52 protein-coding genes, 1 tRNA gene and 1 riboswitch (1 of these 54 running past the window's edge) are annotated in these 56,762 nt (G+C 62.3%); of the genes, 40 read left to right on the top strand and 13 right to left on the bottom strand.

What is annotated here, in order from left to right; translation table 11 throughout:
- The 3 genes from GMST_RS17020 to GMST_RS17010 all read right to left on the bottom strand — a co-directional run.
- Window positions 1–161 carry the 5' portion of an Hsp20/alpha crystallin family protein gene (locus GMST_RS17020; protein ID WP_183355899.1) on the bottom strand. Its footprint begins 232 nt before the window's first position, so the window shows 161 of its 393 coding nt (coding positions 1–161); it begins with the start codon at window positions 159–161; the stop codon falls past the left edge of the window.
- A gap of 40 nt (window positions 162–201) precedes the next feature.
- Window positions 202–648 carry an Hsp20/alpha crystallin family protein gene (locus GMST_RS17015; RefSeq protein WP_183355898.1) on the bottom strand — a complete coding sequence of 149 codons (447 nt, stop codon included), beginning with the start codon at window positions 646–648 and terminating at the stop codon, window positions 202–204.
- A 315-nt stretch (window positions 649–963) separates the two neighbouring features.
- Complete coding sequence (locus GMST_RS17010; RefSeq protein ID WP_183355897.1) at window positions 964–1,458, bottom strand: hypothetical protein; 495 nt, start codon at window positions 1,456–1,458, stop codon at window positions 964–966.
- A 250-nt stretch (window positions 1,459–1,708) separates the two neighbouring features.
- A riboswitch (cyclic di-GMP riboswitch) is annotated at window positions 1,709–1,790 on the top strand.
- A 308-nt stretch (window positions 1,791–2,098) separates the two neighbouring features.
- Here GMST_RS17010 and GMST_RS17005 point away from each other — a divergent pair.
- From GMST_RS17005 to GMST_RS16995, 3 genes are all read left to right on the top strand, one after another.
- On the top strand, window positions 2,099–2,578 hold the full coding sequence (locus GMST_RS17005) for a 4Fe-4S dicluster domain-containing protein (RefSeq protein ID WP_183355896.1): 480 nt from the start codon (window positions 2,099–2,101) through the stop codon (window positions 2,576–2,578).
- 1 nt (window position 2,579) lies between these two features.
- Window positions 2,580–4,388 (top strand): aldehyde ferredoxin oxidoreductase family protein, encoded by a 1,809-nt coding sequence (locus GMST_RS17000; RefSeq protein ID WP_183355895.1) that lies wholly within the window; start codon window positions 2,580–2,582, stop codon window positions 4,386–4,388.
- A 121-nt stretch (window positions 4,389–4,509) separates the two neighbouring features.
- Window positions 4,510–5,730 carry an NAD(P)/FAD-dependent oxidoreductase gene (locus tag GMST_RS16995; protein ID WP_183355894.1) on the top strand — a complete coding sequence of 407 codons (1,221 nt, stop codon included), beginning with the start codon at window positions 4,510–4,512 and terminating at the stop codon, window positions 5,728–5,730.
- A gap of 182 nt (window positions 5,731–5,912) precedes the next feature.
- Here the strand turns inward: GMST_RS16995 and GMST_RS16990 are convergent, their stop codons facing one another.
- Window positions 5,913–8,411, bottom strand: coding sequence for a PAS domain S-box protein (locus tag GMST_RS16990; protein ID WP_183355893.1), 2,499 nt, complete (start codon window positions 8,409–8,411; stop codon window positions 5,913–5,915).
- Window positions 8,401–9,237, bottom strand: a complete 837-nt coding sequence (locus GMST_RS16985; RefSeq protein ID WP_183355892.1) for a substrate-binding domain-containing protein — start codon at window positions 9,235–9,237, stop codon at window positions 8,401–8,403. Before GMST_RS16985 ends, GMST_RS16990 begins: the two co-directional genes overlap by 11 nt.
- Before the next feature lie 439 nt (window positions 9,238–9,676).
- Here GMST_RS16985 and GMST_RS16980 point away from each other — a divergent pair, with 439 nt between their 5' ends.
- Window positions 9,677–10,429: a hypothetical protein gene (locus tag GMST_RS16980; protein WP_246399775.1), complete on the top strand. Its 753-nt coding sequence runs from the start codon at window positions 9,677–9,679 to the stop codon at window positions 10,427–10,429.
- Between the two features lie 74 nt (window positions 10,430–10,503).
- Here GMST_RS16980 and GMST_RS16975 read toward each other — a convergent pair whose 3' ends face one another.
- Together GMST_RS16975 and GMST_RS16970 are read right to left on the bottom strand one after the other, a co-directional pair.
- A complete protein-coding gene (locus GMST_RS16975; protein ID WP_183355890.1) occupies window positions 10,504–11,376 on the bottom strand; it encodes a bifunctional 5,10-methylenetetrahydrofolate dehydrogenase/5,10-methenyltetrahydrofolate cyclohydrolase in 873 nt (290 codons plus the stop codon).
- A 319-nt stretch (window positions 11,377–11,695) separates the two neighbouring features.
- Window positions 11,696–11,899, bottom strand: coding sequence for a type II toxin-antitoxin system HicB family antitoxin (locus GMST_RS16970; RefSeq protein WP_198424572.1), 204 nt, complete (start codon window positions 11,897–11,899; stop codon window positions 11,696–11,698).
- Window positions 11,900–12,187: 288 nt separating this feature from the next.
- Here GMST_RS16970 and GMST_RS16965 point away from each other — a divergent pair, with 288 nt between their 5' ends.
- The 5 genes from GMST_RS16965 (at window position 12,188) to GMST_RS16945 (ending at window position 17,531) form a co-directional block, all read left to right on the top strand.
- Complete coding sequence (locus GMST_RS16965; RefSeq protein ID WP_183355888.1) at window positions 12,188–12,733, top strand: helix-turn-helix domain-containing protein; 546 nt, start codon at window positions 12,188–12,190, stop codon at window positions 12,731–12,733.
- 20 nt (window positions 12,734–12,753) lie between these two features.
- A complete protein-coding gene (locus GMST_RS16960; protein WP_183355887.1) occupies window positions 12,754–13,956 on the top strand; it encodes a saccharopine dehydrogenase family protein in 1,203 nt (400 codons plus the stop codon).
- A gap of 20 nt (window positions 13,957–13,976) precedes the next feature.
- On the top strand, window positions 13,977–15,107 hold the full coding sequence (gene nspC / locus GMST_RS16955) for a carboxynorspermidine decarboxylase (RefSeq protein WP_371873136.1): 1,131 nt from the start codon (window positions 13,977–13,979) through the stop codon (window positions 15,105–15,107).
- 49 nt (window positions 15,108–15,156) lie between these two features.
- Window positions 15,157–17,064, top strand: a complete 1,908-nt coding sequence (gene speA, locus GMST_RS16950; protein WP_183355885.1) for an arginine decarboxylase — start codon at window positions 15,157–15,159, stop codon at window positions 17,062–17,064.
- A gap of 269 nt (window positions 17,065–17,333) precedes the next feature.
- The gene (locus GMST_RS16945; protein WP_183355884.1) at window positions 17,334–17,531 is read left to right on the top strand and encodes a GSU3473 family protein; all 198 of its coding nucleotides are present in this window, start codon (window positions 17,334–17,336) and stop codon (window positions 17,529–17,531) included.
- A 64-nt stretch (window positions 17,532–17,595) separates the two neighbouring features.
- Here the strand turns inward: GMST_RS16945 and GMST_RS16940 are convergent, their stop codons facing one another.
- Window positions 17,596–18,081: a ferritin-like domain-containing protein gene (locus tag GMST_RS16940; RefSeq protein ID WP_183355883.1), complete on the bottom strand. Its 486-nt coding sequence runs from the start codon at window positions 18,079–18,081 to the stop codon at window positions 17,596–17,598.
- 330 nt (window positions 18,082–18,411) lie between these two features.
- Between GMST_RS16940 and GMST_RS16935 the strand changes: the two genes are divergently transcribed.
- The 7 genes from GMST_RS16935 to GMST_RS16905 all read left to right on the top strand — a co-directional run bounded on the left by GMST_RS16935 (window position 18,412) and on the right by GMST_RS16905 (window position 23,058).
- Entirely contained in the window at window positions 18,412–18,918 is a 507-nt protein-coding gene (locus GMST_RS16935; protein WP_183355882.1) for a hypothetical protein, read from the top strand.
- 70 nt (window positions 18,919–18,988) lie between these two features.
- Window positions 18,989–20,194: a glutathione-independent formaldehyde dehydrogenase gene (locus GMST_RS16930; protein ID WP_183355881.1), complete on the top strand. Its 1,206-nt coding sequence runs from the start codon at window positions 18,989–18,991 to the stop codon at window positions 20,192–20,194.
- Window positions 20,195–20,513: 319 nt separating this feature from the next.
- Window positions 20,514–21,104, top strand: coding sequence for a YceI family protein (locus tag GMST_RS16925; protein ID WP_183355880.1), 591 nt, complete (start codon window positions 20,514–20,516; stop codon window positions 21,102–21,104).
- 162 nt (window positions 21,105–21,266) lie between these two features.
- Window positions 21,267–21,893: a LysE family translocator gene (locus GMST_RS16920; protein ID WP_183355879.1), complete on the top strand. Its 627-nt coding sequence runs from the start codon at window positions 21,267–21,269 to the stop codon at window positions 21,891–21,893.
- 330 nt (window positions 21,894–22,223) lie between these two features.
- Window positions 22,224–22,436: a hypothetical protein gene (locus tag GMST_RS16915; protein WP_183355878.1), complete on the top strand. Its 213-nt coding sequence runs from the start codon at window positions 22,224–22,226 to the stop codon at window positions 22,434–22,436.
- A gap of 98 nt (window positions 22,437–22,534) precedes the next feature.
- Entirely contained in the window at window positions 22,535–22,747 is a 213-nt protein-coding gene (locus tag GMST_RS16910) for a hypothetical protein (RefSeq protein WP_183355877.1), read from the top strand.
- A gap of 98 nt (window positions 22,748–22,845) precedes the next feature.
- Window positions 22,846–23,058, top strand: a complete 213-nt coding sequence (locus tag GMST_RS16905) for a hypothetical protein (protein WP_183355876.1) — start codon at window positions 22,846–22,848, stop codon at window positions 23,056–23,058.
- Window positions 23,059–23,267: 209 nt separating this feature from the next.
- Here GMST_RS16905 and ldhH read toward each other — a convergent pair whose 3' ends face one another.
- Together ldhH and GMST_RS16895 are read right to left on the bottom strand one after the other, a co-directional pair.
- Window positions 23,268–25,403, bottom strand: coding sequence for an L-lactate dehydrogenase (quinone) large subunit LdhH (gene ldhH / locus GMST_RS16900; RefSeq protein WP_183355875.1), 2,136 nt, complete (start codon window positions 25,401–25,403; stop codon window positions 23,268–23,270).
- Window positions 25,396–25,950 (bottom strand): LutC/YkgG family protein, encoded by a 555-nt coding sequence (locus tag GMST_RS16895; protein WP_183355874.1) that lies wholly within the window; start codon window positions 25,948–25,950, stop codon window positions 25,396–25,398. The genes ldhH and GMST_RS16895 overlap by 8 nt, the downstream gene beginning before the upstream one ends.
- A gap of 409 nt (window positions 25,951–26,359) precedes the next feature.
- On the opposite strand from GMST_RS16895, the gene GMST_RS16890 reads away from it, so the two are divergent.
- The 15 genes from GMST_RS16890 (at window position 26,360) to GMST_RS16820 (ending at window position 44,149) form a co-directional block, all read left to right on the top strand.
- Window positions 26,360–28,309 (top strand): L-lactate permease, encoded by a 1,950-nt coding sequence (locus GMST_RS16890; RefSeq protein WP_183355873.1) that lies wholly within the window; start codon window positions 26,360–26,362, stop codon window positions 28,307–28,309.
- A 92-nt stretch (window positions 28,310–28,401) separates the two neighbouring features.
- Window positions 28,402–28,767: a CidA/LrgA family protein gene (locus GMST_RS16885; protein ID WP_183355872.1), complete on the top strand. Its 366-nt coding sequence runs from the start codon at window positions 28,402–28,404 to the stop codon at window positions 28,765–28,767.
- Entirely contained in the window at window positions 28,764–29,453 is a 690-nt protein-coding gene (locus tag GMST_RS16880) for an LrgB family protein (protein WP_183355871.1), read from the top strand. Before GMST_RS16885 ends, GMST_RS16880 begins: the two co-directional genes overlap by 4 nt.
- Before the next feature lie 119 nt (window positions 29,454–29,572).
- Window positions 29,573–30,946, top strand: coding sequence for an FAD-binding oxidoreductase (locus GMST_RS16875; protein ID WP_183355870.1), 1,374 nt, complete (start codon window positions 29,573–29,575; stop codon window positions 30,944–30,946).
- Window positions 30,947–31,088: 142 nt separating this feature from the next.
- Window positions 31,089–32,330, top strand: a complete 1,242-nt coding sequence (locus GMST_RS16870; RefSeq protein WP_183355869.1) for a (Fe-S)-binding protein — start codon at window positions 31,089–31,091, stop codon at window positions 32,328–32,330.
- A 103-nt stretch (window positions 32,331–32,433) separates the two neighbouring features.
- On the top strand, window positions 32,434–33,159 hold the full coding sequence (locus tag GMST_RS16865) for a FadR/GntR family transcriptional regulator (protein WP_183355868.1): 726 nt from the start codon (window positions 32,434–32,436) through the stop codon (window positions 33,157–33,159).
- 264 nt (window positions 33,160–33,423) lie between these two features.
- Window positions 33,424–35,205 carry an aspartate--tRNA ligase gene (aspS, locus tag GMST_RS16860; RefSeq protein WP_183355867.1) on the top strand — a complete coding sequence of 594 codons (1,782 nt, stop codon included), beginning with the start codon at window positions 33,424–33,426 and terminating at the stop codon, window positions 35,203–35,205.
- Window positions 35,206–35,208: 3 nt separating this feature from the next.
- Window positions 35,209–35,925, top strand: a complete 717-nt coding sequence (locus GMST_RS16855) for a LysM peptidoglycan-binding domain-containing protein (RefSeq protein ID WP_183355866.1) — start codon at window positions 35,209–35,211, stop codon at window positions 35,923–35,925.
- Between the two features lie 586 nt (window positions 35,926–36,511).
- Complete coding sequence (locus GMST_RS16850; RefSeq protein WP_183355865.1) at window positions 36,512–38,737, top strand: NADP-dependent isocitrate dehydrogenase; 2,226 nt, start codon at window positions 36,512–36,514, stop codon at window positions 38,735–38,737.
- 124 nt (window positions 38,738–38,861) lie between these two features.
- Complete coding sequence (gene mdh / locus GMST_RS16845; protein WP_183355864.1) at window positions 38,862–39,815, top strand: malate dehydrogenase; 954 nt, start codon at window positions 38,862–38,864, stop codon at window positions 39,813–39,815.
- 177 nt (window positions 39,816–39,992) lie between these two features.
- Complete coding sequence (locus GMST_RS16840; protein ID WP_015836638.1) at window positions 39,993–40,187, top strand: 4Fe-4S binding protein; 195 nt, start codon at window positions 39,993–39,995, stop codon at window positions 40,185–40,187.
- A 21-nt stretch (window positions 40,188–40,208) separates the two neighbouring features.
- Window positions 40,209–41,342: a 2-oxoacid:acceptor oxidoreductase subunit alpha gene (locus GMST_RS16835; RefSeq protein WP_183355863.1), complete on the top strand. Its 1,134-nt coding sequence runs from the start codon at window positions 40,209–40,211 to the stop codon at window positions 41,340–41,342.
- 1 nt (window position 41,343) lies between these two features.
- Window positions 41,344–42,156 (top strand): 2-oxoacid:ferredoxin oxidoreductase subunit beta, encoded by an 813-nt coding sequence (locus GMST_RS16830; protein WP_183355862.1) that lies wholly within the window; start codon window positions 41,344–41,346, stop codon window positions 42,154–42,156.
- Between the two features lie 20 nt (window positions 42,157–42,176).
- Complete coding sequence (locus GMST_RS16825; protein WP_183355861.1) at window positions 42,177–42,725, top strand: 2-oxoacid:acceptor oxidoreductase family protein; 549 nt, start codon at window positions 42,177–42,179, stop codon at window positions 42,723–42,725.
- Between the two features lie 170 nt (window positions 42,726–42,895).
- Window positions 42,896–44,149: an HD-GYP domain-containing protein gene (locus tag GMST_RS16820; RefSeq protein ID WP_183355860.1), complete on the top strand. Its 1,254-nt coding sequence runs from the start codon at window positions 42,896–42,898 to the stop codon at window positions 44,147–44,149.
- Between the two features lie 120 nt (window positions 44,150–44,269).
- Here the strand turns inward: GMST_RS16820 and GMST_RS16815 are convergent, their stop codons facing one another.
- A complete protein-coding gene (locus tag GMST_RS16815; protein WP_183355859.1) occupies window positions 44,270–45,457 on the bottom strand; it encodes an HD domain-containing protein in 1,188 nt (395 codons plus the stop codon).
- Between the two features lie 19 nt (window positions 45,458–45,476).
- Complete coding sequence (rlmD, locus tag GMST_RS16810) at window positions 45,477–47,372, bottom strand: 23S rRNA (uracil(1939)-C(5))-methyltransferase RlmD (RefSeq protein ID WP_183355858.1); 1,896 nt, start codon at window positions 47,370–47,372, stop codon at window positions 45,477–45,479.
- A 128-nt stretch (window positions 47,373–47,500) separates the two neighbouring features.
- On the opposite strand from rlmD, the gene ispG reads away from it, so the two are divergent.
- The 7 genes from ispG to GMST_RS16775 all read left to right on the top strand — a co-directional run bounded on the left by ispG (window position 47,501) and on the right by GMST_RS16775 (window position 53,259).
- Window positions 47,501–48,562, top strand: a complete 1,062-nt coding sequence (gene ispG, locus GMST_RS16805) for a flavodoxin-dependent (E)-4-hydroxy-3-methylbut-2-enyl-diphosphate synthase (protein WP_183355857.1) — start codon at window positions 47,501–47,503, stop codon at window positions 48,560–48,562.
- Window positions 48,563–48,861: 299 nt separating this feature from the next.
- Window positions 48,862–50,583, top strand: coding sequence for a proline--tRNA ligase (locus tag GMST_RS16800; protein WP_183355856.1), 1,722 nt, complete (start codon window positions 48,862–48,864; stop codon window positions 50,581–50,583).
- A gap of 133 nt (window positions 50,584–50,716) precedes the next feature.
- Window positions 50,717–51,442, top strand: coding sequence for an orotidine-5'-phosphate decarboxylase (gene pyrF, locus GMST_RS16795; protein WP_183355855.1), 726 nt, complete (start codon window positions 50,717–50,719; stop codon window positions 51,440–51,442).
- A gap of 133 nt (window positions 51,443–51,575) precedes the next feature.
- A complete protein-coding gene (rlmB, locus tag GMST_RS16790; protein ID WP_183355854.1) occupies window positions 51,576–52,328 on the top strand; it encodes a 23S rRNA (guanosine(2251)-2'-O)-methyltransferase RlmB in 753 nt (250 codons plus the stop codon).
- 64 nt (window positions 52,329–52,392) lie between these two features.
- Window positions 52,393–52,469: transfer RNA gene (locus GMST_RS16785), tRNA-Met, on the top strand.
- Window positions 52,470–52,542: 73 nt separating this feature from the next.
- A complete protein-coding gene (locus GMST_RS16780; RefSeq protein WP_183355853.1) occupies window positions 52,543–52,878 on the top strand; it encodes a zinc ribbon domain-containing protein YjdM in 336 nt (111 codons plus the stop codon).
- Between the two features lie 42 nt (window positions 52,879–52,920).
- A complete protein-coding gene (locus tag GMST_RS16775) occupies window positions 52,921–53,259 on the top strand; it encodes a hypothetical protein (RefSeq protein WP_183355852.1) in 339 nt (112 codons plus the stop codon).
- Between the two features lie 71 nt (window positions 53,260–53,330).
- On the opposite strand, the gene GMST_RS16770 is transcribed toward GMST_RS16775, so the two are convergent.
- Entirely contained in the window at window positions 53,331–53,480 is a 150-nt protein-coding gene (locus GMST_RS16770; protein WP_183355851.1) for a hypothetical protein, read from the bottom strand.
- A gap of 329 nt (window positions 53,481–53,809) precedes the next feature.
- On the opposite strand from GMST_RS16770, the gene GMST_RS16765 reads away from it, so the two are divergent.
- Both GMST_RS16765 and GMST_RS16760 read left to right on the top strand, forming a co-directional pair.
- Window positions 53,810–54,010: a cold-shock protein gene (locus tag GMST_RS16765; protein ID WP_183355850.1), complete on the top strand. Its 201-nt coding sequence runs from the start codon at window positions 53,810–53,812 to the stop codon at window positions 54,008–54,010.
- Between the two features lie 647 nt (window positions 54,011–54,657).
- On the top strand, window positions 54,658–56,762 hold a 2,105-nt coding region (locus tag GMST_RS16760; protein WP_443093445.1), incomplete at its 3' end, for a multiheme c-type cytochrome.

Below are 56,762 nucleotides of genomic sequence, written 5' to 3'. Positions count from 1 at the left end.
ATGTCGAGTCCGTCCTTGTTGGCGCCGGGGAGGTCGGCGGTGAGTAAAAGCCCGCTTTCGTCCTCGACGATGCTTACCGCCGGACGCAGGAAGCGCTCCGGTGCCCGGGTTTCCTCCTTGTTGCTCTGGGTGATATCGTGAGTCAGGCTGTTGGCTGCCATGATGGTTTCCTCCTGTCTTCTGAGTAGTCGGTCCAGTGTCTTAGGCCACTTTTACGTCGATTCTGCGCGGCATCACGTGCTCTGCCTTGTGCATGGTGATCCTCAGCACGCCGTCGCGGTACTCTGCCGTGGTGCGGTCCGGGTCGATCTCGGTGGGGAGGTCGATGGTACGGCTGAACCGGCCGGAACCAAGCTCGCTGCGATGTACCACCCCTTTCGCGTCAACCGGAGACTTGCGCGCCCCCGCGATGCTGATGGTCTCGCGCAGCAAGGAGAGCTGCAGCTCCTTGGGATCTACCCCCGGGACCAGGGCATCGAGGCAGATCTCCCCCTCGTCTTCGCTTATGTTGACCAGCGGGAAGCGCCGCCCCGAACTCGGCGACAGGAAGGTGGTGGCCAATGGCCTCACCATGCCGACGCCCCGAAAAGCCTCGTCCATCTCCCTTCTCAGATTGTCCAATTCGTTGAAAAATCCCCAGCTTGCCATGTGGATTACCTCCTTTCGAGAGCTGACTTCTGAGCGAAATGTAATCATCAATTTTCTGCTGTCAAGGGGTTCACGTTGCGATGAGATCCCTGCTGTCGCGCAGAAGGGCATTCAGCCGCAGCACCCCTGAGACGGCTCGACGGGGTGCTGCAAAGGGACTGTCGGAATGAACGGTTGCAGCGCAGGCAGGAAATCCTCAGGTGTTGAGGTGTGCCTGCTGCTGCGGGAAAAGCGGTGGTTGGAACATAATGAGGGTTTCCTGCGTGGTCCCGGTGCCGGCCGAAAAGGTGCCGGCACCGGGGATGGCGGGGGCGATCAGGGATGGCGGGGTACGGGAAGGCACCCCTCTTCGTCGAGGGCCTTGAGGTAGTCGCTCCTGAGCTCGAGGAAGGCCTGGGAGAGCCGCTCGATAAGGGTCTTGTGGCTAGAGCCGACCAGTTCCAGGAGCCCATTTTCCTTGCTGGCGATCGCCCGCTCCAGTTGTGCCGGGCGGTGGTTGACCTCCACGTGGGTATGCCCCTGGGCCCAGCTCACCAGGCTCACCATGGCATCGACCACGAAGAAATCGATGCCGTAGACGGCAGCCACCAGGGGATGCTCCTTGAGTTTGAAGACCACCCGGATCTCGGGGTAGGGGAATTCTATACCCGGCAGATGATCCGGTCCGCCGTTGTGCAGCGCGGCGACCGGCAACACCTCGATGAAACAGTCGAGCAGCAGCGAGTCCACGTTGATCGGGATCTGGGTCGGAAGCTTGGACGCTGCCCGGGCAAATTTCTCACCATGTTCTAAATAAAGCGCAAGCTGCATAAGAATCACCTGCTTTCAGTGAACGTGCCAGACGAGGCTGGCAGCTAAAGGGGCCGCAATCCGCCTTCCGCGGCTGTCGGGGGCGGGCTACCTAAAATATACTTTGTTCTGAAAGAGTTTCAAAGGCCGGCCGCATGGCTGAGAGCTGCGGTGTCCGGAAGTACCGGCCTGAGGGCCCTGCCGCACGCCCCGTGTCGTCCCGACATTTTTTGACATCTTTTCTGGAAAGGCATATATTGTATTTAGCCTGTTTCCGAAACGGTAAACTTGGAAGAAATTCCAGGGGCACAAAGCTGACGGACCCGAAATGTTCAGGTAGCCGAGCTCCCGAAGAAACAGGCAACATCTCCTGAATGGCCGCCCATGATTCCATGGGCGGCCTTTTCTCGTCTATGCCAGCGATGCGGCAGCGGGGGCTGGAAGAGGGCGTTTTCAGGACGCACCCTCGGCGCGTTGTGTCAGGCCCTGCCACTTCTCTTCCAGCGGCACGCTCTCTCTTGTCTTTCTCTCACACTCCCCTCAGACTTTTTCCCCCTGGTGGAAACTTGCCATGTAGTTGGCGGGAATTATACTTTGCCAATGTTTTGCGGCAGTGTCCGCTTTACCGCTGTGTCATGTCCACGTTGCCAAGGAGGTCTACATGCAAAAGCTCATCCGCATCGAGCCGTCCAAGTGTGTCGGCTGCAAGTCCTGCGAGCTCTCCTGTTCGTTCAAGAACACCGGCGAGTTCGCGCCCAGCAGGTCCCGGATCGTTAACGAAGTCTTCCTGGAGGAGGCACAGTTCATCACGGTGACCTGCATGCAGTGCGACGATCCCTGGTGCCTGAAGGCGTGCCCCAAGGGGGCCATCTCCAAGCATACCCGGACCGGTACGGTCTCCGTGGACGAGCTTAAGTGCGTCGGTTGCCGCACCTGCGTGTCGGCCTGTCCCTTCGGGATGATCAAGTACGCCCCCTTGAAGGGTAAAGCCGACAAGTGCAACCTGTGCGGGGACGACTTCCCGGAGTGCGTCGCCTTCTGCCCGACCGGCTGCCTCAAGTTCTCCGAGGAGGACACGCCGCAACGGGAAAAGGTGCTCAAGTTCGTGCAAACCATGAAGGCCGGCCAGGGGGAGGTGTGATATGGGCTACGGATGGAACGGAAAGATCCTGCGCGTGAACCTGAGCGAACAGACCTGCGTGGTCGAGGAGCTCAACTACGACTGGGCCCGCGACTACGTGGGGGGGCGCGGCCTGGCAACCAAGTACCTCAGCGAAGAGACCGACCCGCAGGTCGACCCCTTGAGTCCGCAGAACAAGCTGATCTTCGCCACCGGCCCGCTCACCGGCACCTACGGCGCGGCCAACGGGCGCTACATGGTGGTCACCAAGTCGCCGCTCACCGGCACGATCGCCTGCTCGAACTCCGGCGGCTACTTCCCGAGCGAGCTCAAGTACGCCGGGTTCGACCTCATCATCGTCGAGGGGAAGGCCCCGAAGCCTATGTACCTGAGGATCTACAACGAGAAGGTGGAACTCGCCGGTGCCGCGCACCTGTGGGGCAAGTCGACGAGCGAGGCGGAGGACCTGATCCGCAAGGAGTTCCACGGCGACGCCAAGGTGGCGCTCATCGGGCCGGCCGGCGAAAACCAGGTGCACTACGCCTGCATCGTGAACGACAAGCACCGCGCCGCCGGGCGTAGCGGCGTCGGCATGGTGATGGGGAGCAAGAACCTGAAGGCGATCGCGGTGCGCGGCACCGGAGGGGTCGGCGTGGCCGACCCGGCCGGGTTCCGCGAGGCGGCCCGCGAGTGCTACCGCTTGCTGCGCAGCCACCCGGTGACCAGCCAGGGGCTCCCCGCCCTGGGGACCGCGGTCCTCGTCAACGTGATCAACCAAAGCGGTGCGCTCCCCACCCGCAACTCCCAGTCCGGGACCTTCGCACAGGCCGAGGAGATCTCCGGTGAGCGGCTGGCCCAGACCTACCTGAAGCGCAACAAGAGCTGCATGGGGTGCATCATCGGCTGCGGCCGGGTCACCCAGCTCTCGGACCCGCGCTGGTCGGGGAGCGGCGAGGGGCCGGAATACGAGTCGCTCTGGGCGCTGGGGGCAGCCTGCGGGGTGTCGGATCTGGCGGCCATCACCGAGGCCAACTACCTGTGCAACGAGTACGGCATGGACACCATCACGGCCGGCTCCACGGTCGCCTGCGCCATGGAACTCTTCCAGCGCGGGTTGATCAGCGAGGCCGAGGCCGGAATGCCGCTCAGGTTCGGCGACGGCGAGGCGATGGTGCGCCTCATCGAGCTGGCGGGGAAGGGGGAGGGATTCGGCAAGAAGATAGCGCGGGGCTCCTACCGGCTCGCCGAAAGCTATGGAGCGCCCGAGTACTCCATGAGCGTCAAGAAACTGGAGTTCCCGGCCTACGACGGGCGCGGCATCCAGGGGATGGGGCTCGAGTATGCCACCTCGAACCGCGGCGCCTGCCACGTGCGCGGTTACCTGGTCTCCCCGGAGATCCTGGGGGTCCCGGAGAAGCTCGACCCGCAGGCCCTCGAGGGGAAGGCCGCCTGGGCCAAGGTGTTCCAGGACGCCACCGCCCTGGTCGATTCCGCCGGGGTCTGCCTCTTCACCACCTTCGGCATCGGCGTCCCGCAGGTCGGCAAGCTCTTCAGCGCGGCGACCGGAAAGGCCGCCAGCGAAGCGGAGCTCCTGGAGGTCGGCGAGCGGGTCTGGAACCTGGAGCGGGTCTACAACCTGAAAGCGGGGATCGATCCGGCTCAGGACACCCTCCCCAAACGGCTTCTGGAGGAGCCGCTGCCGGACGGCCCCATGAAGGGGTCGGTCGCCCACCTCGGGGAACTCTTGCCGCAGTACTACAGCGAGCGCGGCTGGGATGAGAAGGGGATCCCGACCGAGCAGAAACTGAGGTCGCTGGGGGTAGCCACCTAGGGCCCGGCAGGCCCACAGGAGAGGGGCTTTGGAGCGCGCCGCGCCGCGCAGTTCGCGCCGCCGATTCCAAAGCCCCGCCTCTCGTTTCCAAGGCGCGAGCCGTTTTGTTTCAGGAGCCAGCATGCAGCACTTCGACATCGTCATCATCGGCAACTCGGCCGCCGGCCTGCAGGCGATCCGCACCCTGAGGCGCCTGGACCGCCTGGTTTCCCTGGCCCTCATCGACCGGGAACCGCGCCCCGCCTACTCGCGGGTGCTGACCCCCTACTACGTGGGTGGGAAGACCTCCAGGGAGAACCTGTACCTCGTCGAGGAGGGGTTCTACCCAGAGTTCGGGGTGACCCCGCTCCTGGGCGCCACGGCGGTCTCCCTCGACCCGGAGCGGCACCAGGTCCGCCTGGACGACGGCCGGGTGATCGGCTTCGGAAAACTGTTGATCGCAACCGGCGGCGAAGCGCGCCCCTTGGCCGGTGCGAGCGCACGCGTCTGCACCTTGCGCCACCTCTCGGACGCCGAACGCCTGCGCGCCCTCATCGCCTCGGCGCGCTGCGTCACCGCACTGGGAGCGGGGCTGGTGAGCGTGCCGGTCCTCTCGCACCTCCCCCCCGGGGTGGAGCGCCACCTGGTGGTGGGGAGCGACCGGGTCTTCAGCCGCCTCCTGGATGCGGAATCCGCTCTGCTCCTCGAGGAGCATTTCGCAGGGGCGGGTGTCCAGCTGCACAAGCGCGACGACGTTGTCTCGCTTGACGAGGGGGAGCGCCTGGAACTGCGGCTTGCCTCGGGGACCACGATCCCAAGCGACCTCTTGGTGGTGGGGAAGGGGGTGCGCCCGAACACGGATCTGGCCCGGGGGGCGGGGCTTCCCTGCGCGGACGGCGTACTCATCGACGACTACTGCCGCACCGCGCACCCGGACGTCTATGCCGCGGGGGACGTGGCCCAGGGGAAGGACCTGGTGACCGGGGAGCCGACCGTGCAGGGGAACTGGATCACGGCGGTAGAGCAGGGGGAGCACGCGGCGCTCAACATGCTGGGAAGCTCCTGCGCCTACCGCGGGAGCCTCAAAAACAACACCACCGAGGTCTTCGGGCTGGAGCTGGCGGTCCTCGGCTACTGCCAGGACGACGCGCCACAGACGGTTTCCTGGGGAAGCCGGTTCTCCGGGCGTTTCCGGAAGGCCTTCCTGGACGAGCAGGGGAGGGTCATCGGGGCGAGCCTGATCGGCGAGACCAACGACGCGGGGGTCTACTACCAGATGATCCTCGGCCGGATGCGGCTCCCCAGCCGGCGCCTGCTCCAAGGCGCGAACCGCCACGCCGCCGTCCAGCTGTACCTCGGCTGATTTCCCCGGCCGCTTCGCGCCGGTGCACCCAGCCGCCCGGCTGTCGCCACCGGGAAATGGCTCTGCGTCGCCCGGCCCGGTGCGGCGATCCTTCGTGCGTTAACCCCGCCTTCTGGGCCGCTTCCGGCGGTCGATCTCGCCTTGGTTACCCGCGCGCTTCCCGGCGTCCTAACCCGCCCGCGTCACCCTGCATCGAGCACCTCGCGCACCTTGCTCGCAAGCTCACTCAACGAGAACGGTTTCTGCAGGAAGCGGATCCCCGGCTCCAGGACGCCGTGCGCCTCGACGACGCTCGTCGCGTACCCCGACATGAACAGGTGCCTGAGCCCCGGAGAGAGGGCGCAGAGCTGCTGCGCGAGCTCCTTGCCGTTCATCTCGGGCATCACCACGTCGGTGAGGAGCAAATGGAACTCCCCTTTGCGCTCCCGCGCCAATGCGAGCGCCTGGCGCGGCGACTCCGCCGGCAGCACCTGGTAGTCGAGGCTTACCAACATCTGGCGGGTCATCTCCAGGATGGTCGGCTCGTCCTCCACAACCAGGATGGTCTCGGTCCCGCAGCGGGGAGGGGAGGCTGATTCGGAGTGGCCGGCCACGGCTAGGCCGCCGGTGTAGCGCGGGATGAAGATCTCGAAGGTGGTGCCGCAGTTGGGGCTGCTCTCGACGTTTATGAAGCCGTTGTTCTGCTTGACGATGCCGTACACCGTGGCAAGCCCCAGGCCGGTCCCTTTTCCCACCCCTTTGGTGGTGAAAAACGGCTCGAAGATGTGGGGGAGCAGCGCGGGGTCCATACCGTGGCCGTCGTCGCTGACTGCGAGGCGGACGTAGTCCCCCGGGGTGCACCAGGAAAGCCCGGAAAAGTAGTCGGTGGTAAGCGAACGGTTGCCGGTCGTGACCGTGATGGTGCCGGTCGACTCCATGGCGTCGCGGGCGTTGACGCACAGGTTGGCCAGGATCTGGTCCACCTGGGAGGGGTCTACCTTCACCGGCCAGAGTCCCGCCTCCGGATGCCAGTCGAGCTGGATTCCCTCCCCGATCAGGCGCTTGAGCATGTTGATCATCCCGGCCACGGTGGTGTTGAGGTCGAGGATCCTCGGCTCGATGGCCTGCTTGCGGGCGAAGGCGAGCAGCTGCCGGGTCAAGTCGGCCGAGCGCCTGGCTGCGTTGAAGATCTCCTGGAAGTTGGTATGGAAGGGGTCGCCGGGCTCCAGCTGCACCAGGGCCATGTTGGCGAAGCCCTGGATCACGGTGAGCATGTTGTTGAAGTCGTGCGCAACCCCTCCCGCCAGCCGCCCGATGAACTCCATCTTCTGCCCCTGCCTGAGGCGCGCCTCGAGCCTCGCCTTCTCTTCCTCGTTTTTCCTGCGCTCGCTCAGGTCGATGTCGATGAAGAAGATCTCCAGGGGCCTGCCGGGGAGCCGGACACTCACCTGGCTGGAGAATACCGAGACCGGGCTGCCGTCATTGCGCACCAAGGTAAGTTCTCCGGTGGGCAGCGGCTCGCCCAGCTCCCGGATCCGGTGCAGTGCCGCCTCGGTCTCCCTGATGCGCTCCTCCGGGACCAGGTCGAAGATGCTCCTGCCGAGGGCCTCCGCTGCCGGGTAGCCGTAGAGCTCCTCGGCGGCCCGGTTCCAGTACTGGGTGGTACCGTCGGCGGCGTAGCCGCGCACCGCCACGGAGGCCACCTCCTGCAAAAGGTTCCGAAAGCGCGCCTCGCTCTGGCGCAGGGCCTCCTCCATCGCCTTGCGCTCGATGATCTGCTGGGTGAGGTCCTCGGCGAACAGGCGCAGCTCCTCCTGGGCGTTCACCTGGCTCGTCACGTCTTCGATGGAAACCAGCAGGTTGAGGACCTGCCCCTCCGCGACAAACGGGGTGATGGAGCAGTTCACGTAGAGGGAGCTGCCGCCGCGCGTGGTGAGCTTCGCCTCGAAGTTCGCGACCGCCAGCGCCGCCCCGGTCAGCTCCTTGAGCTGCCGACGTACCCGCCGGGCATCGCGCCCCTGGAAAAACCAGATGAACGGGCGCCCGATGAGTTCCTCGCGGGACCAGCCGCTTAAGGAGGAACTGTGGGCGTTGCCTGCGGCGATACTGCCGTCGGGTTCCAGTACCAGCACCGCGTGCGGGCCGTTCTCCAGCACCTTTTCGAGAAACTCCCGACGCTGGCGCTCGGCCAGCACCACCCGCCGGAAGGCGAGCTCCCAGAGCAGGAAGAAGAGGAGCGCGCCGACCGAAAGCCCCGCCAGGGCCACCAGTGCAGTAGCCACCAGTGCCGGAAACAGGGAACGGCTGATCTCGACCCGCCCGATCGGCGTCCTCCCCTCGTAGAGTTCGCAGGAGCGGGTCAGGACCGGAGGGGGGAGCTGGTTCATGCTCTCCGCGACCACCCGGCGCCGCCCATCGAGAATCCTGCGGGTCTCGGCATGGCCGAAGTGGGGGCGCCGCGACAGGAGCTCGTGCAGGCGGGTCTGCTCGAAGCGCCACAGTTCCGGGTTCGCGTTCACCACGCCGGTGATGATGGTGGCGTTGATCTCGGCCTCGGTCTCCAGCTCCGCGCGCATGTGGGTGTAGGAGATGGCGAAGTAGCCGCCGGGGAGGATCACGGCCACCAGGATGGATACCGTGAGGCCTATCCAGAGGTAGGTGAGCTGCGCCTTTTCCAGGTTGTGGTTGATCTTATTTATCATGGGGGGCGCGCGGGAGCAGGTTTCCGTTGCCGGAGAGGATGCGGCGCCCTGCTGCCGAGAAGATGAATTCCTGGAACAGCCGTACCGAGGCGCGCGGTGTGGGGGGCGTGGCCAGGTACAGGGCGGTGAACAGCGGATAGCGGCCGGCGCTTAGGCTGTCGAGGGTGGGGGAAGATCCGGCGAACTTGAGCAGCTTCACCGGCTGTTTCTCGGTGAGGACCTGGGTGAGGGTCGCCGTGCCGAGTGCACCGGGAATGGTGGCGACTGCGTCCGCGCTGTCCTGGTCGGTCACCGCGATCACCGGTGCCCGGTTCAGCCGTGCGCTGCGCAGGGCGCGCTCGAGGGCGGGGGAAAGGGAGGCTATCTGCCGGGAGACGATGTCGGTCTCCGGCCTGAGCACCAGGCGAATCGGCTTGCCGTCCGGCCACCGCTCCTGCTTGCCGAGGTAGATATCCTCAAGCTCCGCAGCCGTGATGCCGTCGCGGCTGACACCGCGGTGGGCGATGAATGCGAAGGGGGTGCGGGCATACTCTTGGGCGACGATGCCGCCTTGGCGCTCCTCGGGACTTGGAGGACGGGCCGCCAGCGCGATGTCGAGCGCCCCCTGGGAGAGGGCCGAAAGCGCACCGCTGCTGCCGAGACTCGGAAAAACCTGGATGCGGATCTCGGGGTGCCTTTTCTCGAAGCTGGCAGCCATCACTTTCATGGCGCCCAGGCTCGCGCCGGTTCCGCCGACCTTGACCACTTCCTGCGCCGAGGCGAGGGAGGCGGGGAACAGGGAAAACAGCCATAGTACTGTGCCATACTTGGACATCCTGGTACGCATCGGCAACGCCACCTCACCCTCCAGTAGCCATCCATTACAGTAAATTACCAGTACCGAGACGAAAAAAACCGGGGATAAGGCTTGGGTCAGCTTCCTGGCCGCCTTACCTTTTGGTTAAGCCCCGATAACCTAGCAAATGCAATATTGCAAAGCAATACCTTTTGAATTAAGTTCCGCATATTTAAACAGGCTAACATCTCCCGGCGATAATCGTGCCGGCTCAGGGCCGATCGGGGACAGGCCGCGGTCGCCCCGCAGGGCAATCCTGAGCTACCAGTCCCCGTTGCCTGAGGGAACTAAAAACCCTACTTAATTTGTCAGGAGTTGCACCGAAGAGGGTTTGATGTCGTGGAAAGATGTGGGGGAAGGTGTCTAGATGCTGGACTTTGGAAAGAGAATCCGTCTCTTGAGGACCCTGCGGGGCGTTTCGCAGAGCGAATTGGCAGTGCTGTCAGGGCAGCGCCTGGACCAGGCGGTGATCGCTCGCCACGAATCGTGCGCGGCAGCGCTGCCGAGAAGGCACACCGTCGAGGCCTATGCCGGTGCGCTCCGCATTCCCCACCCCCTGCTGACCGGGAGGCATTCCGCGGAGCTCGTGCTGCAGGAGATCTTCCGGCCCTGGTCCCCCTGGAAGCGGCCGGCCCCGGAAACCGGCAACCGCATCGTCGCAGATCTCCAGGCCCTGCTTCCCGAGTTCGTCGAGGAACTTGCGCTGCTGCCGACCTCGCTGCTCTCCTGTGCGTTGGGCGAGGTGGCCGTGCTCTCCGGAGGGGGGCACAGGCTTATACTGGTGCTCCCTTTAGGCGCCGCGCGCCTGCTTGGGCTGGTGCCGGAGCAGGGTGGGGCGGAAGGCGGGATCAGCGAGCAGCACTACCTGCTGCTCTTGCTCGACCCTGCCGGGAGCCTGGACGCTCCGGAACTCCCCGGCGAGCTCAGGCTGGATCCCAAGCCCCAGGTCGGCGAGCTGTACCGCCTGCCGCGGCAGAGCACCGGGGTTTCCCTGGAACTCCTGGGGGACCTGGCCGACATCGACGAGCGCCTGCATGACTGCCTCAAGGGGGAGCAGCTGGTGCACCTCGAGGTGCGGCGCCCCGACGACCTGAAGGCACAACTGCCGGACCAGGTGCGCGACTATCTGAACCGGAACCGGCTGGACCTGGACCACGACGGGCACCTGGTGCTCGCGAAATAAAAAGAGGAGGCGCCGGTCGAGCCGGCGCCTCCTCTTTATCTCTGCGTTGCCTCACCCTTTGCCCAGGGGCGGGATCAGGCCAGGTTGAAGTTGTTCTGGTAGGCGTGCAGGGTGTTGATCATCAGCGCCGCCACGGTCATGCGCCCGACGCCGCCGGGGACCGGGGTGATCCACTCGCACTTGGGGGCCACCGCGTCGAACTCGACGTCGCCCACGAGCTTGCCGCTCTCCAACCGGTTGATGCCGACGTCGATGAGGGTTACCCCGTCCTTCACCATGTCCGGGGTGACGAAGCCGGGGATCCCCACGGCGACGATGACGATGTCGGCGCGCCGGGTCTCGTCGAGCAGAAGCTCGCGCGGGGTCTCGATGTGGGTCAAGGTGACGGTCGCGTTGCCGATGTCGAAGTCGTTGGAGAGCATGATGGAGATCGGTTTGCCCACGATGTTGGAGCGGCCGATCACCACGCAGTGCCTGCCGGCCACCTGCACCTGGTAGTACTGCAAAAGCTTGCAGATTCCGTAGGCGGTGGCGGGGCGGAAGGCCTTCTGCCCGAGCGCCATCCGGCCGAAGTTGGTCGGGTGGAAACCGTCGATGTCCTTCTCCGGGTCGATCGCGTTGATCACCAGCTGGGGATTTATGTGTTTGGGGAGCGGCAGCTGGACGATGAGGCCGTCGGTGGAGCGGTCCAGGTTGATCTCCTCGATCAGCGCCAGGAGTTCCTTCTCGCTGATGCTGGCAGGAAGCCGGATCAGGTTGCTTTCAAAGCCGGAGAGCGCGCAGGAGGTGACCTTCGACTTAACGTACGACTCGCTGGGGGCGTGCTCGCCCACCAGGATGATGGTCATGTGCGGCTTTCTGTGCCCCGCGTCGATGTAGCGCTTCACCTGTTGGGCGATGTCCGCCACCAGGTACTCCGCGCATTTCTTTCCGTCCAGAAGTTTCATGTCCCAGTTCCTTCCTTATAGTTGCGATCTCCATCTTGTATCACAAAAGAGCAGCAGGCTCAACGCCGCAAACACTAATCTGCCCGAAGCGCGGCGTTGTCAAGCAGGCCAGCCCTTCAGCAGGTGGATAGAGTCGACGGGTATAAAGGTGGGAGTGGGGAGTGGATCCAGCATGAGGCGGCAACCGTCTGCTTGATATCTCCAGTCAGTTTCCCTCCTCGAGATATCAGCAGACTCACGGGTCGTGCGACCGTTGTGGTGCCTGATAAAACACCACGCGTACTGAGTCGGGTGTCGGTGTATCTAGGTACACCTTCTTTTACAGCGCCAGAAATGTATCGTCTACGAAGTGGAACCGGATGCTCTCCGGGCCCTTGCCCGGCTTGAAATGGCTGCGCAGGGCATCGCGGATGTTCGCTTCGAGTTCGTCGAGTGTTTCGCCCTGGGTGACGATGGATTCCTGCAGGCTGATGGCCTGGAACCCCCCGGGTGCGTGTTTTACTAAAAAGAGTACCTCTCGCATCACAGGTTCCTCTTGCAACAGCACCTCACGCGTGCTGTCGGATCCACTCGAAACACGGTTTCGAGCCCCGCAGGTCGGATGCTGTTTACAGCATCGCTTCCTGCATTCTCTCGTATGGTACCTGCTCAACATCTTGAAATGCAATACAAAGTCATAGGCGGAAAGATGAATCCGAATTAAGAATAAACAGAAAGTATACCATTACTAAACTTTTCGTTGACAAAATTGGGGGAAATGCTAGATTGCGAAAATACAACTTGTTTACTGTTACTAAACTCGGGGGTCTGTTTGAAAATCGGTGAGAGGCTGAAACGGCTCAGGATGGCCAACTCGCTCACTCAGGAGGAGTTGGCAAGTCGCGCCGACCTTACCAAGGGCTTCATCTCCCAGCTGGAAAACGACGCCACGTCCCCCTCCATTGCGACGCTCAAGGACATCATCGACGTCTTCGGCATCAGCATGCAGGAGTTCTTCAGCGAGGAGCCGGACCAGGAGTTCGTGTTCGGAAAAGAGGCCCGGGTACAGGCGACCGACGACGGCGATTCGGTCAAGGTGGAGCTCCTGGTTCCCGGTGCCCAGAACCGCGACATGGATCCGGTACTGGTGACCCTGGAGTCCGGCGGCGAGATGGACGAGCAGCCCATCCACGAGGGCGAGGAGTTCGGCTACGTGATCTCGGGTAAGGTGCAGTTGCGGCTGGACGACAAGCTGTACGCGGTTGAGAAGGGGGAGTGCTTCTACTTCACCTCGGACCGCCCGCATACCGTGAAGAACATCGGCAAGGGTGCGGCGCAGATCCTCTGGGTCGTGACGCCGCCCACGTTTTACTACTAGTCAACAGGAGAGTTAAGGGAATGAGCAAAGTATTGATCATCGGGGCCGGCGGCGTCGGCGGAGTAGTGACCCACAAGTGTGCCATGGCCAAGGGTGTGATCACCGAGATTACGCTTGCCTCGCGCACCGAAGCCAAGTGCCGCGCCATCGCGGAACAGATCCCCGATTTCCCGGTCAAGACCGCCAAGGTCGATGCCGATAACGTCCCCGAGCTGATCGCGCTGATCAAGGCCGAAAAGCCCCAGCTGGTCATCAACGTGGCGCTCCCCTACCAGGACCTCACCATCATGGACGCCTGCCTGGCGACCGGCGTGGACTATCTGGACACCGCAAACTACGAGCCGCTCGATACCGCCAAGTTCGAGTACAGCTGGCAGTGGGCCTATGAGGAGCGCTTCAAGGAGGCGGGCCTCATGGCGCTTCTGGGGAGCGGCTTCGATCCCGGCGTCACCAACGTCTTCACTGCCCTCGCCGCCAAGAAGTACCTGGACGAGGTGCAGGAGATCGACATCATCGACGCCAACGCCGGCAACCACGGCCAGCCCTTCGCCACCAACTTCAACCCGGAGATCAACATCCGCGAGGTGACCGCCCCCTGCCGTCACTGGGAGAACGGTCAGTGGGTGGAGACCGCGCCCTTGGGCACCAAGCGGAGCTTCGACTTCCCGGAAGGGATCGGCCCGATGAACATCTACCGGATGTACCACGAGGAGATGGAGAGCCTCGTGAAGCACATCCCGACCATCAAGAAGGCCCAGTTCTGGATGACCTTCTCGGACAACTACTTGAAACACCTCGAGGTCCTGCAGAACGTCGGCATGACCCGCATCGACGAGGTGGAGTACAACGGCCAGAAGATCGTGCCGCTGCAGTTCCTTAAAGCCGTGCTGCCGGATCCGGGGAGCCTCGGGCCGCTCACCAAGGGGCGCACCTGCATCGGCGTGGTCGCCAAGGGGCTTAAGGACGGCAAGAAGAAGCAGGTCTACATCTACAACATCTGCGACCACGAGGCCTGCTATAAAGAAGTGAAGTCCCAGGCGATCAGCTACACCACCGGCGTGCCCGCCGTGGTCGGTGCCGTCATGATGCTCTCCGGCAAGTGGCACAAGCCGGGTGTCTGGAACATGGAGCAGTTCGATCCGGAGCCGTTTTTGGAGACCCTCTCCACCATGGGGCTCCCGTTTGAGGTCGTCGACGGCGGCGACTGGCTGGAGCTTACGTGACCCGCTGGCATGTCGAAGAGATGACGCAGCTCGCTCCCTCGCCGGCCTTCGTGGTCGACCTGGGGCGGCTGCGCCACAACCTGGCCATCCTGGACCAGGTGCAGCAAAGAAGCGGCGCCAAGATCCTTTTGGCGCTGAAGGCGTTTTCCATGTGGAGCGTCTTCCCGCTCATCGCTAAGACCCTGAAGGGGATCTGCGCCAGCTCGCCCTGGGAGGCGCGCCTGGGGCGCGAGGAGTTCGGCGGCGAGGTGCACAGCTTCTCGGCGGCCTTCAAAGAGAGCGACATCGCCGAACTCCTTACGACCTCGAACCACCTGGTCTTCAACTCCTTTAACCAGCTGGAACGCTTCCGTCCCCTGTGGGAGAAGGAAGCCGGCCGCGTCTCCATCGGCTTGAGAGTAAACCCGGAGCACTCCGAAGGTCACACCGAGATCTACGATCCGGCGGCCCCCAAGTCGCGCCTGGGAATCAGGCGCGACGAGTTCGAGGGGAAGAGCCTTGAAGGGGTGGAGGGGCTCCACTTCCACACCCTCTGCGAGCAGCTCTTCGATCCCCTGGAGCGCACCTCGCGCGTCTTCGAGGAGAAGTTCGGGGAGTTTCTGCCCCGGATGAAGTGGCTGAACCTGGGAGGCGGGCACCACATCACCCGCGAGGGGTACGACATCGACGCCCTGGTGGAGCTCGTGAAGTACTACCGCGAGAAGTACAACCTGGAGGTCTACCTGGAGCCCGGCGAGGCGATCGCCATCGGCACCGGCGTGCTGGTCTCCGAGGTGCTCGATCTCACCCACAACCAGATGGATCTCGCCATCCTGGACGTCTCGGCGACCTGCCACATGCCGGACATCCTGGAGATGCCCTACCGTCCGGAAATCGTGGGGGGCTTCGACGCGGGCGAGAAGCCGCACAGCTACCGCCTGGGCGGGCCTTCCTGCCTGGCCGGCGACGTGATCGGCGACTGGTCCTTTGAAAAGCCGCTTCAGGTGGGCGACAGACTCTGCTTTCTGGACATGTCGCACTACACCATGGTGAAGACCACCACCTTCAACGGCATCCAGTTGCCGCATATCTGTACCTATGAACCCGAGACCGGCGAATTGAAGGTCGTGCGCAGCTTCGGCTACGAGGACTTCAAGAACCGACTCTCCTAGCCGTAACAACGAGCGGTTATCTCACATCTGAACACTGGTGAACTGAACTATGCCCAAATGGTCCATTAACGATTCCGCCAAGGTCTACAACATCGGCAACTGGGGCGCCGACCTCTTCTCCATCAACAAGAAGGGGAACGTCTGCGTGCACCCCACCCCGAACTCCAAGTACTCCATCGACCTCAAGGTCCTGGTGGACGACCTGATCAAGAGAAAGATCAAGCCGCCCATCCTCTTAAGGTTCATGAACATCCTCGAGGGGCGCATCGCGTCGATCAGCCGCGTCTTCAAAAACGCCATCCACGAGAACAACTATCCGGCTAAGTACCAGACCTTCTACCCGATCAAGGTGAACCAGCAGCGCCAGGTGGTCGAGGCGATCGCCAACTTCGGCAAGAAGCACGGCCTGGGACTCGAGGTCGGCTCCAAGCCCGAGCTGGTGGCGGCGATCTCCATGTCCGCGGGGAACAAGCTCCCCATCATCTGCAACGGCTACAAGGACACCGAGTTCATCGAGACCGTGCTCTACGCGACCCGGGTGGGCTACGACATCACCATCGTCGTGGAGAAACTCTTCGAACTGGAGCGGATCATCGAGGTCTCCAAGCGCACCGGGATCATCCCGAAGCTGGGGATCCGGGTAAAGCTCTCCTCCAAGGGGATCGGCAAGTGGTCCACCTCCGGGGGAGAGGACGCCAAGTTCGGCCTGCGCATCTCAGAGATCATGGCCGCCATCGAGTCGCTCAAGCAAAACGGCCTGATCGACTGCGTGAAGCTGCTGCACTTCCACGTGGGGAGCCAGATCACCAAGATCGACAAGATCAAAAACGCCCTCATCGAGGGGGCGCGCATCTACGTCGAGATGCGCCGGTTGGGCGTAAACCTCGAGTACCTGGACATCGGCGGCGGCCTGGGGGTCGACTACGACGGTTCCAAGTCGAGCTACTTCTCCAGCGTCAACTACTCCCTCGAGGAGTACGCCAACGACGTCATCTACCAGGTGAAGAACATCTGCGACGAGGCCGGGGTCCCCTGCCCGAACATCATCTCCGAGTCCGGCCGCGCCACCGTCGCCCACTACTCGGTGCTGGTGACCAACGTCCTGAACAACAACACCCAGACGCTCATGCCGGACTTCGAGCACATCCTGGCCGAGAACGCGAAGCTCTCGCCGACGGTTAGGAAACTGGTGGACATCTACAAGTCTATCGACCGGCACAGCCTGAGGGAGGACTACCACGACACCATCCAGCTGATCCAGGAGTCGGTGAGCCTCTTCAACCTGGGCTACCTGAACATGAACGAGCGCGCCCACGCCGAGTGGGTCTACTCGAAGATCATCCGCAAGATCAACTCGATCGTCGAGAAGCTGAAGCCGATTCCGGACGAGCTGCAGAACTTCCAGCTCTCGCTTCGGCAGACCTACTTCACCAACTTCTCGCTGTTCCAGTCGATTCCCGACTCCTGGGCGATCGACCAGCTCTTCCCGATCGTCCCGATCCAGCGGCTGGACGAGAAGCCGGACGTCCTCACCTCGATCGCCGACATCACCTGCGACTCGGACGGCGAGATCACGAGCTTCGTGGGGGAGAACGGCAGGACCAAGGCGCTGCCGCTGCACAAGATCGACGTGGGGGAGGACTACTACATCGGCTTCTTCCTGATCGGCGCCTACCAGGAGATCCTGGGCGACATGCACAACCTGTTCGGTGACACGAACGCCGTGCACATCACCTTCAACAAGAAGACCAACTACAAGATCGACACCGTGATCACCGGCGACGCCACCTGGGAGAGCCTCAAGTACGTGCAGTACGACGCGAGCGAGATCCTCAAAAGGGTACGCAACAACCTGGAGACCGACGTCTCGCTGCAGAAGGTCTCCATCGAGGAGAGCAGCCACTTCCTGGAGCTTCTGGACCGCACCCTGCAGTCCTATACCTACTTCGGGGAATAGCCTGCGCCAACTCTGCGTTTCGACGGGTAGAAAACATGAAGGGCCGCCTCTGGCGGCCCTTCATGCGTGGGCTGATTCCGACGTGCTGCACCAAGGTAGCCACTGCCGGAGATCTTTACACTAGGACATCTAAAGTGTCAGGATTCTTATCACTTTTGTCCTGCCTTTCCTTGATCTGCAGGGCATCATCTCCGAAAAGTCATGCAGTTGCAGTTCTGGTACTGAAAATGCTTGCAAGGTGAGAAGCTTGTAATTATGGAGGGGGTCAAATGCTGATACAGGTCAACTACACGGATGATAGGTACGATTTCGTGAAGGATTTCATGCTGGAGACCTTGATCGCCTCAGGAGCAATAGCCAAATTCAGGCGCAGCTCGGGGTGGGTACAGATAGGCGTGGACCCGATTCGCAAGGCACGTCCCGGCTCCTCGTACCAGGGTATGGAGCGCAGGTCAAGCCAGAGTTGAAGGGGCTCGAGGCAAACTTACCAGGGCTCCCGATTTGGAGAGCCCTCGGTCTGTCACGCCTTGACTACATCTCGTGCAGATTGCTGAATTCCCGCCACTCGAGGGTGTAGCGGGGCCGCAGCACGAATTCGAACACGTTCTCCATGATGTTGAAGTGCCGCTTTTCCTCCTCGATGATGCGCTGGTAAAGCCGGACGATTTCCGGATTTGCCTCCCCCGTGGCCATCTCCTCACAGTGCCGGACACTCTCCGCCTCCACCTTCATGGCAAAGCGATAGCCGTCCAGGTCCTCGCGCAGCTCCGCCAGTTTGTCCCGGTTCGCCTGCAGCTCCGCAAACACCCCCTTGGCCTGCTCCAAGAGCCCGGACTCCGCGAGCTGGTAGCTCTTCCCCGCCTTTAACTTCCTAAACGCCTCGATGTGCCGGTCTTCCTCCGCGGCAAGCCCCAGGAAGATGTTACTGAGTCCCACCACCTGGGTCTGTGCTGCCAGATTTTCGTAGCACGCCTTTCCCTGCAGTTCCGTCTTTATCGCGTAGTCAAAGAGATTCATGGCAGCCTCCCCGTATTGGTAATGTGTCCTCGCAGGTTAACACCTTCTAGCAAAGCCCCTTTCCTTGTCAAGAAACAGCGACCTCTTGGAGTTATGTCCGGCCCGGCCGCTCCGAAAGTACTTAATATGCTGTTCCAACATTTGTGCAGATAATAAGGCGTTGACACCTCTGTTTCAATTGTAGTAGGTGAAAGCGCTAATGTATATACCCATTGCTACTATTATCATTAGCTTAATTTCTACCTATTTGCTCTTGCTACTGATGGCCCTTGTTCACTACAATTGTTCTTGGGTGCTATCAAAACAAAGTATGGAAAGGAGATACCAACAATGTGCTCCATCAGAAATATTATATTTAAGACGGTGGCAATTTCGGCGTTTGCTGTATTGGCGGCAGGAGGTTACCCTGCCGCCCGTGCGGATTCCGGAATGGATACCGGGGCAGGAGGTTTCGGGTATCAAGGTTCTTCAGAGTCGATCCAAAACAGCGGCTCCGGCTCCGGCACCGGGGGGAGTACCTCTCCCGGCTCCAGCGATAAAACCGATACCCAGTACAAGCATAAAAAGAAAGGTTCCCACTCAGGTACCAGTACCGGCTCCGGCAGCGGTGGTTCGACCAGCACCGATCAGAATCGCGGCAGCAGCTGGGACAGCGGTAGCGGGTCGCAGCAAAACCAGCAGCAGTACAAAGGGGGCAGCGACTACAACCAGAACCAGAGCAGTGGCGGGTCGAGCGGCTCCGGCAGCGGCGGCTCGTTAGGTTCGGGACGGACCGGATCGATGGGATCGGACCAGAACCAGCCCACCGGCACCGGTTCCAACAGCAACAGGTGGTAATGGCGGGTACGCGCCGCGTTCAACGTTGTGGCGTGGATTCTGCCGCCCGTAAAAGGGTAAGGGAGGAAGCATGAAAGCTTTGGTTTTTGCCGATGTTGGGCGCATGGAGGTGCGCGAGGTTCCTGATCCGGTGATCGAGCAGGACAACGACATCGTCGTCCGGGTCAGTTCCGCCGCCATCTGTGGCAGTGACTTGCATATGTACCAGGGAAGGACCTCGGCCCAACCCGGCATGATCTTCGGGCACGAGATCATGGGGGTGGTGGAGAAGGTGGGTAATGGGGTCCAGTTGCTCAAAGAGGGGGACCGGGTTTCGCTTCCGTTCAACGTCTCCTGCGGGACCTGCTTCAACTGCTGCCGCGGCTTTGTCAACGCCTGCCTTAGCACCAACCCGAAACTTCCGGGGGGCGGTTATGGCTACGCCGACCTCGGGCCCTATCGTGGAGGACAGGCGGAGCTGGTTCGGGTCCCCTTTGCCGATTTCAACGCCCTGAAGCTGCCCGGCACCCCCGGAGACCGCTGGGAGGATGATTTCATCATGCTCTCCGACGTGCTCCCCACCGGGTATCACTCCTGCATCATGGCAGATGTCTGCCCCGGTGCCTCGGTGGCCATCTTCGGGGCGGGCCCGGTCGGCTACATGGCGACGCTCTCCGCGTTTCTGCTCGACGCTGCCGAGGTCTATGTGGTGGACCGCTCCGAGGTGCGGCTCAACAAGGTCGCGGAACTCGAGGCGATCCCGGTGGACTTCTCGAAGGTCGACCCGGTCCAGTTCATCCTGAACGCCCGCAAGGAAAATCTCGCCATCCAGGAATCCTTCCGGCCCGGGGAGGAGAAGATGGCAGGTGTCCTCTGCGGGATCGATGCGGTCGGGTACCAGGCCCTGAACCGGAACGACCCCAACAGTGAGAAATCGATCCAGGTCATCGAGGACCTGGTGCAGATCGTCGATGCCACCGGCTCGATCGGGCTCATCGGTGTCTACTTCTCGGAAGATCCCGGGGGGATGGATCAGAACGCCCGGCAGGGTGTCTTCAATATCCCGCTCGGCGCGCTTTGGGCCAAGGGGATCAAGGTCGGAACCGGCCAGGCTCCGGTGAAACGCTACAACGCGCTGCTTAGGGACGCCATCATCCAGGACCGGATCCACCCGGGCAAGTTGGTCAGTCACCGCCTGAGACTCGAGCATGGTCCGGAGGCGTACGAGAAGTTCGTCCAGCGCGGGGCTGGCGAGGGTGCCGAGTATACCAAGGTTATCCTGAAGCCCAACGGCTAGGAACCACACATTATGAATAGGGTCAGGGCGCCTTTCGGGGCGCCTTTTTTGTGGGAGCGCGGGGACGCATGCGAGCGCTGCAGCGCGGAGGATCAGCCGGCCTCTGGCTGCCGTTCCCGCCGGCCTGCGACCTGACTGTGGTATTGTCAACTGGACAAAGAGGATCAATATGGTACTGTTTAGTGGCTCAAGCCATGGCTGTGCCCGGAGCGACCCCTGCCGATGCACCGGGGGACCAGCCCCACAATCTGATTTGTAACCATGTGCCGCGCGTCGTGACGCGCTCCGAACGCTTTCATTCGGGAACAAGGAGGATGTCATGAGCAGAATCATCAGCATGTTGGCCGCCCTCGCTCTTCTAGCGTTGCCGGTCCTGGCCACTGCAGCCACCTACAACATCGACCCCGAGCACTCCAACACCGGCTTCAAGGTACGTCACCTCATGGTCTCCAACGTCAAGGGGAGCTTCGGAAAGGTCCAGGGTAGCGTCGTTATCGACGACCAGGACCTCACCAAGTCGACGGTTAGCGTGAGCATCGACACCGCGTCCATCGACACCGGCGTCGCCAAGCGCGACAACCATCTGCGCAGCCCCGATTTCCTCGACGTGGCGAAATATCCCACCATGACCTTCGTCTCCACCAAGGTCGCCAAAAACGGCAGCGGGCTGAAGGTGAGCGGGAACCTGACTCTGCACGGCGTCACGCGACCGGTCGTCCTCGACGTGGAAGGGCTGTCGGCTGAATCAAAGGACCCCTGGGGTAACCTCCGCCGCGGCGCCTCGGCTACCGCGAAGATCGACCGCAAGGACTTCGGCCTGGTCTGGAACAAGATGCTCGAGACCGGAGGAGTTGCCGTCGGCGATGAGGTGCACATCATGATCGAGGTGGAGATGATCAAGGCCAAGTGACCCTTTGCCGCTCAAGACACGACCTGCCTTCTCCCGGCCCACCGGGAGAGGGCAGGGGAAGTCGCCCGCGGCTCCCCGTATTCTTGTTGCAATTCCCTCACGTTCTCCGTAGTATCGCGGTTCGCCTCCTTGTGCGGCAATCCCCCCCCGGATGGTACCGTAGTGATCACCTTTCTCAGCGCAGGTGCCCTGCTTGGCCTCTCGGCTGGTTTTTCGCCCGGCCCACTCTTTGCCTTGGTCCTGACCCAGACCCTGCAGCACGGCATCAAAGAAGGGTGCAAGGTCGCACTGGCGCCGCTGGTCACCGACCTGCCGCTCATCATCGTCGCCACGCTGCTGGTGAAACAGTTGGCCGGCTACCAGAACCTGCTTGGCGTCGTCTCACTGCTCGGCGCCGTTTACCTGCTGCTCATGGCGCTGGAGACCTTCCGCTGCGGGCTTAAGGAGCCCAGCCTGGGAGGGGAGGCGCCGCAGTCTCTGGGGCGCGGCATGCTGGTCAACGTGTTGAGCCCGCACCCCTACCTCTTCTGGTTCAGCGTCGGGGCCCCGACCATCCTCAAGGGGGTGAACGCCGGCCGCCCCTGGGCCGCCGTTGCCTTTGTCCTTGGCTTCTTCGGCTGTCTGGTCGGAGCCAAGATGGTGCTCGCGGTCATGGTCGGCAAGTCGCGCCGCTTCCTGGCCGGACAGGTGTACCACTACCTCATGCGCTCCCTTGCGCTGCTGCTCCTCATTTTTGCCCTCCTGCTGGCCCGCGAAGGGCTCACCCTGTTCGGCCTGCTGCCGCTCTGACTGCGTTCCCCCTCCACCGTTTTCCACAAAAAAACATCCGACGCCCAAGCGTATACCCTAGCTATACAGCTACTATTTTCGCATGTATCCAAATAATTACGATGGCTTAGGGTCGTGGTGCTCCGCACGGGGCCGGTCGCGCTGCTCCAGGTGTATGATGCGCTGATACTGACAGCGGGAAAAACGTCTTCCGGCCTGCAGCTTTGTGAAAAATAAAAACATAGCGATTTAAGTGTGATAGAGACTTGTGACGCTTTTCTTCTGCACTTGGCATGCTCGCTGCTAATAGATGGGCAAGAGGGAAGAAAAAAGCCGAAAAAGGAGGATGTCATGAGAACCGCTATCAACACCATCATCGCAACACTGGCAACGGCGGCCCCCGCACTCGCAGCTAACGGCGCAGCAGAAGAACCCGGACTCCTCATGTGGGCCTTCCTCGGATTCGGGGCAGTTATCCTGGTAGGGCAGGCAGTTCCGGCGGTAATGCTCCTGATCGGGATGGTGAAGGGGCTGGTCGCAACCAAGGAAGCCAAGGAGAACTAGCGATCGCTTCAGGCGGCGCGCAACCGGCCGGAAGACACGGCCCGAACGGGATGAACCCAGAGCCACCAAGGGGAACGAAGGATAACGAGGAGGACGTCATGAGAACCGCTATCACCACCATCATCGCAGCACTGGCAACGACCCCGGCCTTCGCGGCCAACGGCGCAGCAAACGAACCCGGACTCCTCATGTGGGCCTTCCTCGGATTCGGGGCAGTCATCCTGGTAGGGCAGGCAGTTCCGGCAGTAATGCTCCTGATCGGGATGGTCAAAGGGCTGGTACACGCAACCAAGGAAGCTAAAGAGAACTAGCGCTCGCGATAGGCGGTGCGCAACCGGCCGGAAGACGCGGCACGAACAGGATGAACCCAGAGCCACCAAGGGGAACGAAGGATAACGAGGAGGACGTCATGAGAACCGCTATCACCACCATCATCGCAGCACTGGCAACGACCCCGGCCTTCGCGGCCAACGGCGCAGCAAACGAACCCGGACTCCTCATGTGGGCCTTCCTCGGATTCGGGGCAGTCATCCTGGTAGGGCAGGCAGTTCCGGCGGCCCTGCTGGTAGTCGGGGCACTCAAAGCCCTGGTCGCCGCACCGAAAGAGGTACACCACAACTAGGGATCACGTAGGGATCCACCAGGTAGGAGCGGCAACGCAGCCGTGAGCACACCGGCACCCGGGTGCCCTCCTACCGGAGCCCAAGGAGTCGCGGAAAAGAATCCGGAAGCGCCGCGACTGCAATGAAAAAGCCGCTCATTCGAGCGGCTTTTCATGTTTCTGGTCAGGTTGTCAGGGGCGCTGAACGCGGAGCCGTCAACTTGAACCGGCTACTCCTTGATCCGGTCCACCAGGAGTTCGACCGAGTGCTGTACCCGGACCTGGGCGCCGTCCTGGTCCATGCCGCCCCTGATCTGCATGACGCACCCCGGGCAGTCCATCGCCACCACCCGCGCCCCGGTCTCTTTGATGTTCGCAAGCTTCCGCTGCAGAATCGGCGCCGAGATCTCGGGGAGTTTGATGGAGTAGGATCCCCCCATGCCGCAGCACATGTCGCACTCAAACATCTCGGTCACCTGGTAGCCTGCCTTCTCAAGCAGCTCGCGCGGCTCCTCGAACACCTTCAGGGTACGCTTCAGGTGGCAGGAGTCGTGGTAGGTCACCGCCCCCAGCTGTTCCCCTTCCTTGAAGCTCAACCGCCCCTCATCAACCAGCCGCTTCACCAGGGTGGAGAGGTCCACCGTCTTGGCCGCCAGCTCCTTCGCCTTCGGGAGCCACTCGGTTTTCCCCACGCTCTCCAGGGTCTTCGAAAAATCGTGCGCCAGTGCCACGGTGCAGGTGGGGCAGGCGGAGACGACGTACCTTGCGTTGGCGGCGAGCAGTGCGGTGATGTTGTCCGCGGCGTTTTGGGCGGCGACCTCGTAGGCCCCGTTGTAGAGCGCCGGGGCGCCGCAGCAGGTCTGCTCCTCCGGGAAGAGCACCTCGATCCCCGCCTTGTTGAGCAGCTTGACCAGGGCCACCCCCATCTCGGGATAGGCGAAGTCCATCAGGCAGCCAGCGTAGAAGACCGCCTTTTCGGCACAGACCGGCTGCTTGATATCCCGGAACTGGTCCCTAAACGGCTTGTCGGCGATGGCGGGCAGGCTGCGCCCGTCGGTGAGCTCGGCGAGGAACATCGGGAGGTGCCGGATGAACTTGCCCGAGGTGAAGGGCTTGCCGGCCAACGAGGCCGCGCGCAGCATGCCGTGGAACATGCGGCGGTTGTTCACCACGGAGAAGATCGCCTTCTGCATGAAGGGCTGCCCCTGCTCCAGCACAAGCCGGCGCCGGATCTCCAGGATCAGCTCGGGGATGTCGATCTTGCCCGGGCAGACCTGGGTGCAGTTGCCGCACTGGATGCACAGCCCCTGGATGTCTTCGGATTTCTTCAGTTCGTCGAACCAGGCGGTGAGGATGGTGCCGATGCCGCCGGTGTAGATGTCGCCGAAGACATGCCCCCCCACCAGCCGGAAGATCGGGCAGACGTTCAGGCAGGAGCCGCAGCGGATGCACTGCAGGGCCTGCTTGAACTTGGGATCCTTGGCCATCTCGGAGCGCCGGTTGTCCATGAGGACGATGTGCAGCTCCTTGGGGGAGCCGTCCTCGTTCTCGGTCGGCCCGGAGATGATCGAGACGTAGCTCGTTAAAAGCTGAGCCGTGGCGCTTCTGGGGAGGGCCTCCAGGATCGGGGCCACGCCGGCGAATTCCTTGATGAGCTTCTCCACCCCGATCACCGCGACGTGGATGCGGGGGAGGGTGGTCACCAGCCGGGCGTTCCCCTCGTTGGTGACCAGCACGATGCTGCCGGTCTCGGCGACGGCGATATTACCCCCCGAGATCCCCATGTCGGCGGCCAGGAACTTGGGGCGCAGTTCGTTGCGCGCCACCTTGACCAGGCGCGGGATGTCGGCCGCGAGCCGCTCCTCGACCTCCTTGGAGAAGAGTTCCGCCACCTCCTCCTTGGTCAGGTGGATGGCGGGCATCACCATGTGCGACGGGGTCTGGCCGGCGAGCTGGATGATCCATTCGCCTAGGTCGGTCTCGGCGACCGAGATGCCGTTTTTCACCAGATAGGGGTTTAGGTGGATCTCCTCGGTGGCCATGGACTTCGACTTCACCACCGTCTTGACGCCCGCTTCCTGGGCGACCTTCAGGATGTACTCCTTCACCTGGTGCGGGTCGCTGGTCCGGAACACCTTGGCGCCCAGCGCCTCGGCGTTTCTCTGGAACTCGGCCGCGAGCGCGTCGAGGTCGGCGGCGGCCTCCGACTTGATCCCCGCCACCCGGTCGCGCAGTTCCTCGAAGTCGATCCCCTCGTAGGCCTTGGCCCGGTTCACCTTGTACGCCTCGGAGAACTTCCCCAGCGCCCCGGTCAGGTTGGCGTTGTTGACGGCCCGGTCTATCTTCGCCTTGAACTCTTTATTCATAGGGTCCCCCCTCTACATCGTCGATGCAGACGATCACCAGTCGCTCCGGGCCGTGCACCCCGATGGTCAGCACCCGCTCGATGTCGGCGGTGCGGCTGGGGCCGGTGATGAAGGCGATGTACTTGCTGGTGGCGGGGTTCATCTTCTCGAACACCTGGGCCTTGCCGGCAAGGATGTTGCCGGTGGGGAGCAGGGCGAGGTGGATGGTGGGCAATGAGGAAACCAGGCGCTGCTCGGGTGCACCCTGGTCCAGCACCAAGGAACCGGTATCCGCCACCCCCCACTGCGCCTCGCTGATCCCCAGCTTCGCCTGGGCGGCACGATCGCGGCTTACGTCGTGACTGAGGCCCGGGTGACGGGGGATCTCCGACTCCGGAACCCCGTCGAGCAACGCCGACTTCGCCCAGAGCGCACCACTGCCGGGGGACTCGTTTATCCGTTCCGTTTCCAGGAACCACCGGACAAAAAGCAGCGCCTCCTCGCGGGTCGCCACCCGGTGCACCTCGGCACCGACCCCCTCAGCACGGGTCTTGAAAGCTTCGAACATGATCTGACGCCTCCTGTTCTTGGTTTGGTCTGCCGGAAAAACCGTTTTAGAGATTGGCGGTACTGCAGGTTTTCAGGGTCCTCGAGGCAGGAAGCGCCCCGAGGTATCGGAAGTGATATGACCAAATGACAACTGCATCCTAAGGGATAATGTCCCACAAGTAAAGCCGTTTTCGGTTTGTTGACGAAAAATCTTGACAGTGTTTTAAAATTATGGCAATTGGTCTTACCAGTCCCGCATAACCTGGTTTGATTGAATGGCTCTCCTGCTGGCTCAGGCGGCGCGGAGGCATCGGAGATACCCGGAAAACCGCCGCAGCACGGGGTTTTCCGTCGTAGATAGCAATGACGCGCACGCTGCCCCAACCGCCATTATATAAACAGCATTACGAACAAAGGAGAGAACTGTCATGCCATGGATTCAGAGCTACACCCCGGTAGCGGGAAGTCTTGGGATCTCGGCGCTCATCGCCGCCATCCCTCTGGTTGTCATCTTTGTCTGCCTTGCCGTCTTCAAGATGAAGGCGCACAAGGCGGGCCCTCTCGCAGTCGCCTCCGCCATCGCCATCGCCGTGTTCGTCTGGCAGATGCCGGTGAAGCTGGCCGGCCTGGCCACGCTGCACGGTGCCGCCTTCGGTCTCTTCCCGGTCTTCTACATCGTCGTCACCACGATCCTCCTCTACAACATCACGGTTAAGGGTGGGCAGTTCGAGATCATCAGGGCTTCGCTTGCGGGTCTCACCAGCGACCGGCGCCTGCAGGCACTCCTGATCGCCTTCTGCTTCGGCGCCTTCATCGAGGGGGCCGCGGGCTTCGGCACCCCGGTCGCCATCGCGGGCGCAACCCTGGTCGGCCTCGGCTTCCGCCCCTTCTACGCCGCGGCCATCTGCCTCATCGCCAACACCGCCCCGGTCGCTTTCGGCGCCATCGGGATTCCGGTCGTGGCGCTCGCCGGCGTCATGGGGTACGACGATGCGGGGCTCATGAAGCTCTCCACCATGGTGGGGCGCCAGCTCCCCTTCGTTTCCGTCATCATCCCGTTCTACGTCATCTTCATCATGGTCGGTTTGAAGAAGACCCTCGAGGTGCTGCCGGCCATCATCGTCTGCGGCGTCACCTTCGCCTTCGCACAGTGGGGCACCGCGAGCTACATCGGCCCCTACCTTCCGGACGTCACCGCGTCGCTTTTGACCCTGGCCGCCCTGGTCATCCTGCTCAAGTTCTGGCAGCCGGCCACCATCTGGACCTTCGACCACGAGCCGGAGGCCAAGGGGAAAGAGACCCACAACTACTCGGGCGGCAAGGTGTTCCGCGCCTGGGCCCCCTACCTGGTGCTCACCATCATGGTGCTCATCTGGGGCATCCCCTCGCTTAAGACCGCACTCGACAAGAGCAAGGTGGTGATCCCGATCTCCGGCCTCGACAACGCCATTGCGAAGAGCGTCTCAAAGCCCGAGGATGGCATCAAGAAGATAGCCGCAGCGAAGGCCGAGATCCTCAAACAGGCCGGGCAACTCTCCGCCGCCGATCCCAAGCAGGCAGCGCTCGCCACGGGACTCAACGACCTGGTGGTCCTTGAGGACAAGTTCCAGGCCGTCGAGCAGGCCCTGCCGGCCGGCGCATCGGTCCTGACCGTGGAGCGCATGGCCGCCTTCGATTCGATCGACAAGAAGAACAAGGAGCTGCAGAAGCTGGAGAAGGAACTGGTCTCCTCCAACGCGGTGGAAAAGACCCGTTTCAAGGCGCTCGACAAGGCAGTCGGCGGGCAGATCCCGGCCAGGGTTGCCGCCAAGTTCACCTTCAACTTCATGTCCGCCGCCGGTACCGCAATCCTGATCGCCGCCATTATCTCGGCCCTTATCTGCGGCGTGGGGGTCGGAGCCTTCTTCCAGGTACTCGGCAAGACCCTCTACGACATGCGCTTCCCGGCGATCACGGTCGCCTCGGTGGTCGGCCTCGCCTTCGTGATGAACGCCTCGGGGATGACCACCTCCATGGGGCTGGCCTTCACCAAGACCGGCGCGCTCTTCCCGTTCCTGTCTCCCTTCCTCGGGATGCTCGGCGTCTTCCTGACCGGCTCCGACACCTCGTCGAACGTGCTCTTCGGCGGTCTGCAGAAGGTAACCGCCGAGCAGTTGGGTCTCAACCCGCTTTTGACCGGCGCCGCCAACACCTCCGGTGGCGTCATGGGCAAGATGCTCTCGCCGCAGTCCATCGCCGTCGCCTGTGCTGCTACCGGCCTGGTAGGCGAGGAGGGGAACCTGTTCCGCTTCACCCTGAAGCACGCGCTCTTCCTGACCACGCTCATGGGGATCATCGTCGCCCTCCAGGCCTACGTCTTCCCGTGGATGGTACCCTAAGGTCCGTCGTCCAAGTACGCTCCGCCTCCCCGGTGACGCCGCCGGGGAGGCTTTTTCCGTAAACTCCCGCGCCCGCCGCGCCAGGACACGACATGCTCAAGACCCTGTTCGCCATAGTCTGGCAAAGCGCTCTGCTTTGGCTCGTATTCAGGCTGGGGACCTTCCTGGTCCAGGCGCTGCACGTGGCCTTGCCGGGGAACGTCGCGGGGATGCTCCTCATGTTTCTCCTGCTCGTCACCGGCATCGTGAAGCCGGCCCACATCGAGGTGGCCGGCGGCTTCCTCCTCAAGCACTTCGCCTTCTTCTTCATCCCGATCTCGGTTGGCCTTATGGCCTTCGGTCCCCTGGTGCGCCAAAGCGGCGTGGCGCTCCTGGCCATCCTGGTGGTGGCCGCCGCGGTCGGCGTCCTGGTGACCGGTCTTGCAGTGCAGGCCTTAAACGGGAGGTCGCCGCGATGAAGCTCGTGATCTTCGCCGTCTGCGTTGCCGCTACCCTGGCGAGCTACCTGGCCACCCGGGCGCTCTTCATGCGCTTTCGCCAGCCGCTTTTGAACCCGGTCTTTTTGAGCACCCTCGTCATCATCGCCGCGCTCAAGGCGACCGGCGCTACGCTCGCCGATTACCAGCCGGCCAAGGAGGCGATGACCTTTCTCCTCGGGCCGGCGACCGTCGCCCTGGCGCTGCCGCTCTACAACAACCGCCAGGTGCTGAAAAGTCAGGCGCTTCCGGTCCTGGCCGGGGTCCTCTCCGGTTCGCTCGCCACCATCGCGGCGGTACTCTGGGCCGGGTGGGTGGCGGGATTTGCACGCGGCATCCTGATCTCACTGGGCCCCAAGTCGGTAACGGTCCCCATCGCGGTCGAGATCGCGCGGCTCTCCGGCGGCGAGCCGCCGCTTACCGCGGCCTTCGTGGTTGCCACCGGGATGATCGGCTCCATCCTGGGGCCAGCGCTCCTCACCGCGCTGCGGGTCAAGGACCCGGTGGCGCGCGGTCTCGCCCTGGGTACCGTCTCGCATGGGCAGGGGACCGCGGTTGCCCTCCTCGAAGGGGAGACTGCCGGGGCCATGGGTGGAGTCGCCATGGCGCTCGCGGCCGTTTTCACCGCGCTCGTCGCGCCGTACTACCTGCCGTTGCTCCTCCCCTGAGAGACGGCATGCTCCGGTTTGGTGACCGCTGCACTGGCTGCGGCCCCGGAACTGGTGTACAAAACCGAACGTTGTCTTGTGCTGGTTACTAACGACTGCAGCATAAAAAGGAAACCGACATGGAAAAGACCTTCATCAAGGCGCTCACCGACATCGTTGGCGAAAGCTATACCTTGACCGATAAGGAGTCGCTCGCCTGCTACGGCTACGATTCAACCCCCGAACTCGAGAGCAAGCCCGGAGTGGTGGTGCTTCCCGGGAACCTGGAAGAGATCTCGCGCATCATGGCGCTCGCGCACGATGCCGGCGTCAGGGTCACCCCGCGCGGCTCAGGCACCAACCTCTCCGGCGGCTCCATCTCCTTCGATGCCGGCGTCATCCTGCAGACCAGCCGCATGAACCGGATCCTGGAGATCGACGAGGAGAACCTGACCGCGACGGTGGAGACCGGGGTGGTCACCAGCACGCTGCACCGCGAGGTGGAGGCCAAGGGGCTCTTCTACCCGCCCGATCCCGGTTCGATGAACATCTCCACCATGGGGGGGAACGTCGCCGAGAACTCGGGGGGGCTTAGGGGGCTCAAGTACGGGGTCACCGACGACTACGTGATGGGGCTTAAGACGGTGCTTGCCAACGGCGAGATCCTGAAGACCGGCGGGAAGGTGGTGAAGGATGTGGCGGGGTACAACCTGAACCAGCTCCTGGTCTCAAGCGAAGGGACCCTGGGGGTCTTCGGGGAGATCACCGTGAAGCTGATCCCCAAGCCGAAGACCAAGAAGACCATGCTGGTGCACTTCCCGCAGCTCGAGCAGGCCGCGCTCACCGTGTCGCACATCATCGCGGCGCGCATCATCCCGGCGACCCTCGAGTTCCTGGACCGGGTCACCATCAAGTGCGTCGAGGACTACGCCCACGTGGGGCTCCCCCTCGACGTGGACGCCGTGCTGCTTATCGAGGTGGACGGTCATCCCGCACAGGTCGAGGAGGATGCCGAAGGGATCCGCCAGATCTGTGAACGTCACCACTGCTCCTACTTCCAGACCGCCGCGAGCGCCGACGAGGCCCTGAAGCTTGCCACTGCCCGCCGCGTGGCGCTTTCCGCGCTGGCCCGGGTGAAGCCGACCACCATCCTCGAGGACGCCACCGTGCCGAGGAGCTGCATCGCCCCCATGGTGAAGCTGATCCAGGAGACCGCCAAGAAGTACAACCTGACCATCGGCACCTTCGGCCACGCCGGCGACGGCAACCTGCACCCGACCTGCCTCACCGACGAGCGCGACCAGGACGAGATCAAGCGCGCCCACGCGGCGTTCGGCGAGATCTTCGACGCCACCATCGCCATGGGTGGCACCATCACCGGCGAGCACGGGGTGGGGGTGGCCAAGAAGAAGTACCTCCCCAAGCTGGTGGGCGAGTCCGGCATCAAGGTGATGCGCGGCATCAAGGGGGCCTTCGACCCCAACGGCATCCTGAACCCGGGGAAGATCTTCTAACCAGGCAATTTTTGCCACGGAGACACCGAGTACACGGAGAAAGGCAACGGCTTAAACCTGCGGGAAAGGCAAAGGCCTAAGGTCTTACCTTCAGGGGTTACTCCGTGATCTCCGTGCCTCCGTGGCCAAATCGAGGTTTTTCATGGACTACGTAAAACTGATCAACTGCATGCGCTGCGGCATGTGCCTGCCGCATTGCCCGACCTACAAGGAGACCTTCCTGGAAACCGCCTCGCCGCGCGGCCGTGTGGCCCTGGTGCGCAAGTTCCAGGAGGGGGAACTCGTCGACACCGACCAGTTCCTCGAGTACGTCTCGCTCTGCCTGGACTGCCAGGCCTGCGCCTCGGCCTGCCCCTGCGGGGTGAACGCCGGCGAGCTGGTGGCGGAGTTTCGTTGCGAGAAGAAGGCGGGGCAGGGGCTCTCCATCATCGAAAACGCCATCCTGCGCCAGCTGGTGCCGCACCCGGACCGCCTGGAGGCCGCCACCGCGCCCTTAAGGCTCTACCAGCTCTCCGGACTGCAGAAGCTGGTGCGCTCCCTTGGGCTTTTGAAGATGTTCCCGGCAGCCCTCGGGCGCATGGAGGGGCTGTTGCCCAAGCTCCCCGGCGCGCCGCTGCGCAAGACCATCGACGAGGTGACCCCGGCCCAGGGGACCGAGAAGGGGACCGTCGGGTTCTTCCTCGGGTGCGTCATGAGCCTCATCTTCTCCGAGGCGAGCATCGCCACCGTCGAACTCCTCTCCTCCCTGGGCTACAAGGTGGTGACCCCAAAGGACCAGAAGTGCTGCGGCGCCCCCAACATGCTGGGGCACGACTTCGAGGGGGTGAAGCAGGCCGCCCGCTTCAACACCGACCTCTTCGAGGGGGATGCCTACGACTTCATCGTGACGGACTGCGGCGGCTGCGGCGCGGAACTCAAGAAGTACGGCCATCACCTGGACGGCGAGGCAAAAGCGACCGCCTTCAGCTCCAAGGTGCGCGACATCTCCGAGATCCTGGCCAATGAGGCCGGCGCCCTCAAGGAGAAGCTGAAGCCGCTCAACCTCAAGGTGACCTACCACGACCCCTGCCACATCGCCCACTGCCAGGGGATCCGCAGCCAGCCGCGCGCGCTCATCAACCTGGTTCCCGGCATCGACTTCAGGGAGCTCCCCGAGGCCGACGCCTGCTGCGGCTCGGCCGGCACCTACAACATCGAGAAACCCGAGATGTCGGACCGGGTGCTGGCGCGCAAGCTCGCCAACGTCGAGAAGACCGGCGCCGACTACCTGGTCACCAGCAACCCGGGGTGCCTGTTGCAGCTTAAAAAGGCGATGGCCGAACAGCTCCCCCAGGTGAAGGTGATCCACCTCACCGAACTGCTGCAGATGAGTATGAACGGGTAGGGGAAACCGGTGCAGTCACGGCGCCGGAGGCTGTTCTGGATAACGTATACGGGGAGCAGAAAAGCGTTGCTTTGCTCCCGCTAATGTAGTATCCGTGGCGCTTATGATATTCAAACCGATAAAACCTAAGAAGGTTTCCACCCAGATCGCCGAGCAGATCCGCACCTCGATCCTCGCCGGCGAGTTCAATCCCGGCGAGAAGCTCCCCCCCGAGCGGGAGCTCGCCGAGATGTTCGGGGTCTCCCGCCCCTCGGTGCGCGAGGCGATCAACACCCTGGCCTCCTCGGGCCTCGTCGAGAGCTACCAGGGAGGTGGGACGGTGGTGCGCTCCCTGGTGGAGAGCCCCGCCGGGATGCCGCTCTCCAAGCTGATCCGCATCGACGGCGACCGGGCCCTCGACGTCATCGAGGTGCGCCAGGGGATGGAATCCTGGACCGCCTGGTACGCCGCGAGCCGCGCACTCCCCGAGGATATCCGGCGCCTGGAGGCCATCGTGGCGGGGATGGCGGCCAACCTCGAGGGGCTCAAGCAATCCGAGGACCTGGACGCCCACTTCCACATGGTGATCGCCCGGGCCACCCACAACGTAGTCTGGTCCCACATGATGCAGAGCATCTTCGACGCCATGCAGGAGTTCCAGCGCGACGTCTGGCGTGCGGTCTACCTCACCGAAGAGGACCAGCGCCTGCTCTACGAGCACCACCGGCGCATCTACGAGATGATCCTGGTGCGTAACCCGGACGGCGCCCGCATGGCGATGATGGAGCACCTGACCTTCGCCCAAAAACGCTGCAGCGCCTACGTCTCGATGCGCGGCGGCGAGCCCTGAACCAGCGCCTTGCTGGGGGGACTGCTCGATCCGTCTTCAGGTTCGGCTCACCCCCCGGTGCTCTCGGGGAGCTGTCACTAGTCAGTCCACGAGCTTTAGCAGCTACTTTCGTACAAAGAGAAAGGCCCGGCGCCACACTGTCGGGCCTTTCTCTTTGACTCAAGCCGCATCCAGATCACCGCCGCGCAGGTTTTGGTTGATGCCGGGGGGCTTTTTGGGTATAGTTACCCGATTTCCTGCAGATAAACCAAGGAGGGTTTTGTAATGATAGATTTTCTGGGAGATTGGAAGCGCACCAGTTATTGTGGCGAACTGAGAAGCAGTCACATCGGGCAGGAAGTCGTCCTCATGGGCTGGGTCTCCAAACGGCGCGACCACGGTGGTCTCATCTTCGTCGACCTGCGTGACAGGGACGGCGTCGCCCAGATCGTCTTCGACCCGGAGCGCTCCCCCGAGGCCCACGCCAAGGCGGAGTCCGCCCGCAGCGAGTTCGTGCTCGCCATCAAGGGAATCGTGGCCGCCCGCCCCGAAGGTACCGTGAACCCCAAGATGAAAACCGGTGAGGTGGAGATCCTGGTCAGCGAGTGCAAGCTTTTGAACCCCTCCAAGGCGCTCCCCTTCACCCTGGACGGTTTCGTCGAGGTGAACGAGAATATCCGCCTCAAGTACCGCTACCTCGATCTGAGGACCGGAACCCTGCAGCACAACCTGATCCTGCGCTCCAAAGTGGCCCAGCTCACCCGCTCCTACCTGACCGAGCACGGCTTCCTGGAGCTGGAGACCCCGTTCCTGACCAAATCGACCCCGGAAGGCGCCCGCGACTTCCTGGTCCCCTCGCGCATCTCCAAGGGTGAGTTCTACGCGCTTCCCCAGTCCCCGCAGATCTTCAAGCAGATCCTCATGGTCTCCGGCTTCGACCGCTACTTCCAGATCGTGCGCTGCTTCCGCGACGAGGACCTGCGCGCCGACCGCCAGCCCGAGTTCACCCAGATCGACTGCGAGATGTCCTTCATCGATCGCGAAGACATCATCACGATCATGGAAGGGCTCATGGCCAAGATCTTCTCCGAGGCGAAGGGGGCCAAGGTGCAGCTCCCGATCCAGCGCATGACCTACCAGGAGGCGATGGACCGCTTCGGGGTGGACAACCCGGACCTGCGCTTCGGCCTCGAGCTGGTGAAGCTCACCGACATCGTGAAGAACTCCGGCTTCAAGGTCTTCGCCGATGTGGCGGCCTCCGGCGGCATCGTGAAGGGGATGAACGTGAAGGGCGGCGGCTCCTTCTCCCGCAAGGACATCGACGACTTCACCGAGTTCACCAAGATCTACGGCGCGAAGGGCCTGGCCTACGTGAAGGTCACCGCGGACGGCTGGCAGTCCCCGATCGCCAAGTTCTTCACCCCGGAAGAGATCGCCACCATGGACAAGGCCTTCGGCGCCGAGGAAGGGGACCTGCTCCTCTTCGTGGCCGACAAGCCGAAGGTGGTCAACGACGCGCTCGGCAAGCTCAGGAACCTCCTGGGCGCCAAGATGGAACTCTACAACCGCGATGAGTACCGCTTCGTCTGGATCACCGACTTCCCGCTGCTTGAGTGGGATGAGGAGAGCAACCGCTGGTGCGCCGTGCACCACCCCTTCACCGCCCCCATGGATGAGGACCTCCCGTACGTGGAGAGCGATCCGGGCCGCTGCCGCGCCAAGGCCTACGACCTGGTCTTGAACGGCAACGAGATCGGCGGCGGTTCCATCAGGATCCACCAGGAAGAGGTGCAGTCGCTCATGTTCAAGATGCTCGGCCTTTCCGAGGAGAGCGCCCGCTCCAAGTTCGGCTTCCTCCTGGACGCCCTGGAGTACGGCACCCCGCCGCACGGCGGCATCGCCTTCGGCATGGACCGCCTCATGATGCTTTTGACCGGTTCCGATTCGATCCGCGACGTCATCGCCTTCCCGAAGACCCAGAAGGGCGCTTGCCTCATGTCCGAGGCACCCTCGTCGGTCGATACCCTGCAGCTGCGCGAGCTCGGCATCCGTCTGGCACAGAAGTAGCGGATGCGCCTTGTGAGGGCCTGGTGCTACCTCATACTGCTGGCTTTGCTGGCATCCCTGTGCGCCTGCGCCACCCAGCCGCCGCGTTACCACAGCGAGGCCCTGGCCGTCCTGGACCGCATCAAGCGGGAAGGGGCGGCCGGGCTTTACCCCGCCGAGATGAAGAGCACCTCTGAGGCCTTCGATCGCGGCGAGGCGCTGCTTCTTGACGAGGAGTACCGCGAGGCGGACCGCTTCTTCCTCCTGGCGATCCAAAAGGGGATCCTCCTTGAGCGCGAGGTGGGAGGTGAGCTGGCGCGCCGCGAGGCGGAACAGCGCCGCGCCGACGAGCAGAAGAAGGCTGAACTGCTCAAGCGGGCCAGGGAAGAGGAAGAGCGGCTGGCCAAGGCACGTGCCGAGGCGGAGGCCAAGGCGGAGGCCGAGGCGCTCGCCCGCAAGGAGGCCGCCGAGGCGGAACGCCGCAAGGCAAAGTCGGTGCGCGAGCGGGTCCTGGTTTCCAGCTACACGGTGCGCCGCGGCGAATCGCTGCCGCTCATCGCGGCGCAGGCCGAAGTCTACGGCGACCGGAACCTCTGGCCGCTGCTGTACCGCGCCAACCGGGACCAGATCAGCGACCCGCGCCACATCTGGCCGGGGCAGGTGCTGCGCATTCCGCGCAACCTGGGCCGCGACGACATCTACGAGGCGCGCCGCTTCGCCCAGGAGAAGCCGCTGCACTGAAAACAGGTCGAGGTTGAGGTTGAGGTTGGGAGAACTGCACACGCTTGGCCTTGACCTTTTTTTGTTACGAACTGCTCTCCAGAGGAGTGAATCCGGCGGCTCTTTTTCGACCGGTTCGACGTGCAGGTTAGGGGGGCACACAGGCTGAAAAAAACGCGCCCAAACCGTTAGCTGAGATCCCGGTCACGACGCCTTGCGAACCCGGGTTTACTCCGGTCAAAGTCATTCAAAAACACGTCATTATCCTCGTTTCACCCCGCCTGCTCCTCACGCCCGCTTCATTTTGCCCCACGCATAAGTTCCCGCCAAGATTTTAGCTTGACACTGAAAACCGATTTGTATACTGTATACAAAATTTGCAGGCCCGGAATTTTCTGCTAACTTGCCATAATCCTTGCGTTAATGAGTTGCACCGGTTCCGGCCCCGCCGAAAGGCGAGGGGGCCCAAATTGGAGCGACGTTTTGTGTTTACGTGAAGGGAAGATCCCCGGTGCGCAGGCCTCATCGACGGCGCTGACAGCTGAGCTCGGATGTCCTCTCATGAAGGATCGTAGGATTCGGAACAAAAAAAGCCAAGGAGAGAAGAATGACTACGTCAAAGATCGTCTGGACCAAGATTGATGAAGCGCCCGCGCTGGCTACTTACTCGCTGCTCCCCATCGTTAACGCCTTCACCAAGGCAGCCGGTGTCGAAGTGGAAACCAGGGACATCTCCCTCGCTGGTCGTATCATCGCAAACTTCCCCGAGAAACTGACTCCGGAGCAGAAGATTGCCGACGAGCTCTCCTACCTGGGTGAGCTGACCCAGAAGCTGGAAGCCAACATCATCAAGCTTCCGAACGTCTCCGCCTCGATCCCGCAGCTCAAAGCCGCCATCGCCGAACTCAAAAGCCAGGGTTACGACATCCCCGAGTACCCGGAAGACCCCAAGACCGAAGAAGAGAAGGCCCTGGCCGCCCGCTTCGCCAAGGTGCTCGGCTCCGCCGTCAACCCGGTGCTGCGCGAAGGGAACTCCGACCGCCGCGTTGCCAAGGCGGTCAAGGAATACGCCAAGAAGCACCCGCACAAGATGGGCGCCTGGAAACCGGATTGCAAGACCCACGTCTCTCACATGACCGCCGGCGACTTCTTCCACCACGAGAAGTCCACCACCATCGAGAACGCCACCACCGTGAACATCGAGTTCGTCGGTAAGGACGGCAAGGTGCAGGTCCTCAAGGAGAAACTCGCCCTGCAGGCAGGCGAGGTGTTCGACGGCACGTTCATGAGCGCCAAGGCACTGCGCAAATTCATCGCCGAGCAGATCGAGGACGCCAAGAAGCAGGACGTGCTGTTCTCCGTGCACCTCAAGGCGACCATGATGAAGATCTCCGACCCCATCATGTTCGGCCACTTCGTCACCGTGTTCTTCGAGGACGTCTTCGCCAAGCACGCCGCCACCTTCAAGGAGCTGGGCGTCAACGCGGACCTCGGTCTGGGCGACCTCTACAAGAAGCTGGACAAGCTCCCTGCTGAGAAGAAGGCCGAGATCGAAGCCGACATCCAGGCGGTCTACGCCAAGCGCCCGAAGCTGGCCATGGTCGACTCCGACAAAGGGATCACCAACCTGCACGCCAGCAATGACATCATCATCGACGCTTCCATGCCGGTCGTGGTGCGCGACTCCGGCGGGATGTGGGGCCCGGACGGCAAGCTGCACGACGTGAAGTGCGTCATCCCCGACACCAGCTACTCCGAGTGGTACCAGGTGGCCATCGACTTCTGCAAGGCAAACGGCCAGTTCGACCCCACCACCATGGGTGCTACCTCCAACGTGGGCCTCATGGCGCAGAAGGCGGAAGAGTACGGCTCCCACGACAAGACCTTCAAGGTGCCGGCCGACGGCACGGTGCGCGTGGTTGACGCCTCGGGCAAGACCCTTTTCGAGCACCAGGTTGAAGGGGGCGACATCTACCGCGGCTGCCAGGCCAAAGATCTGCCGATCCAGGACTGGGTCAAGCTGGCGGTAAGCCGCGCCCGCGCCACCGGCGCACCGGCCATCTTCTGGCTGGACAAGGCCCGCGCCCACGACGCCGAGATGATCAAGAAGGTCGAGAAGTACCTGAAGAACCACGACACCACCGGCCTCGACATCCAGATCATGAAACCGGTCGACGCGATGCTCTTCGCCTGCAAGCGCGCCAAGGCTGGCCAGGACACCATCACCTGCACCGGCAACGCACTGAGGGATTACCTGACCGACCTGTTCCCCATCCTCGAGCTGGGCACCTCTGCGAAGATGCTCTCCATCGTGCCGCTTTTGGCCGGCGGCGGCCTCTTCGAGACCGGCGCGGGCGGCTCCGCTCCCAAGCACGTGCAGCAGTTCCAGCAGGAAGGCTACCTCAGGTGGGACTCCCTGGGCGAGTTCCTGGCCCTGGCCGTCTCGCTCGAGCACCTGGCCGCCACCTTCAAAAACGAGAAGGCGCAGCTTCTTGCCGACACCCTCGACCAGGCCAACACCAAGTTCCTGGATCAGAACAAGAACCCGGCACGTAAGGTGGGCCAGATCGACAACCGCGGTTCCCACTTCTACCTCGCCATGTACTGGGCCGAGGCGGTTGCCGCCCAGACCAAGGACAAGGAGCTGGCTGCCAAGTTCGCCAAGGTCGCAGCCGAGCTGCAGAAAAACGAGGAGAAGATCAACGCCGAGCTGATCGGCGCCCAGGGCAAGCCGGTCGACATGGGCGGTTACTACCACCCGAACGATGCCAAGACCGAAGCGGCCATGCGTCCCAGCGCGACCTTAAACGCCATCATCAACTCCATCAACTAGTACTCGATCCCCGCAGGAGCCAAGGTTCCTGCGGGGTTTACTGCATAACCCGGTCAGACCCGAAAGTTCACGCTTTTTTATGCACTGGAAGACAAAAACCATTTCTTAAACGGAGGATGAAAACATGGCACGTAAGAAGATCGCACTTATCGGTGGTGGACAGATTGGCGGCGTTTTGGCTCAGCTCTGCGCTCTGCGTGAACTGGGTGACGTGGTACTCTTCGACATCGTGGAAGGCCTGCCGCAGGGCAAGATGCTCGACATCGCCGAGGCTGCACCGGTAGACGGTTACGACGTCTGCCTGAAAGGCACCAACAGCTACGAAGACATCGCCGGCTCCGACGTGGTCATCGTAACCGCCGGTCTGCCGCGCAAACCGGGCATGAGCCGCGACGACCTGATCGAGGTCAACTCCAAGATCATGACCAGCGTCGCCGAAGGGATCAAGGCCAACGCCCCCAACGCCTTCGTTATCGTCATCTCCAACCCGCTGGACGCCATGGTCACCCTGTGCCAGAAGGTCACCGGCTTCCCCTACAACCGCGTCATCGGCCAGGCAGGCGTACTCGACTCCGCTCGCTTCAAGGCCTTCATCGCCTGGGAACTGGGCGTCTCCGTCAAGGACGTTAACGCCATGACCCTGGGCGGCCACGGCGACGACATGGTGCCGCTGGTGCGTTACGCCTCCGTGAACGGCATCCCGGTCATGGAACTGCTCGAGAACAAGTACAAGAGCAAAGAGAAGGCACAGGAAGTTATGGCTGCCATGGTCAAGCGCACCCGCGGTGCAGGCGGCGAAGTGGTGGCCCTTTTGAAGACCGGCTCTGCCTTCTACTCCCCGGCTTCCTCCGCCATCGCGATGGCCGAGTCGATCCTGAAGGACTCCAAGCGCGTGCTTCCGACCTGCGCCTTCCTGCAGGGCGAGTTCGGCGTCTCCGGCTACTACGTCGGCGTTCCCTGCGTCCTGGGTGCCGGCGGCGTGGAGAAGATCCTCGAGTTCAAACTCGACGCAGAAGAGCAGGCCATGATGGACAAGTCGGTAGCAGCCGTGAAGGAACTGGTTGGCTCCATGAAATAACGGTTTGACTCAGTTGTACCGGGGGTAAGGAGGCCACCTCCTTACCCTTTTTTTACGAGAAAAAGGCAGGAAAAGTCGTACGTTAAGTCACATTTACTTGCATTTTGTATACAGGATGTGCTACAAACACAGCATTTGCCAGCCTGAAAGGGCATTTACGCCAAAGGAGCTACGTGGATGGAGAAAAAACTGCCTACAATCGAGATCATCGAGAAGTACTGCAAAGGGTGCCATATCTGTGTGGAGTTCTGCCCGACCAAGGTTCTGGAAATGAAAGGGTTTGTCGCCAGCGTCAAGAACCTGGAGGCGTGCATCAAGTGCATGCAGTGCGAACTTCGCTGCCCTGACTTCGCGATCAAAGTTTCTGCTTAATCATCTTTAGGAGGTACGAAAGTGGCTAAAAAAGTTGCATTCCTTCAGGGGAACGAAGCTGCCGCGCAAGGTGCACTGTACGCCGGCTGCACCTTCTTCGGCGGTTATCCCATCACCCCGTCTACCGAGGTAGCCGAGGTGATGTCCAACGAGCTGCCGAAAATAGGCGGAAAATTTATCCAGATGGAAGACGAGATCGGCGCCATGGCGTCCGTTATCGGCGCGTCGCTGACCGGTGCCAAGGTACTGACCGCGACCTCCGGCCCCGGCCTTTCCTTAAAGCAGGAGCTGATCGGTTACGCCTGCATCGCCGAGACCCCCTGCGTCATCGTCAACGTGATGCGCGGCGGCCCGTCCACCGGCATGCCGACCGGCCCGTCGCAGTCCGACGTGATGTGCGCCAAATGGGGCACCCACGGTGACCACGCCGCCATCTGCCTCACCCCGGCCTCCGTGCAGGAGCTCTTCGAAGAGACCGTACGCGCCTTCAACCTGGCCGAGAAATACCGCATGCCGGTCATGGTGATGCCCGACGAGATCGTGGCGCACATGCGCGAGCGCATCGTGTTCCCCGAGCCGGGCGAGCTGGAAGTCGTGAACCGCACCGCGCCGAGCGTCTCCCCGGCCGAATACAAGCCCTACGACACCAGCTTCGGCGACGTCCCCCCGCTGGCCGCCTTCGGCACCGAGTACCGCTTCCACGTGACCGGCCTGAACAAGGGCCAGGACGGCTTCCCGACCACCAAGGCAGCCTGGGTGCAGGCCGAAGAGGAGCGCCAGATCCGCAAGGTCGACGCCAACCTCGACGACATCGTCACCTTCGAAGAGTACGAGCTGGCCGATGCCGACGTCGCCATCGTCGCCTTCGGCTCCACCTCCCGCTCCGCCCGCTTCGCCGTCAACGAAGCCCGCAAGCAGGGGATCAAGGCCGGCCTGTTCCGCATCAAGACCTTCTGGCCCTTCCCCGACAAGCAGATCGCGGCCTTGGCCGGCAAGGTGAAGCGCATCATCACCCCGGAGATGAACCTGGGCATGTGCACCGGCGAAGTGAAGCGCTGCGCCGAAGGCAAGACCGAGGTGGTCGGTATCTTCCGCGTCGATGGTGAGCCGATCAATCCGGGGCAGATCCTCGAAAAGATCAAGGAGGTCAAGTAACATGGCTTTTGATTACGATAAGTACATCCGTCCCGGTAAGCTCCCGCATATCTGGTGCCCGGGCTGCGGCCACGGCATCGTCATGAAGGGTATGATCCGCGCCATCGACACCCTGGGCCTGGACAAGAACAACACCGCGATCGTCTCCGGCATCGGCTGCGCCTCGCGTCTGCCCGGCTACATGGACTTCTGCACCCTGCACACCGCCCACGGCCGCGCTGCCGCCTTCGCCACCGGCGTCAAGATGGCCAAGCCCGAAATGAACGTCATCCTGGTGGGCGGCGACGGCGACGGTACCGCAATCGGCGGCAACCACTTCATCCACGCCTGCCGCCGCAACATCGACATGACCTACATCATCATGAACAACAACATCTACGGGATGACCGGCGGCCAGTTCTCCCCGTGCACCCCGACCGGTGCCAAGGCGTCCACCACCCCCTACGGGAACCCGGACCCCGCCTTCGACGTCGCCAAGCTCGCCATCGGCGCCGGCGCCACCTTCGTGGCCCGCGGCACCGCCTACCACGCGACCCAGATCGACAAGCTGATCGTCGAGGCGATCCAGCACAAGGGCTTCTCCGTGGTCGAGATCCTGGACGACTGCCCGACCACCTACGGTCGCCGCAACAAGTTCAAGTCCGTCATCGAGATGATGAACCGCCTGAAAGAGATCGCGGTTCCCATCAAGGCCGCCGAGAAGATGAGCGCCGAGCAGCTGGAAGGCAAGGTCATCACCGGTGTTCTGTACAAGGAAGAGCGTCCCCACTACACCGGCGAGTACGCCAAAGTCATCGCACGCGCCCAGAAGTAAGCGTAAAAGGAGAGAATCAGATGTCACAAAGATACGAAATCAGATTTTCCGGGGCTGGCGGGCAGGGGCTCATCCTTGCAGGGGTGATCATGGCCGAGGCCGCCTCGATCTACGACGGGAAGCAGGCCGTCCAGTCCCAGAGCTACGGCCCTGAGGCTCGCGGTGGCGCTTCCAAGTCCGAGGTCATCGTCTCCGACGACTTCATCGACTACCCGAAGGCGACCGTCGTGGACGCGCTCCTCGCGCTTACCCAGGAAGCGGCCGACAAGTATTCCCATGACCTGAAAGAGGGCGGGGTACTCCTGATCGACTCCGACCTGGTCAAAAACGTCCCCCCGGGGAAATTCAAGACCGTCGCCTTCCCGATCATCAACACCGCCAAGAACGAAGTTGGCCGTGAGATCGTCGCGAACATCGTGGCCTTGGGTGCCATGGTGGCACTGACCGGCGTGGTTACCAAGGAGAGCGCCGAGAAGGCGGTTCTGGCCCGCGTGCCGGAGGCCTTCCTGGAGCTGAACAAGAAGGCCTTCAACATGGGTTACGACAAGGCCGTGGCAGCAAAGGCCTAGTTTTTCGGCAGTACCGGAAATGGCACCAGCTAAGAGAGGGCCCGGCGTAGTTTGCCGGGCCTTTTCTTGTTTCACGGGGCAGGGCAGGGGGGTGTTGTACTTTTCCCGCCAATCGGCTATAAAGGGGTAACTCTCAGCCTAACTGCCACGTATCACTGAGGAACTCTTCCATGCCCCTGGAACGTTGCAACATGGCCCTCAGCCAGACCCTCGATCTCATCCAGCTGACCGACGAGACACTGCGCGGTTTTTCCCGGCGCGTCTTCACCAGCGACGAACTCTACCACGAGGTGCTCGGGAAACTTCTCGGCGGCAACGGAAGAAGGGGGCCCTCCGGCATCTTCCTCGCCACCGAGTACGCCGACTGCGCCTGCTACCGCGGCCGGGTCTACCACCTGCGCCACGGGCAGCTCATCGAAGGCTCCGACCAGATCACCGTCGACCCCGGCAGCAGTTACGCCATCTCACTCACCAGTTCCGAAAAGGCCCACGAAGCGGTTGCCGTCAACTGGGGCAAGATCTCCGGGTCCGTCGAGGAGTTCCAGGGATTTTTCCATCCTGAGGTGGTGCGTGCCATGGAAGGCCCCATCCTCAACTTCGTTACCTGCCGCATCAGCGGCGACGCGCCGGCCATCATCGTCGCCTTCAACTACCCCGGCAACGCCACCGAGTACGACGCCGACGTGCTCCGCTCCGCTGCCGTCCTGATCGGTTCCCTGGTTGCCGTCTCGGACCGGATGCGCGAGACCGAGTCCGCCTTCGGCTACACCATCGAGGCGCTGGCGCGGGCCTGCGAGGCGGCCGAGGAGGATACCGGCCGGCACATCGTGCGGGTCAACAGGTACGCCGGCGCCTTGGCCGCCAACATGGGGTTCAACTCCGCCTTCGTGGAGGACATGTCCATCTCGGCCCAGATGCACGACGTCGGCAAGATCAAGATCCCCAACGCGATCCTGCTCAAGCAGGGGCCGCTCTCCCCGCGCGAGGCCCAGCTCATGCGGCAGCACCCGGCATACGGAGCCGAGATCCTCGGGAACTCCCCCCGGCTCAAGGTGGCGCGCGAGATAGCCTGGTCCCATCACGAGAACTGGGACGGGACAGGTTATCCGAAGAGGCTCAAGGGGCAGCGGATACCGGTGGCGGGGAGGATCGTGAAGGTGGCCGACGTCTACGACGCTCTGCGCAGCAGGCGGAGCTACAAGAAGCCGATGACCCACGAACAGGCGCTCGAGGTGTTCCGGGTAGGAGACAACCGCATCAACCCGCATGCCCACTTCGACCCCGAAGTCCTGGCGACCTTCTTCAAGATCGAACATATGTTCGAGATGATTTACGACAGCTCGGTGCCCAAGATAGGGATGAAACGGAGGAAAAACGGCGGGAACGGCGGGGATACTGCGGGGAAGGACAAGCTGCCGGGCTAGGGGGAAACAGGGGGCTAGGGACTGAGGACGGGAACTTTGGGTTCAACTCCTCGCCCTTTGGGAGAGGGGCAGGGTGAGGGGGGCGCCATCTCTGCGACCGCACGGCCAAACCTGTAACAGTTAGCCCAGCCTCAGCCGCTCCACCCTGCGTTGCATGATCACCTGCTGCAGCTTTTCCGGCTCACCCGCAAACTCCTTCGGATCGATCCCCAACTGCGCCGAGTTGAGCGCGGCCACTTCCAGCACCCGCTCCCACCCGGTAAGTTCCTCAGCAAAATCCGCCCGCACCACCAGGGGCAGGATCTCCGTAGTCCCCCCCTTCATAGCATCGAGCGCAAGCTGGATCTTGGTCGAGTCCCGCAGTTCCTGCCAGCGGTTGGCGGTATTGTGCAGTTTGCACACGGACTGCAACGCCCGTTGCAGAACGACGGGAAGCCTTAAGCGCCGGCAGAAGGGGAGGGCGAGTTCGGCGCCGGCGCGGTCGTGGCCGTGGTGCTTCGGGTAGAGGTCCGGCGCAGTCGCGAGTTTGCCCAGATCGTGGAAAAGGGCGCAGAAGCGCGCCGCGGGATCGGCGGACAGCGCAGCCATCCGCTCCAAGGTCTGCAGGGAGTGGGTGAAGAGATCCCCCTCCGGGTGGTGTTCCACCGGTCCCGCCGGGACGCTCGCCATCTCGAAGATCTCGGGTAAAAGGATCCTGCCGACCCTCAGCTCTACCATGCGGCGGAAGAAGCGGCTGGGATCCGGCTTTGCCAGTGCCTTCAGCATCTCCTGGCTGAAACGCTCGATCGGGATCGGCTCCAGTCCGGGCTCCCAGTCCCGGCCCAGAACAGCCCCTTCGGCTGCGGCGTCCAGGCGCCACCCCTCGCACTCGAAGCGCAGCGCGCGGAAGATGCGGATCGGGTCGTCCGTGAGGCTCGTCGCGCTGCAGGTGCGCAGCACCCGGCCCTCGAGGTTCGGGCGTCCCTTGAGCGGGTCGTAGAGCCGGCCGTCCAGCGTCATGGCCATGGCGTTTGCGCAGAAATCGCGTTTGACAAGGTCTTCGTCGAGCGCGGCAAGCGAGGGGAGCCAGGTGATCTCCACCTTCCCCAGGTCGTGCAGGTAGCGGAAGTAGATGTTGGGGGTGCTTTTCGATTCCACCAGGCGAAAGCCCAGTGCGGTGAGAGCTTCGGTAGGAACGGCGGCGGCAAGATCGACGTCCTGGCTTGGGATGCCCAAAAGGACATCCCGTACCATGCCGCCTACCAGGAAAAGGTGATCGTGCAGTTGCTCGGGGAAGAGGGTTTTGAGCTTGTGGATGACCGAGTCCATGGGAACCTCAAAACCCTTTCTAGATCCTTTCCAGTACCGCCACGTCCTCCACATGTACCGTCTGCGGGAACATGTCAACCGGCTGTACCTCCAGCGTCCGGTAACCCATTCGCGAGAGGATGTCCAGATCGCGCGCCAGGGTCTCCGGCGAGCAGGAGACGTAGATGATGCGCTGCGGCTTGATTCCGCCCACGCTTTTGAGCACCTTCTCGTCGCACCCTTTGCGCGGCGGGTTCAGCACGATGAGGTGCGCGCCCCCCTCGTGACCGATCTCCTCGATGATCTTCGCCGCGTCCCCCGCCTCGAAGTCGCAGTTGTCGATGCCGTTTAGGCTAGCATTCTGCGTGGCGTCGGCGACGGCGCTCTCCACGAACTCGATCCCGACCACTTCCTGCGCCTTATCCGCCAAAAACAGCGAGATACCGCCGATGCCGCAGTAGACATCGAGCACCCGCTCCTCGCCGCTAAGCTTCGCGAACTCGCGCACCTTCTCGTAGATGATCTGTGCGGCGCCGCTGTTAACCTGGAAAAACGAGTGCGGCGACAGCGAGAAGGTCTTGTTCCCCAGCTTGGCGTAGAGCGTCTGCGCCTTGGTGATGAAGCGCTCCTTCTGGCCGAAGATGACGTTGCCGGTGGAGTTGTTGATGTTCTGAGCCACCACCGTGACCTCGGGGACCGCCTGCTGGACGAACTTCGCCAGGTGGTGCATCTCGTTGTACCCCTGTTCGCTGGTGACGAACACCACCATCACCTTGTCGCTCGGTTCGGCGACGCGCACCACCAGGTAGCGCAAGAGTCCCATCTCGCTCTTGGGGTTGTAGATGGGGACCTTCCCCTTCTTGATCCCGGCCTTCACCGCCTTCACTACCTTGTTGATCAGCGGGTGGTGCAGCGGGCAGTCCGCGATCTCCAGGACGTCGTGGGTGTTGCGCCGGTAGATGCCGATGACCGGATCAGAGTGCTTGCCGGCCACCACGAGTTTCGCGGAGTTGCGGTAGTTGAGCTGTTTGGGCGAGCCGATGGTGTCGTGGATCTTCACCTCGGCAAGCGACGGGTAGGCGCGCATTTCGCGGGTCACCAGGTCCTTCTTCCAGGCGAGCTGTGCGGGGTAGCGGAGCTGCATCAACCCGCAGCCGTCGCAGCACTTCCCCATCTGGCAGGCCGGAGCGAGCTCGCGCTCGGGAGAGCTCTTGATGCACCTCATGATGTTGCCGAAGGACTCCCGGCGCCCGACGTAGGTGATCTTCACCAGCAGCTGCTCGCCCGGAATCCCGCCGGCCACCAGCACGCGGCTCCCCTCGAACTGCGCCACGCCGAAGCCGTCGTTACTGGTCGAGGCGATGGACAGCTCGACGATCTTCCCCGAGTGCAGCTTGCCGTGCTCTGCCCCGTGCGGATGGTGAGCCTTGTGCTGGCTGCGCGGTGCCGGTTCGATGAAATGGCTGGGGCTGTCGTTGCGCTTCGGGCGGCTTTGCTTCTGGTCCGGTGCCGAGCTTCTCGCCGGGACTTTCGACGCTTGCTCCCTTGCCTCACCTTGGGGTGCTGCGGTATTCGGAGCCGCGGTTTTCTTGAAGGTCCTCTCCTTGCCGGCGGCAGCTGGGGCCGCTGACCTTATCGTTCCTTCCGGACGAGCGGGCTTCGTTCCGGGCCTCCCCGGGCGATGAGGCGCATCCTTCCTCGGGTCCCTCTCGGTGGGTGCAGCCGGACGTGCTGCCGGGGCTGCGTCCGAAGCGGGCGCGGCAGGTTTGCCTTTGGCGGGAGCGCGTGCCGCAGCGGGACGCTCCTTCTCCGTGTGGGGTTTTGAAGGGGATTGCTTGGACTGGTCCGACTGCCAGAACGGTTTGAACTCGGCGTCTTTTCTCTTTTTGGGGCGCTGAGCAGGATCTACTTTTGAGGAAGTGCTTTTATTTTTCATCCTTCTTACTTAGATGGAAACCCGACTCCTGTCAATAGACGAATTGCCGGTGGCACGGTTTCTCTCAGGCAGGCCAAGAGGGCGATCATTCTTGCTTTTCAGGACCGTTTTAGCTACTATGTCCCGCTATGAGAAAACAAACCAGGCAGATAAAAGTAGGCAACGTGCTGATTGGCGGCGGTGCTCCTGTCGTCGTCCAGTCCATGTGTTCCACCGATACCCGCAACGTCGCTGCGACCGTCGACCAGATCAACCGTCTGGCCGTTGCCGGCTGCGAGATCGTGCGTTGCGCGGTCCCCGATGCCGATGCCGCCGACGCACTGGCTGCCATCAAGGCTCAGACCACCCTGCCGCTCATCGCGGATATCCACTTCGACTACAAGCTTGCGCTGAAGGCCCTCGAGTCCGGCGTCGACGGCCTGAGGCTCAACCCCGGCAACATCGGAGAGCGCTGGAAGGTGGCCGAGGTCGTCAAGGCGGCCAGCGAGCGGAGCATCCCGATCCGCATCGGCGTGAACGGCGGATCGCTCGAGAAGGAGCTCCTGGTCAAATACGGCCACCCGACCCCCGAGGCGATGGTCGAGTCGGCGCTTGGGCACGTGCGCATCCTCGAGGACCTGGGCTACCGGGAGATCAAGGTATCCATCAAGGTCTCCGACGTGGTGCGCACCCTCGAGGCCTACCGCCTGCTTTCCGAGGCGATCGATTACCCCCTGCACATCGGCGTCACCGAGGCGGGCACCACGCTCACCGGTGCGGTGAAGTCCTCGGTAGGCTTAGGCATCCTGTTGCACCAGGGGATCGGCGACACCATGCGCGTCTCCCTGACCGGCGATCCGGTCGACGAGGTGCGGGTCGCCTACGACATCCTGAAGGCGCTGGGGTTGAGAAGCCGGGGGATCAACTTCGTCTCCTGTCCCACCTGCGGTCGCTGCCAGATCGATCTCATCCCGGTGGCCGAGGAAGTCGAGCGGCGCCTGGCCGACCTCGACGCCAAGTTCACCGTGGCCGTCATGGGGTGTGCCGTCAATGGTCCGGGCGAGGCCCGCGAGGCCGACTTCGGCATTGCCGGCGGCAAGGGCGAGGGGCTCCTCTTCAAGCACGGCGAGATCGTGCGCAAGGTCCCGGCCGCCGAACTCGCCGACGCCCTGGTCGAGGAAGTGCAAAAGGCCGCTACCGAAAAAAACTAAACCCGGCACACGGATTTTACGGAAACAAAGGCAAAGAAACCGGATAGGGCGTAAGGACTAAAACTAGTTTCTGGATTGCCATACCCTGCCGTTTTGCTCTGGTTTCCGTGTCATCCGCGTCCCCGCTTCTGACTTTAAAACCCAGGCACACGGATACTACGGAAACCAAGGCAATGAAGCCGGATACGGCCTTGAACCAAGAAGTAGTCTCTAGGAATTGCCGTACCTGCTGTTATGGCCCGGTTTTCGTGTCATCCGCGTTTCCGTTTTTGAATTTAACTTCGAGAGGTTGGACCACCATGCGCTACTCCCAGTACTTTATCCCGACCGTCAAGGAGACCCCCTCGGACGCCGAGGTCATCTCCCACAAGCTCATGCTGCGCGCCGGCATGATCCGCAAGCTCGCCGCCGGCATCTACAACTACCTGCCGTTGGGGCTGCGCTCCATCCGCAAGGTGGAGCAGATCGTCCGGGAGGAGATGAACAGGGCGGGCGCCATCGAGATGCTGATGCCTGCCGTGCAGCCGGCGGAACTCTGGAAAGAGTCCGGCCGCTGGGATTTCTACGGCAAGGAGCTCCTGCGCTTCAAGGACCGCAAGGACGCCGAGTTCTGCATGGGCCCCACCCACGAAGAGGTGATCACCGACCTGGTCCGCAAGGAGATCCGCAGCTACCGCCAGATGCCGATCAACCTCTACCAGATCCAGGGGAAGTTCCGCGACGAGATCCGCCCGCGCTTTGGACTTATGCGCGGCCGCGAGTTCATCATGAAGGACGCCTACTCCTTCGACGTGAACGAGGCCGGGGCCGACGTCTCCTACCAGAAGATGTACCAGGCCTACCGCCGCATCTTCGAGCGCTGCGGCCTTAGGTTCCGCGCCGTCGAGGCCGACACCGGCACCATCGGCGGCAACTACTCGCACGAGTTCATGGTGCTTGCCGACTCCGGCGAGGACGCCATCGTCTCCTGCTCGGCCTGCGAGTACGCGGCCAACATGGAGAAGGCGCAGACCCGTCCGGCGGCAGCCGGCGAGCACGCGGACCCGCGCCCGATGGAGAAGGTGGTCACCCCGGGCCAGAAGAGCGTGGAAGAAATCGCCAACTTCCTGAGCGTCCCGGCTACCCAGGTGGTGAAGACCCTGATACTTATGGCGGACAGCGAGCCGGTCGTGGCGCTCTTGCGCGGCGACTACGACTTAAACGAGATCAAGCTGAAGAACCACCTGGGCTGCACCGAACTCGAGATGGCCACCGACGAGGTGGTCTTCAAGGTGACCGGCGCCCCCACCGGTTACGCCGGTCCGGTGAACCTGCCGGGCAAGGTGAAGGTGGTGGCAGACCTCTCGCTTAAGGGGATGCACAACTTCGTGGTGGGCGCGAACGAGAAGGACGCCCACCTGAAGAACGTGAACCTGGACCGCGACGTGAAGGTCGAGGGCTTCGTCGACATCCGCAACGTCATCGCCGGCGATCCCTGCCCGCGCTGCGAAAGCGGGAAGCTGGAGATCTGGCGCGGCATCGAAGTCGGCCACGTCTTCAAGCTGGGTACCAAGTACTCCAAGGCCCTGAACGCAAGCTTCCTGGACGCCGACGGCAAAGAGCAGATCATCTTCATGGGGTGCTACGGCATCGGCATCGGCCGTACCGTCGCCGCCTGCATCGAGCAGAACCACGACGAGAACGGCATCATCTTCCCGATCCCCATCGCACCGTTCCAGGTCATCGTCTCGGTGCTCTCCGCGAAGGAAGACGAGGTGAAAGAGGCCGGCGAGAAGATCTACCAGGACCTGCTCCAGGCCGGGATCGAGGTGCTGATCGACGATCGCGACGAGCGTCCCGGCTTCAAGTTCAAGGACGCCGACCTGATCGGCATCCCGCTGCGCATAGTGGTCGGCGCCAAGAACCTGGTCGACGGCAAGGTCGAGTTGAAAGACCGCAAGACCGGCGAGGTCGAGATCATCCCGGTCGCCGAGGCGCTGGAGAAGGTGAAGGCAACCGTGAAGGCTGCCCTCGCGGTGTAAAGACTGACATAGCCACGGAGGCACGGAGCACACGGAGAACTGCAACACCGAAAGACGAGAGGGGGTAACCCCAAAAGCTTTCAGATTTTCTCCGTGCCCTCCGTGCCCCGTGGCAAAAAATAAAGGATCCACGATGACCAGAGAAGAAGCCATCAAGAAGATCATTTTCGCCATGGACGTGAGCGAATTCACCGACGTCCAATTCTGGGCCGAGACCCTTTCCGAGCACGTCGGCATGTTCAAGATCGGCAAGCAGCTCTATACCGCTTGCGGTCCCGCTGCGGTGCGCATGATCCAGAAGTTCGGCGGCGAGGTCTTCCTCGATCTCAAGTACCACGACATCCCGAACACGGTGTCGAAGGCGGTTCTCGAGGCGGCGAACCTCGGCGTCCAACTCGTCGACGTGCACGCCCTGGGTGGCCTGGAGATGATGTCCACCACCATGGAAGCGCTCGACAAGCAGTTCGGCGGCGGCTGCACCCCGCGCCCCAAGGTCTTGGCCATCACCGTGCTCACCTCCTCCAACGAGGAGACCCTGCGCGCCATCGGCATCGACCACTCTGTCCCCGAGATGGTGGTCCGCCTGGCGAAACTCGCCAAGCAGGCCGGCGTAGACGGTGTCGTTGCCTCCCCGCAGGAAGTCGGTCTGATCCGCGAGGCGTGCGGTGACGACTTCCTCATCGTCACTCCCGGTGTGCGTCCGAGCTTTGCGGCCGCCAACGACCAGAAGCGCATCATGACCCCCGCCGACGCAGTCAAGGCAGGTGCCAACTACCTGGTGATCGGCCGCCCCATCGGCGACGCCGAAAACCCGGTCGAAGCCGCCAAGCTCATCGTCGACGAGATCGTCGCGGGGTAACCTCAAAAATCAAAACCGGCACGCGGATGTGACGGAAACCAAGGCAAAACAGCAGGTACGGCAGGGTGTAATCCGGCAGCTGTGCTCTTGTTTCCGTACTATCCGCGTGCCTTTTTTTGACGTTAGGACTTTTATGAACCAGAAAGAAGAAATCATCTACGGTCTCAACCCGGTCATGGAAGCACTGCGCGGCTCGCGACAGATCTTCGAGCTGTTCGTTGCCGGCTCCAGCGCCGACAAACGTCTCGAGAAGGTCCTCAAACTCGCCGCCGAGCGCAAGGTGCCGGTGCGCCAGCGCGAGAAGGGCGACCTGAACCGCCTGTGCGGCACGGAACACCACCAGGGTATCGCCGTCAAGGCCGAGCCGTTCCCCTACGCCGACTTCGACGACGTGCTGGACTCCCTCAAGGGGAACAACGAGGGACTCATCCTGGTGCTCGACAGCGTGCAGGATCCCCACAACCTGGGCGCCCTGATCCGCAGCGCCGCCTGTGCCGGCGCACACGCCGTGGTGATCCCCAAGGACCGCGCGGCCGGCGTCACCCCGGCGGCGGAGAAGGCCTCCGCCGGCGCCAGCGAGACCATCGCCGTGGCACAGGTGGTGAACATCGCCAAGGCTCTCGAGGACTTGAAGGGAGCCGGCTTCTGGATCTACGGGGCCGACGGTTCCGCGCGCCACGACCTCTACCAGCAGAACCTGACCGGTCCCGTGGCGCTCGTCATAGGAGGGGAGGGCGGCGGCATCCGGCCCCTGGTGCGCAAGGGGTGCGACGAAGTCGTTTCCATCCCGATGCAGGGGGGCGTCAACTCTCTCAACGCTTCCGTGGCGGGCGGCATTTTACTCTTTGAAGTCGTGCGCCAGCGTCTCTTTGCAAAAAAAGGATAGTCAGCGAAACTTTTTGATTGACCTGGAGAGTCGCTTCCGGTATATAAGGGAGACCACTTGATGTCGCGGGGTGGAGCAGTCTGGTAGCTCGTCGGGCTCATAACCCGAAGGTCACAGGTTCAAATCCTGTCCCCGCAACCAAAACACCAACGCCACTTAGCCTCAGGGTTAAGTGGCTTTTTGCTTTTACGACCTGGCGAAACGGAGAGAATCTATGATGCCCAAATGCCCCACCTGCAGCTCGGAATACACCTATGAAGACGGCAGCATGTACGTGTGCCCGGAGTGCGCCCACGAATGGCCCATCAACGCCGTGGCCGAAGCCGAGGAGGCGGGCCTGGTGGTGCGCGATGCCTATGGCGTGCTTTTAAACGAGGGGGATGCGGTAACCGTAGTGAAGGACCTGAAGATAAAAGGGTCGTCGCTGGTTGTTAAGGTGGGGACCAAGGTGAGAAACATCCGGCTCATCGACGGCGACCACAACATCGACTGCAAGATCGACGGCATCGGCGCGATGCAGCTCAAATCGGAATTCGTGAAGAAGGCCTAGCAGGCCAGACAAGGCGCCCCGCAAGGCGGTAGGAGTCCAGCCATGTTGATATTCTTACTCATGCTCGTAAAGATGGCGGTGTGGGTCGTTGCCTTCATCACCGGTACCCGCTGCGGCGCCAAAGGGATGCTGCTGCATGCGGCCGGCCTTTCGCTCTTTCTCACCCTGGTGGACAAGGTGAGCGTTGCCAGCAACCTGGACCTGCGTGCGATCGGGTTGACGTTGGCTCTTTATGCCTTGATGTCGTTCATCCTATTGCCGCTCGCCTGGAAGGTGCGCAAAACCGCCCTTACCGTCGTGTTGAATTTCTTCGGTGCCCTGGGTGCCTTTGCCGGCGTGAACTTCATCATGGATTTCCTCAGGGGCTTCCTGTTTAACTAACTTCATTGCGGTACCGCTTGCGGGGACCGGCTCCGGTAGGTCCTGTCCCCCCTGGCTTCGCCCCGTCAGCGTCAGGGTTCCTGCTCCCCGTCAGCAGTTTCCTCAGCTTCTGCCTCCGGCTGCTCCTTGCCTTCCTGCTTCCGTAACAGCTTCTCCTCTTTCTTCTTTATGCGATCCAGTTCCTTCTGGCGTTTCTGAAATTTATAGTTCACCTTTGCCATGCTTTGCCCCCTCGTGTGTACGCCGGTATGATCCGCCGGCTCATGGGAAATTTCTTGCGCAGAATGCGCCTTCCTGTAATTAAAAGCAAGCCTACTGAATTCAGAGCAAAGGCTCATCCTTGAGTATATCTCTAACTCACTGACTAGATTGAGTATATTTGCTTTGAGCAGCTCTGGTCGCAGCATCATTTACTGAGGGGATGACCAGCAGCGCGAAAATAAAGTATCGGACATTCAGTAATTAGCTTGCATTGCAAGAGTTAAGCTGTTACGGTGAGAAATCTGAATTTTCGGATAATATCAAGCAGCACCAATTGGAGAAAGAAAGCATGGTAAACGGTACCGTAAAATGGTTTAACGACAGCAAGGGATTTGGCTTTTTGGAGCAGGAAAGTGGCGAGGACGTTTTCTGCCATTTCTCCGCCATCCTCGGTGACGGGTTCAAATCTCTCGTTGAAGGCGATAAAGTAACGTTTGACGTAGTCAAAGGGCCGAAAGGCCTCCAGGCTGCCAACGTAAAAACCGTCTAAGCGAAATTTTCCGCAGATACGCAAAAAGCCCCGGAGCAATCCGGGGCTTTTTGCGTTGTTACGGCAACTCTCCTTCACGTCCCATTCCAGTGAGCTGGCCTCACCTTGCCGGTTCCCTGATTTTCTGATGCGCCTCCCCCCCCTTGCACTTCCTGCGTAATTGACGGCAGTTGATACTGTATTTGCTTGTACGAAAATATGTCAATTTTATAAAAATCCACGCATGACTGTTCCGAGCTGTCCTCGTTCTGTGTCTGATGCTCATTTTATGTAAAGTATTTAATAAGAGCTCAGCGCATTCCTGACCCGTGCCGTCCCTTGTTCAGAGAAGACACTGTCTGCCAATTCGCGTTTTTGTCCGCGTAATAGCGGCGACTGCGTGATTTCATTTGCTCTGTCACCCATCCCCCTATGCAGGTAACACAATGTCTTTGCGTGAAAAAATTTAAATCAGTTTAATTGTAACGAATTGGGTTAAATCTTGAAAAGGTACCTGCGCAAGCGGGCCGCACACTAAAGGGCGGAGGGGCAAACAGACGTGCGTTGAGTGCCAATGACTGGAGAACGCTTAGATTGGGGTAGAGCCCCCTTGAGGTCAAGAACGGTTACGTTACCTGCGGTTTGGTTATCGGGGCGGAGGAGCTGATATGACGAAAAAAATCATTGTCCTGCTGATGCTCATCATCTTTCCTACGACGGCAAGTGCTGCATCATGGTTTCTGAACACCTGGGCCAAGAGCGCCGGCGGAACCGTCAACTCACGGAACATGCTGAACCAGACCTCTACAGCCGGGTCGCTTTTCAAGTCCTACACTACGCACGCGGCTTTGCCGGTAACCGTGACCGCCAACACCGGGTACAGCATCAGAGACCTGACGGTGAACGGCGTGAGCACGAGCTATCCTGCGAGCCCGGTTACCGCGTATGTGCAGGGCATGACTCAGCAAACGGTGTACGCGACTTTCGTGGCCAACCTGTTAAGTATTACGGCAAGTGCGGGGTACGGCGGTTCCGTGACTCCGGCAAGCCTCAGCAACATCTATTATGGCCAGAAACCTTCCTCCGCCATCAAGTTCACCTTCACACCCATTTCCGGCTGGAACGTCGTCAGCATCGGCGGCGTGCCTGCCGGCGCGACCGTCAGCACCTCGCTGCCGGCACCGCCAAACGTGGCAGTGAGCGTGACCTTTCCGACTACCTACACCTTTACTTCGAACGTAGCACTTTCCGGGACCTTCGCCGGCCCGCCGGTGGCCGTTACCGGCGCCCCGCAAACCGTGCTTCCCGGGACACTGGTGACCCTCAACGGCTCCGCCAGCACAGGAGCGATCACCTCCTGGAGCTGGACCCAGACCACGGGACCCGGCTTCCCAGGAACCAAGGTGCTCGCCGACAACACCTCCGGAACCACCGTCAGTTTCACTCCCACGCTGGTCGGTACCTACAACTTCCGGTTGACGGTAACAGGTGGATCAGCTGCCACCACCACCGTCATCGTCACGAGCGATCCGGCTGCGGCGGCCCGCAGCCAGTGCCAGAACTGCCACCAGGGGATCGGGATCGGAAGCGGCAGCAACGTCTTCGGAAAGTGGTCCAGCTCCACCCACCGTGCTCAGTTGGTGATGTGTGGCAAGTGCCATGTGGGAGCCGATGCCGGCGGGCATCCCGGCTTCCTGACCAGCGGAACAGTCAGCGAATCGACGTTTCTCTCTACCCGCGGCGGCGGCAATTTCTGCCTTACCTGCCACAGCGCGACTATCGGGAGCGATTTTGCCGCCTCGCCACATAGCGCCAATGCGCTGACCTGTTCCTCGTGCCACACCCAGGGAGTCCACAATCCCGATGTGCTGGACACGGTCTGTAACGGCTGCCACCGCGACGCCAGCGGCAACGTGACCAATCACCCGTTCGCCATCGGTGCCAATCCCTGCGTCGCCTGCCATAACCCGCACAGTACGGCAGGAAGTGCGGCGGGGGCGACGTCGGCGCACTACAACAACCTGACCAGCGCCGGCTACCCGGCCTCCTACGTGACCTCGCGTTCCAACTGCTCGAACTGCCATGCCGACAGCAGCGCAAACCTTTCGGTGCGCCAGCAGTGGGGGCGCTCGGCCCACGCGGCAGTCGCCGATCCCCCCTGGAAAGGGGAGGACTATAAGACCAAATCCGGCTGCGTGCAGTGCCACACCACGACCGGCTTCGTCGCCTGGTCCAGCGCCAGGTGGACCGCAGCCTGGGGGAGCGCCGCCGACAAGACCAAGGAGGTGCTGAACTGCAACGGCTGCCACAGCGACATCGCCGCTGGGGCCTTGCGCTCGGTCACCCCGGTGCGCCCCTATGCCGACGATCCGGGATACCAGAACCCGAACATCGGCAAGTCGAACATCTGCCTTGGCTGCCACAGCGGCACCAACAACGGCCAGGGGATCGCGGTCCGACTTGCGAACCAGGCCGATTTCGGCAACCTGAACTTCAGCGGCCCGCACCTCATGGCGGTCGGCGGCACCAGCTACGCAAGGGGGGGCTACCACTTCCCGGGCCGCAGCTACAGCGCCGAGGCCACCCATACACGGCTTGGGTCCGGCGATGCGAGCGGGCCTTGTCTCTCCTGCCACAAAAACGCCACCAACGGCCACACCTTCGCCTCCGGCGCGTTGCCGGTCTGTGCCGGCTGCCACGGCACCTACCTTACCGAGGCGAGCCTCGCTGCGGATCGCGCTTCCTTCCAAAACGCTCTGGAGATCCTCAGGGC

The sequence above is a fragment of the Geomonas silvestris genome, from assembly GCF_014193515.1.
Lineage (GTDB): Bacteria > Desulfobacterota > Desulfuromonadia > Geobacterales > Geobacteraceae > Geomonas > Geomonas silvestris.
Note: the sequence above shows the minus strand (reverse complement) of the source record. Positions and strands in the feature narration are given on the sequence as shown.

Bases quoted from the DNA above. Each gene is read 5' to 3' on its own strand.
- GMST_RS17015 (WP_183355898.1), bottom strand. From the start codon at position 648: ATGGCAAGCTGGGGATTTTTCAACGAATTGGACAATCTGAGAAGGGAG.
- GMST_RS17010 (WP_183355897.1), bottom strand. From the start codon at position 1,458: ATGCAGCTTGCGCTTTATTTAGAACATGGTGAGAAATTTGCCCGGGCA.
- GMST_RS17005 (WP_183355896.1), top strand. From the start codon at position 2,099: ATGCAAAAGCTCATCCGCATCGAGCCGTCCAAGTGTGTCGGCTGCAAG.
- GMST_RS17000 (WP_183355895.1), top strand. From the start codon at position 2,580: ATGGGCTACGGATGGAACGGAAAGATCCTGCGCGTGAACCTGAGCGAA.
- GMST_RS16995 (WP_183355894.1), top strand. From the start codon at position 4,510: ATGCAGCACTTCGACATCGTCATCATCGGCAACTCGGCCGCCGGCCTG.
- GMST_RS16990 (WP_183355893.1), bottom strand. From the start codon at position 8,411: ATGATAAATAAGATCAACCACAACCTGGAAAAGGCGCAGCTCACCTAC.
- GMST_RS16985 (WP_183355892.1), bottom strand. From the start codon at position 9,237: ATGCGTACCAGGATGTCCAAGTATGGCACAGTACTATGGCTGTTTTCC.
- GMST_RS16975 (WP_183355890.1), bottom strand. From the start codon at position 11,376: ATGAAACTTCTGGACGGAAAGAAATGCGCGGAGTACCTGGTGGCGGAC.
- GMST_RS16970 (WP_198424572.1), bottom strand. From the start codon at position 11,899: ATGCGAGAGGTACTCTTTTTAGTAAAACACGCACCCGGGGGGTTCCAG.
- GMST_RS16960 (WP_183355887.1), top strand. From the start codon at position 12,754: ATGAGCAAAGTATTGATCATCGGGGCCGGCGGCGTCGGCGGAGTAGTG.
- nspC (WP_371873136.1), top strand. From the start codon at position 13,977: ATGACGCAGCTCGCTCCCTCGCCGGCCTTCGTGGTCGACCTGGGGCGG.
- speA (WP_183355885.1), top strand. From the start codon at position 15,157: ATGCCCAAATGGTCCATTAACGATTCCGCCAAGGTCTACAACATCGGC.
- GMST_RS16945 (WP_183355884.1), top strand. From the start codon at position 17,334: ATGCTGATACAGGTCAACTACACGGATGATAGGTACGATTTCGTGAAG.
- GMST_RS16940 (WP_183355883.1), bottom strand. From the start codon at position 18,081: ATGAATCTCTTTGACTACGCGATAAAGACGGAACTGCAGGGAAAGGCG.
- GMST_RS16935 (WP_183355882.1), top strand. From the start codon at position 18,412: ATGTGCTCCATCAGAAATATTATATTTAAGACGGTGGCAATTTCGGCG.
- GMST_RS16930 (WP_183355881.1), top strand. From the start codon at position 18,989: ATGAAAGCTTTGGTTTTTGCCGATGTTGGGCGCATGGAGGTGCGCGAG.
- GMST_RS16925 (WP_183355880.1), top strand. From the start codon at position 20,514: ATGAGCAGAATCATCAGCATGTTGGCCGCCCTCGCTCTTCTAGCGTTG.
- GMST_RS16915 (WP_183355878.1), top strand. From the start codon at position 22,224: ATGAGAACCGCTATCAACACCATCATCGCAACACTGGCAACGGCGGCC.
- GMST_RS16910 (WP_183355877.1), top strand. From the start codon at position 22,535: ATGAGAACCGCTATCACCACCATCATCGCAGCACTGGCAACGACCCCG.
- GMST_RS16905 (WP_183355876.1), top strand. From the start codon at position 22,846: ATGAGAACCGCTATCACCACCATCATCGCAGCACTGGCAACGACCCCG.
- ldhH (WP_183355875.1), bottom strand. From the start codon at position 25,403: ATGAATAAAGAGTTCAAGGCGAAGATAGACCGGGCCGTCAACAACGCC.
- GMST_RS16895 (WP_183355874.1), bottom strand. From the start codon at position 25,950: ATGTTCGAAGCTTTCAAGACCCGTGCTGAGGGGGTCGGTGCCGAGGTG.
- GMST_RS16890 (WP_183355873.1), top strand. From the start codon at position 26,360: ATGCCATGGATTCAGAGCTACACCCCGGTAGCGGGAAGTCTTGGGATC.
- GMST_RS16885 (WP_183355872.1), top strand. From the start codon at position 28,402: ATGCTCAAGACCCTGTTCGCCATAGTCTGGCAAAGCGCTCTGCTTTGG.
- GMST_RS16880 (WP_183355871.1), top strand. From the start codon at position 28,764: ATGAAGCTCGTGATCTTCGCCGTCTGCGTTGCCGCTACCCTGGCGAGC.
- GMST_RS16875 (WP_183355870.1), top strand. From the start codon at position 29,573: ATGGAAAAGACCTTCATCAAGGCGCTCACCGACATCGTTGGCGAAAGC.
- GMST_RS16870 (WP_183355869.1), top strand. From the start codon at position 31,089: ATGGACTACGTAAAACTGATCAACTGCATGCGCTGCGGCATGTGCCTG.
- GMST_RS16865 (WP_183355868.1), top strand. From the start codon at position 32,434: ATGATATTCAAACCGATAAAACCTAAGAAGGTTTCCACCCAGATCGCC.
- aspS (WP_183355867.1), top strand. From the start codon at position 33,424: ATGATAGATTTTCTGGGAGATTGGAAGCGCACCAGTTATTGTGGCGAA.
- GMST_RS16855 (WP_183355866.1), top strand. From the start codon at position 35,209: ATGCGCCTTGTGAGGGCCTGGTGCTACCTCATACTGCTGGCTTTGCTG.
- GMST_RS16850 (WP_183355865.1), top strand. From the start codon at position 36,512: ATGACTACGTCAAAGATCGTCTGGACCAAGATTGATGAAGCGCCCGCG.
- mdh (WP_183355864.1), top strand. From the start codon at position 38,862: ATGGCACGTAAGAAGATCGCACTTATCGGTGGTGGACAGATTGGCGGC.
- GMST_RS16840 (WP_015836638.1), top strand. From the start codon at position 39,993: ATGGAGAAAAAACTGCCTACAATCGAGATCATCGAGAAGTACTGCAAA.
- GMST_RS16830 (WP_183355862.1), top strand. From the start codon at position 41,344: ATGGCTTTTGATTACGATAAGTACATCCGTCCCGGTAAGCTCCCGCAT.
- GMST_RS16825 (WP_183355861.1), top strand. From the start codon at position 42,177: ATGTCACAAAGATACGAAATCAGATTTTCCGGGGCTGGCGGGCAGGGG.
- GMST_RS16820 (WP_183355860.1), top strand. From the start codon at position 42,896: ATGCCCCTGGAACGTTGCAACATGGCCCTCAGCCAGACCCTCGATCTC.
- GMST_RS16815 (WP_183355859.1), bottom strand. From the start codon at position 45,457: ATGGACTCGGTCATCCACAAGCTCAAAACCCTCTTCCCCGAGCAACTG.
- rlmD (WP_183355858.1), bottom strand. From the start codon at position 47,372: ATGAAAAATAAAAGCACTTCCTCAAAAGTAGATCCTGCTCAGCGCCCC.
- ispG (WP_183355857.1), top strand. From the start codon at position 47,501: ATGAGAAAACAAACCAGGCAGATAAAAGTAGGCAACGTGCTGATTGGC.
- GMST_RS16800 (WP_183355856.1), top strand. From the start codon at position 48,862: ATGCGCTACTCCCAGTACTTTATCCCGACCGTCAAGGAGACCCCCTCG.
- pyrF (WP_183355855.1), top strand. From the start codon at position 50,717: ATGACCAGAGAAGAAGCCATCAAGAAGATCATTTTCGCCATGGACGTG.
- rlmB (WP_183355854.1), top strand. From the start codon at position 51,576: ATGAACCAGAAAGAAGAAATCATCTACGGTCTCAACCCGGTCATGGAA.
- GMST_RS16780 (WP_183355853.1), top strand. From the start codon at position 52,543: ATGATGCCCAAATGCCCCACCTGCAGCTCGGAATACACCTATGAAGAC.
- GMST_RS16775 (WP_183355852.1), top strand. From the start codon at position 52,921: ATGTTGATATTCTTACTCATGCTCGTAAAGATGGCGGTGTGGGTCGTT.
- GMST_RS16770 (WP_183355851.1), bottom strand. From the start codon at position 53,480: ATGGCAAAGGTGAACTATAAATTTCAGAAACGCCAGAAGGAACTGGAT.
- GMST_RS16765 (WP_183355850.1), top strand. From the start codon at position 53,810: ATGGTAAACGGTACCGTAAAATGGTTTAACGACAGCAAGGGATTTGGC.